This window comes from Rhizobacter terrae (genome assembly GCF_003852895.1).
GTDB lineage: Bacteria > Pseudomonadota > Gammaproteobacteria > Burkholderiales > Burkholderiaceae_C > Albitalea > Albitalea terrae.
Genome location: NZ_QUSW01000007.1, coordinates 281,996 through 337,692, shown reverse-complemented (window position 1 = coordinate 337,692; position 55,697 = coordinate 281,996). Strand labels below are relative to the sequence as shown.

The following is a 55,697-nucleotide window of genomic DNA, read 5'->3' as shown; positions in this document are numbered from 1 at the left end:
GCAGCCGGCTTCAACCACCGGGGCGCCCACCACCATGCAAGACACCGCACGACGCCACGACCTCGACTGGGTCCGCATCATCGCCTTCGGGCTGCTCATCGCCTACCACACGGGCATGTACTACGTGACCTGGGACTGGCATGTGAAGTCCCCCTTCGCGTCGCACACCCTGGAGCCGCTGATGCTGCTGAGCTCACCGTGGCGGCTGTCGCTGCTGTTCTTCGTCTCCGGCACGGCGACGGCGTTCATGATGCGCCGCGGCACGCAGGGCTTCGCGGCCAGCCGCACGCAGCGACTGCTCATCCCCCTGGTCTTCGGCATGCTGGTGGTCGTGATGCCGCAGGCCTACTACGAAGTCGTCGAGAAAGCCGGCGTCGACGAAAGCATGCTCTCGTTCTGGGCCGACTATCTCCGCGCCGACCCAGGCTACTGCGTGGCGGGCAAGTGCCTCACGCTGCCGACCTGGAACCACCTCTGGTTCGTGGCCTACCTGTGGGTCTACAGCCTCCTGCTCTGGGCGCTGGTCAAGCTCGCACCCCGGGCCGTCGATGCATCGGCGGCCTTCCTCGGGCGGCACCTGACGGGCGCGGTCCTCTTCATCGGGCCGATCGCCGTGCTCGCGCTCATTCGCATCGCGCTGGTGGCGAAGTTTCCGTCCACGCACGCGATGAAGGGCGACTGGTTCAACCATGCGCAATACGGCCTGGTGTTCCTGCTGGGCTTCCTGCTGGCGCACCAGGCGGCGGTGTGGGAGTCGCTGCGGCGGTGGCGCTGGCCGGCGCTGTGCATCGCGGCGGCGAGCTACCTCTTCATCGCGTGGTACTTCGGGCAGTCCGGTTCCGTCGAGGTCGCGCCGTGGCTGCGCAACCTGCAGCGCGTCATCTACGCGGCCGACCAGTGGTGCGCCATCGCCGCCATCCTCGGCTTCGCCAAACAATGGTCACCCGGCGACAGCCCGGCGCGGCGCTACCTCACGGAAGCGGTATTCCCGTTCTACATCGTCCACCAGACGGCCATCGTGGTGATGGCGCACCACCTCAAGCCCGCCGGCCTGTCGCCGGCGGCTGAAGGGCCGCTGCTGATGCTGGCGACGCTCGGCGTGTGCTTCGCGACCTTCGAGATCGTGCGGCGCCTGGCCTGGTTGCGTCCGCTCTTCGGCCTGGCGCCTGCACGCAAGCCGCTGCGCGTTCAAGGCGAGACGCTGTCCCCTGCCGTCACTGATCCGGCCTGAGCGCGGCATCGAGCGCGGCCGAGACCTGCACCAGGGCGGCCTGGAACTCGGCCGGCGCGAGGACCCCGAAGCCCAGGCGGAACACCTTCGCGCTCTCGCCGAACCAGCGGCCATCCCCCACGCGCACGCCGTGGGAAGGCAGGGCCGCGTGAAAGCGTGCCACCGCGGCGTCATCGAACACGGACGGCGACAGGCGAACGCAGCACAACGCGCCGGCCGCCGGCCGCAACCCATCGACGCGGTGGCTTTCACGATCCAGCCACGTCTGCAGGTGCGCCAGGTTGGCGGCCAGCAATTCCCGCCGCACCCCGAGAATGCGGTCACGGTCGCGCAGCACACGCAGGGCCACGGCCTCGTCGAGGCGGCCGCATGAAATCACCGTGTTGAACTTCGCGTTCAGCAGCCGCTCGCGCAGGACCCGGTCGCGTGTGATGGCCCAGCCGATGCGCAGGCCCGACGCCCCGTGGCATTTGGACAACGAGGCGGTGGAGATCACGCGCGGGCCCAGTTCGAGCGCGCTGGCCGCGGCGGGCGCATCGCCGATGCAGGCCTCGCGGTAGGTCTCGTCGACGAGCAGCCAGGCATCGGGCGACCTCGCCTTCATCAATGCAACGATCCCGCGCAAGGTGTCCAGCGGGATGGCCACGCCGGACGGGTTCTGCGGCGTGGCCAGGCTCACGAGCCGCGTGGCGGGCGTGAGCAGCGCCGCCAGGGCATCGAGGTCGGGCTGGTAGCCGGCATCGAAGCTCAGCGGCAGCGTGCGCACCTGCGCGCCGGCTGCCTCCAGCACATGCCGCGCAAGCGGGAACACCGGCGAAGTGATGACCGCCTCGCCCTCTTCGCACAGCAAGGAGGCGACAAGGTGCAGCGCGTGGATGCCGCCGGTGGTGAGCACCACGTCGTCGGCAGCAACGCCGTGCGCCCGCGCGATCTCCTCCCGCAGGGCGGCATCGCCTGCCGCCGTGCCGTAGCCCAGCGTCAGGTCGGCGAGTGAACGCAGCGCGTCGGCGTCGAACAGTTCACCCAGGCGAAGGTCCGGCCCCACGCTCTCGGCGAGGTCGTAAGGCGGCGCATCGCCGACGAGGCTGATGATCTGGCTGCGAGGGAAGTCGGGCATGGCAAGGCTCCTGCGGGTTCGGATGCCGGCGATCGTGCCGCCCAAGGGCTGGCAATAACAGTCACAGATCACTCACAATGCGATCAGTACAGTTCAGACCATGCCTGCCGCTTCCACCCATTTCCGCTACGAAGAACTCGCCGGTTTCATCACCGAGCTGATCCGCCGCGGCACGCTGGTGCCCGGTTCGCGCGTGCCCTCGCTGCGCGAGATCAGCCGCCAGCGGCGCACCAGCGTCACCACCGCCTTGCATGCCTACCGGCTGCTCGAAGACCGCGGCGTGATCGAGGCCCGGCCGCAGTCGGGCTACTACGTGGCGCAGGCCTCGCGCGACATCCGACCGCCCACCACCAGCCGTCCGCCGGCCCGGTCCATCGACATCGCGGTGCCCGCCGTGATGCTCAAGCTGCTCGAACATGCGGCCGACCCCAAGCTCGTGCCGCTGGGCTGCGCCATCCCCAGCCCGCAACTGCTCGCCTCCGGCCGGCTGGACCGCTGCCTCGCACGCGCCGCCCGCGTGAACGGTGCCAAGCTCAACATCTACACGCCGCCGCGCGGGCATCTGGCCCTGCGCCGTGAGATCGCGCGGCGTGCGCTGCGCTGGGGGCAGGCGCTGTCGCCCGACGACGTGCTCGTCACCTGCGGATGCACCGAGGCTCTGTCGCTGGCCCTGCGTGCGGTGACCAAGCCGGGCGACACGGTGGCCATCGAATCGCCCACCTACTTCGGGCTGCTGCAGGTACTGCAATCGCTCGGGCTCAAGGCGCTGGAATTGCCCACCGATGCGCGGCAGGGCATCGCCATCGACGCACTGCGCTCCGCTTGCGAAGCACGGCGCATTGCCGCCTGCGTGCTTGCATCGAGCTTCAGCAATCCGCTGGGCTGCACGCTGGCCGAGGCGCGCAAGCTGGAGGTGCTGGCCCTGCTGGCGCGGCATCGGGTGCCGCTGATCGAGGACGACATCTACGGCGACATCGGCTTCGGCGCCACGGAACGGCCCACGCCCTTCATGGCGCTGGACCGCCACGGCATCACGCTGCACTGCAGTTCGTTTTCCAAGACGCTGGCGCCCGGCTATCGCGTGGGCTGGCTGGCGGCGGGCGAGCGATTCATGCCGCGCGTCATCGAGGCCAAGGTGGCGTCCACGCTGTGCAGCCCGGTGCTGCCTCAGCTCGCCCTGGCGGAGTTCCTCTCATCGGGCGGCTACGACCACCACCTGCGCCGCATCCGCCGCGTGTTCCAGGACACGCTGCATCGCATGGTGCGGGCGATCGAGGAATCCTTCCCCGAGGGCACGCGCGTGACCCAGCCGGAGGGTGGCTTCGTGCTGTGGGTGGAACTGCCCCGGCCGGCGGACACGCGGCAGCTTTTCGCGCAGGCGCTGGAACGCGGCATCTGCTTCGCGCCGGGCGTGGTGTTCTCCGCCAGCGGCCGCCATGCCAACTGCCTGCGGCTGAGTGGCGGCTACGGCTGGAGCCCGCGGCTGGATCGCGGGCTGCGCGCGCTCGGTGCGATGGCGCGGTCCGCCGATTGATCAGGCCACGCAGCCGCGGGCGTCCACCGGCCAGACGGCGTGGACGCTTCCACCCTGCAGGCCTCCGCTGACGACCACGTAGCGGTCATGCAGGTTCACCGTGGGATCACAGTGGCCGGGCACCAGCCACACGCTGTCGCCCAGCGCCGGCAACGCATCGCCGCGGGGCCGAAGAATGCCGTGCTCGTCGCCGCCGTTGGCGAACTCCAGGTCTTGCAGCCACACCCGCGGCAGGCCGGAGTCAATCGCATGCGACTTGTGCCCTGCATCCACCACCGCATGCGCGGCGCCGCGGCTGATCACCTCGCTCTTGATGAACAGCGCATGCTCGAACACCGGCGCGCCGGGTGAGGGCTGGTTGTCGGCATAGTCGCGGTCCATGAAGAGGTAGCTGCCCGCCTGCAGCTCGCCGTACACGCCGCTGGCCGCCTCGAACACGAAGGTGCCCGTGCCGGCGCCCGTGACCAGCGGGCAGTCGATGCCGCTGGCCGTGACTGCGGCTTGGGCGGTGCGCGCCGCCGTCACCGCGTGGCGGATGGCGGCTTCGCGTTCCAGCGCGGACCGCAGGTGCTGGGCCTTGCCGTGGTAGGCCTGCAAGCCGGCGAAACGCAGCCCGTGCGACACCACCTGCTGTGCCAGCGCCCCGGCGGCCGCCGGGGCCACGCCGCATCGGCCCTGGCCGGCATCCACCTCCACGAAGACATCCACGCTGGTACCGGCTTGCGCCAAGGCCTGTGCGAGCCGCTCCACGCCCAGCGTCGAATCCACCGCGATGGACAGCGTCACCCGCCCCGCCAGCGCTGCCACGCGGCGCAGCTTGTCCGGATGGATCACCTCGTTGCTGATGTAGACGTCGCTCACGCCACCCGCGGCCAGCGCTTCGGCCTCCGAGAGTTTCTGCACGCACACGCCCACTGCGCCTGCGTCCATCTGCATCTTCGCGATGGTGGCGCTCTTGTGCATCTTGGCGTGCGGCCTGAGCTTCATGCCATGGTGGCGCGCGAACTCGGCCATGCGCGCCAGGTTGCGCTGCATGGCGTCGAGGTCGATGACCAGCGCCGGCGTCTCGATGGCCGAGACCGGATCCCCCGGCGTCATCGGAGAACCTCCGGGCGGCCGCGCGGCGCTCAGGCTCATGCCGCGCTGCCGACCTTGTCGTTCGATTCGTCCAGGCCGGCGTCGTCGAGGTGGAAGGTGTCGCTCCAGCCGACCAGCGTGAAGCCTTCGGGCGTGTGCAGCAGCCGGTTGATGCTGGCATTGCCCAGCTGCCAGGAGCGCGGTGCCTGCAGGTCGATGCGCGAGGCGGCGCGGTACAGGCAGTCCATGACGCCGCCGTGCGCCACGAGCGCGATGGTCTGCCCCACGTGCGCCAAGGCCAGCCGCGCGGCCGTGCCCACGCAGCGTTCGTAGAAGACCGGCAAAGACTCGCCGCCTTCTGGCGCGAAGCTCAGGTCGCGCTTGCGCCAGCGCTCGCTTTCGTCGGGCCAGCGCTCCTCGATCTCGCGCCAGGTGAAGCCTTCGAAGGCGCCGAAATGGCGTTCGCGCAGGCCGGTGTCGGTGACGATGTCGCAGCCGGTGCTGTCGGCCACGGCGCGCGCCGTCTCGTAGGCGCGGATGAGGTCGCTGGCGTAGATGGCACTGATGCCTTCGTCAGCCACCGCCTTCCCGAGGCGCGAAGCCTGCCAGCGGCCCACGTCGTTCAAGGGGATGTCCAGTTGCCCCTGGATGCGCGTGTCCACGTTCCACGCCGTTTCGCCGTGGCGGATCGCGATGATGCGAGTGACCTTGTCCTGCATGAAAAACAATCAACCCATCAGGCGCTTGTTGAGGGTGTAGGTGCCCGAGTGGGTGGCTTCGCCGCGCACGTAGGGGTAGATGGCTTCACGCACCTGCTGGCCGGTGAAGGCGGCTTGCACCGGCACGCGCTCGATGGACAGCGCATACAGCGTGAACACGTAGTGGTGCACCAGCGAGTCGTTGAAGGGCGGGAAGGGGCCGTCGTAGCCGAAGTAATCGCCCTTCATCGCCTCGTCGCCCGCGAACCATCCGGTGAAGTCGTTGATGCCGTGGCGCGCGCCGTGCAGCGTCGCCGGGCCGGGCTTGCCGCGCGTGGTGAAGCCGCGGCTGAACTCGCCTTCCTTGATCTCGGTGAGCGTGGCCGGCAGGTCCACCAACACCCAGTGGAAGAAGTCCACCCGGTCCAGGTCGGCGGGCACCTCGCGGTCGGGCTTGTTCACGTCGTCGCCGCGGCTGGGCACGTCGAAGTCGTGGCAGATCAGGGCGAAAGATTGGGTACCGGGCGGTACCTCGCTCCAGGCGAGGTGCGGATTGACGTTGTCCGAGAAGGTCGGCGCCCCGGCCGGGTCCAGGCGGCCCGCGGCGTACTTCGGTGGAATGCGCTCGCCGTTGATCCAGCTGTCGCTCCAGAGCTTCATGGTCCGTGTCTCCTCGTCCTCGCGGTGCTCACACCCCCCAGACGACCTCGTGATCCTCGGCGTGCGCGCGTTTCATCATCTCAACCAGCGGCCAGGCGCGTTGCCGCAGGCTCACGCCCTCGCCGGCCGGGATTTTCCGTCCCTCGGCGGCCGCCTGCTGCTCGGCTTCCTTTCGCCTCGCATCATCGTCGACCACGGCCCGTTCCAGTGCGGCAATCGCCGCCGGCATCGAGCCCGGCTCGATGATCCCCTGGGGCGCCGGACTCTTGCCGATGATGCGAAGCACCTCGTCGCCGTTGGGCCCCATCATGATGACGTCGCCTGCGGCCTTGGACCTGAACTTGTAGATCATCGCGGGCTTTCGTAGATGTAGCGCCGGTTGAAGGGATAGTCCGATTGTGCCCCGTGCATGGTCCCGGCGGCGAGGTCACCACTGGGCCGTGATGCCAGCATCTGGTTGAGCGAGATCCAGCCGCGCTCGAAGCTCATGGCGCTGCCGGCCAGGTACAGGCGATAGGCGCGCACCACGCGGTCGCTGGTGATCTCGCGTGCCCGGTCGAGCTGCCCTTCCAGGCTGTCGCTCCAGGCCCAGAGCGTGCGGGCATAGTGCGGCCGCAGGTTCTCCACGTCCAGCGGCTCCAGCTGCGCCTCGCTCATCACCTTGAGCACGTGCGACACGTGCAGCAGCTCGCCCCCGGGGAAGATGTAGCGCTCGATGAAGTCGCCCATGCCCGCGCCAAGCTGGGTGTTGTCGGTGCCGCCCGCGGTGATGCCGTGGTTCATCAGCAGGCCGCCCGGACGCAGCAGCCGCCAGATCTTGTCGAAATAAGGCCGCAGCTGCGCCCGGCCCACGTGCTCGAACATGCCGATGGAGGCGATCTTGTCGTAGGGCTCGTCCTCCTCCAGCTCGCGGTAGTCGCGCAGCTCCATGCGCACGCGGCCCTGGAGCCCACGCTCCTCGATCAGGCGGTTCACGTGGTTGAACTGGTTCTTGCTGAGCGTGATGCCGTGCGCCTTCACGCCATAGTGCTCGGCCGCCCACAGCAGCAAGGCGCCCCAGCCCGCGCCGATGTCCAGGAAGCGCTCGCCCGGCCGCAGCATGAGCTTGCGGCACACGTGGTCCAGCTTGGCTTCCTGTGCCTGGGCGAGCGTCATCGCCGGGTCGGCGAAGTACGCACAGGAATACACCCGCCGCGGGTCCAGCCACAGCGCGTAGAAATCATCGGAGACGTCGTAGTGGAAGGCGATCTGCTCGGCGTCCATGTGCAGGCGGTGGCGCACCTTGGAGCGGCTCATGCGGATCATGTCGCGCCACCAGCGCAGCGGCGCGGCGCCGCTGTGCGCCTGCACCGGGTCGGCGCCGATCATCTGCGCGGCGATGAGCATCACGTCGCGCATGGTCCCGTCCACGTCCAGGCGGCCTTCCACGTGGTCTTCGGCCACGCGGCCGACCTGCCCCGCGGCGATGCGCGCCAGCGACGACAGGTCGCGCAGCTTGAGCGTCACGCGGGCATCGGCCGCACCGACACGCTGGCCTGATGGAAATTCAACAGCCAGCGGAATCTGGAGGTCCGAGAGCTTTCGCTCGAGCACAGATGTGATGGGAACCATGGCACCCCGTCGCTTCAGGCCAGGAACGCCACCTCCGGTGCGGGACCGGGCCCCTCGGGGTTCCTGTCGGTGCCACTGTACAAAGAAACGCCGTCTCCTGCGACGGCCAGGGTTTCAGGCCGGTTCGGCCTGCGGCTCGGGCTGGCTCACCGGCAGGCTGATGCGGAAGGTCGTGCCCGTGCCGGGCGTGCTTCGCACGTCCAGCCTGCCGTGGTGCTTCTTGACGATGGCGTACGACAAGGCCAGCCCCAGGCCCGTGCCCTGCCCCACCGGCTTGGTGGTGAAGAAGGGCTCGAAGATGCGCGGCAGGTGCTCGGGGGCGATGCCGCGCCCGGTGTCGCTCACCTCGGCCCACACGCCCTCGCCGTCGACCCCGGTAGCGATGCGGATTTCTCCGCGCTGGTCGATCGCCTGCGCCGCGTTCACGAACAGGTTCATGAACACCTGGTTGATTTCCGAGGGCAGGCACTCGATCGGCGGCAGCTCGCCGAAGGACTTCACGACCTCCACCTTGTACTTGATCTCGTTGCGCACGATGTTCAGCGTGCTGTCGATGCCCTTGTGCAGGTCGCTGGTCTGCCAGTGGCTTTCGCCGGCGTGCGAGAAGTCCTTGAGGTCCTGCACGATCTTGGTCACCCGGGCCAGGCCTTCGGCGGTCTCGCGCGTCACGTCGCCGATGTCGGCGCGGACGTACTCCAGGTCGATCGCCGCCTTGGCATGCCGGATGGCCGCCAGCCGCTGCGGCGACGCCTCGCCGAGCGCGTCCTCGGCGGCTTCGTAGGCCTCGATCAGGCGCAGCAGGTCGGCCACGTAGCCGCCCAGCGCGCCCAGGTTGGAGCTCACGAAACCGATGGGATTGTTGATCTCGTGCGCGACGCCGGCCGCCAGCACGCCGATGGAGGCCATCTTCTCGGAATGCACGAGCTGCGTCTGGGCCTGTTCCAGCCGCCGGTTGGTGAGCACCAGGTCGTCGTTGGCGCGCTGCAGGTCGGCGGTGCGCCGGGCGACCAGCACTTCCAGCTGGTCGCGCTGCTCGTTGAGGTCGCGCGTCATGTCGTTCAGCGCCTCGGCCACGTCGTCCAGTTCATCGGGCCGTTCGCCGGGCTCGCGCTGCAGCGACAACGGATCCACTGTCAGCCCATGCTGGAGCCGGCGTGCATGCCGCGCCATGTGTTCCAGGTGGCGGGTGACCCAGCGGCCGAACAGCGCCAGCATGATGAGCCCGCCCACCAGCGTGCCCGCCACCGTGGCCACCACGATGGTCGAGGCCTTGCGCCGCAAGCGCCCGTACACCTCGTCCAGCCCCACCGTCAGGCGCAAGGTGCCGATCTCGCTGCGTGCCGTCGCATGGCGCAGCGCGAACTCCCGCGTCAGCGATTCGGAGGCCGGCGGCGTGCCGGCGCTGAACCGGTCGCCGCCCTTGTCGATCACCTGCACGAAGCGCACGTCCTGCTGCTGCAGCAGGCCGACCATCTGCAGGCGCAGCTGCGTCTCGTCGAAAGACCACAGGCTGTTGGCGATGCTGGGCATGCTGGTGCGCTCCAGCCGTGCCAGCCCTTCGTCGATGGCAGCGATCTCGCGCCGATAGTCCAGCGCGACCAGCAGGCCCGCGGCCAGCGCCGCGAGCAGGGTGCTGGCCAGGACGACCGCCCGCAACAGGCGCAGGCCCAGGCGCTGCTCGCGCCAGCGGACCCGCCGCAGCCAGCCCGGCACGGCCTTGACAGAAAACCCGCTCACCTCGACCCCTCTCGCGCCACGCTCAACCGGGCGATCGGCCGAAGCCGGTATCGATCACGTCCTTCTCGCTGATGCAGATGCTGCCGTCAGCGCCCCACTCGACCCTCGTGATGCCCGGCCACAGGTTCTCGATGCGACGCAGTTCCGCATCCTGCTGCGACAGGAGGCCGCGCTGTGCACGCACCTCGTCGGCGAGTTCAGCGTTCTCCAGCCGCAGGCGGCGCGTCTCCACCACGTCGCGGATGGCCGCCACGAGTTCCACCTCGCCCCAGGGCTTGATGACGATGCGCCCCACCTGCGCGACGTTGACCGCGTCGACCACGGTGTCGAACTCGCGCGAGCCCGACAGCAGGATGCGTCCCGTCTGTGGCTGCAGCTCGCGGATGCGCCGCAGTGTCTCCACGCCGTCCAGCTCGGGCATGCGGTAGTCCGAAATGACCACGTCGATGCTGCGCTCCTGGGCGGCTTCGATGGCCGCCAGCGGCGAGGTGTAGGCCTCCACCGCGAAGGGCTGCCCCGGCACGGGCGGATGCTGACGCAGCAGGCGCTGCAGGGCCGACAGCACGTGCGGCTCGTCGTCGATGAGCATGATCCGGATGTCGCTCATGTGGTGCTCCGATAAACGATGACTTGCAAGTCCTTGCCGATGCGGCGCTGGAAGGCATCCAGGCGGCGGATCATGGCTTCTTCGAGCAGGTGGTCCTTGGACAGCAGCAGCACGCCGATGCCCGCGGTCAGGTCCTGCGCCAGCACCATGCCCGGCTTCAGGCCGGACACCGGCAACGTCCTGGTGGGAACGGTGTTGGCCTCTTCATTCAGCAGCGCGACGAAGGCCGCCGACACCTTGGGGTCGAAGCGGGTCTCGCTGCCGTTCTTGAGCCAGTTGCAGGCGTCCTGGTGGGTGAAGGCGCGCGTCTCGATGCTGCCCGCCCGCAGACGCTCGTACTCGCTGGCGGCCCGCAGCACGCGGGCACCCAGCGGGATCGCATCGCCCTTGAGGTGTGCGGGCATGCCCTTGCCGTCCCAGCGCTCGTACAGGCTGCGCAGCACGCGGCCCGCGCCGCGCAGCGACTGCAGCGACATGAGGTAGCCATCCGCATGCAGCGGATGCTTCATGAACTCGTCGCGGTCGCGGGTGTTGAGCGCGTGCAGCGGCGTGGTCAGCCATTGCTCGGAGAAGGTGAGCTTGCCCAGGTCTTCGAGCAGCGCGGCATAGATGGTGTCCTGCAGCTCCTCGTTGCACAGGCCCACCCGCGGCCCGAGGTTCTTGACCTTCTCGGCCACCCGGCGCGAGACGCCACCGGTCAGGCCCGGCCGCTGTTCGAGGATGGTGGACAGCACCTTGACCGTGCCCTGGAAATCGGCGCTGATGCGCCCATGCGCCACCTTGATCTCGTCGCTGGCCTTCTGCAGGTCCTGCGTGCGCTCCTGCACCTTCAGCTCCAGCTCCTCGGCGTGGCGCTGCAGCTGCGCGTTCTGTTCCTTCGTCAGCGCGAGCAGCTGGTCGCGCTCGCGGGCCAGGCGCTTGCGCTCCAGGCCGTCGTTCACCACCGACAGCAGCACCTCGTCTTCCCAGGGCTTGGACAGGTAGCGGAAGATCTCTCCGTGGTTCACCGCCTCGATGGTGGAGGTGATGTCCGCGTAGCCAGTGAGCAGGATGCGCACCGCCTCGGGCAGCTTGGCGCGTGCGGCCTGCAGGAACTGCGCGCCGGTCATCTCGGGCATGCGCATGTCGGAGATGATGACGTCCACGCTCTGCGATTCGAGCAGTTGCAGCCCTTCGGCGCCGCCCAGCGCCGTGTGCACCGTGAAGCCGCGCGAGCGCAGCGTGCGGCGCAGCGCCGACACGATGTTGGGTTCGTCGTCGACGGCGAGCACCGAGAAGCCCGCCCCGATGGCATCAGCCATGGAGGGCCTCCTCTCGCAACTGCCCTTCCCTCACGCGCGGAAGCACGACGCGAAAGCTGGTGCCCTGGCCGGCAGCGCTCTTGAGCACGATCTTGCCGTTGTGCTTGCGCACGATGGAGTACGACACCGACAGCCCGAGCCCCGTGCCCTTGCCCACCGGCTTGGTGGTGTAGAACGGCTCGAAGATGCGTGCCTGCACTTCCGGGGGCATGCCGCAGCCGTCATCGGCCACCTCCACCCACACCTGCGAGGCATCGAAGCCCGAGCGCAGGGTGATGGTGCCCTTGGCCGGAATCGCCTGCGCCGCATTCACCAGCAGGTTCATGAAGACCTGGTTGAGCTGCGTGGGCAGGCAGGGCACGTCGGGAAGAGGCACCAGCTCCTTCACGACCGAGGCCTTGTACTTGATCTCGTTCTGCACGATGTTCAGCGTGCTCTCCAGGCCCTTGACGAGGTTCGCGTCTTCCCAGTCGTCGCTCTTGTCGATGCGCGAGAAATCCTTGAGGTCCTGCACGATCTTCTTGACGCGGTCCAGGCCTTCGCGCGTCTCGCTCACCAGCTGCGGAATGTCTTCTTCCAGGAAGTCGACGTCGCATTGCGGCGCAGGCCCGCTGTCCTTGCCACTGAGGTGGCGCACCACGCGAAGCAGCTCCTGCACGTAGCCCTGCAGCGTGCTGATGTTGGAGTAGACATAGCCCACCGGGTTGTTGATCTCGTGCGCCACGCCCGCGGCGAGCTGGCCGATGGAGGCCATCTTCTCGGACTGCAGCAGGGCCTGCTGCGTCGTCTGCAGCCGCTCGTTCATCGTGCGCATCTCTTCGTTGAGCTGCGACAGCCGCTCGATGCGCTCCATCTGCTCGCTGTGCAGGTTGGCGTTGTCCACCACCAGCGCCACCAGCGTGACCAGCGAGCGTCCGCGCACCACGTCGTCGGCGGTGAAGGGGTTGTCTTCGCCCAGGCGGTTCATGGACAAGGCGCCGATGCGGCGGTTCTTGATGGCCAGCGGCCAGCAGATGGCCGAGCGCGGGCGTCCCTGCGCGCGCGGCGTGCTGCCGTCGCTGTCGGCCCGGCGCAGCTCGCCGTTGATGAGCATGGGTTCGCCGCTTTGCGCGACCTTGCCCAGCACGCCGGTGCCCAGGGCGACCGTCTGGCCGATCACGCCTTCGGGCAGGTCGATGCCGGCCACGATGCGCATCTGCGAGGGCTCCAGGCGATCGACGACCGCCAGGCTGCCGCTTTGCGCGCCGAAGCCGCGCACGATGTGGCTGAGCATGGCCTGCAGCGACTGGCTGTCGCCGTCGGACTCGCGGCTGAGTTCGTGCAGCTCCTCGACGAGCGACAAGGCGGCTCCGGTGTTGGCGTCCATGCGTCGTCCTAGGCGTTGAGCAGGCTGGCCATCGTGTCGATCTCAGCGCGGGCTTCTTCCACGGCCTGCTTCACCGGCACGAGCGACTTGGGCGACATCACCGCCGCCTGCGCCGCTTCGGCCGGCGTGCCGGCCAGGCGATTGGCCACGCACACCGCCTGCTGCACCAGCGTCAGGTGGGTCAGCGGAGGCGCCGCATGGTGCAGGCGTGCAGCATCGGCAATCACCTGCGGCAGGCCCCAGGCTTCGAGCAGGTCGGCACCGAGCCAGTCGTGCGGCTGGCCGAAGCGCTCGGCCTCGATGCCGCGCCAGTCGGTATCGGGCGACTCCGCATGCAGCGCCGCATAGGCCGGGCCATGCAGCTGCATCAGGTGCACCTGGCCGATGTCGTGCAGCAGGCCCGCCGTGAAGGCCAGTTCGGCGGCGGCTGCATCGTCGGCAATGAGACGGCGCGCGATGGCGGCGCAGCTCACCGTGTGGTGCCACTGCGACTTCGCAAAGGCCGGGTCGATCTCCGGCTTGCGCAGCGGCGTGACCACCGCCACCGACATCACCATGCGCCGCACCGCGCTCATGCCCAGCACCGTGACCGCTTCGGAGACGCCGGCAATCTGCCGCCGCATGCCAAAGAACGGCGAATTGACCAGGCGCAGCAGCGACGCGGTGAGCGAAGGGTCGAGCTCGATCAGCCGGCCCACGTCCGCCGCCGAGGCGTCGGGGTCCTGCATCTGCTGGATCAATTGCACCGCCACCGCCGGAAACGGTGGCGGCAGCACAGGCCTCTTGGTTCGGCTGCTCGCCGAGGTGGCTACGTTCATGCATTGGCTCCCTGGATCAATGTGATGACGGTGCCCATCCCGCGCGAGGCCGCGCCCAGGTCGTTGCACCGAACTTCATAGGTCGTGCCGGCAATGCGCACCTGGCGCGTGCCGTGGTGCAGGCTGTCGAACCTGCTGTCGCCGTGCTCGGGCAGCACGTCGCCGACGTGCTCGCCCACCAGCGACACGCCACCGCCCAGCAGCATGTCGGCAGCGGCGTTGCTGATGGCGATCATTCCGTTCGCATCGACGCCGAGGATGGGCACCGGCACCACGCCCAGCGCCTCGTGCGTCACGTCCAGCGCCGCCTCTTCGCGCTGCAGGCGTTCCTCGTTCTGCAGCAGGCGGCTTTCCAGCTGCTTGTTGATCTCGCGCAGGCGCCGCTGCAGCCGCTGGGTGTCGGCCACCATCTCGAACTGGCGGAAGGCCTGCTCGATCTCCTCGTTGAGCTGCGTGTCGTTCCACGGCTTGGTGAGGAACTTGTAGATCGCGCCTTCGTTGATGGCTTCGGTCACCGACTGCAGCTCGGTGTAGCCCGACAGCACGATGCGCACCGTGTCGGGGTACAGGCGCTTGACCTTCGCAAGGAAGTCGGTGCCGCGCATCAGCGGCATGCGCTGGTCGGACATGACCACGCCCACCGGATGCCGTGCCAGCAGCTCGAAGGCCTCGTCGGGCGTGTGGGCGACGTGCACCGTCCAGGGCTGGCCGCGGAAGACACGGCGCAGCGAGCGCAGGATGTTGGGCTCGTCGTCCAGCAGCAGCAGGTGCCGCTCGCCGACCGCCAGCTGGGGCGCCGCCGGCGCGAAGGCACGGCCCGAGGCGAGCATGGCCATGGTGTCCGCGGCCTCCATCGGTCGCGCGAAGAAGAAGCCCTGTGCCAGTTCACAGCGCAGGTTGGAGAAGAACTGCAGCTGCCCCTCGGTCTCGACGCCCTCGACCACGATGCGCAGCTTGAGCGCACGTGCGATCTCGCAGGTCATGCGCGCCACCATCGCGTCCGACGGGTCGGTCACCACGCCCTGCACGATGCTCAGGTCGATCTTCAGGCAGTCCAGCGGCAGCCCCGCCAGCTGGCGCAGGTTGGAATAGCCGGTGCCGAAATCGTCGATCGCCACGGCAATGCCCTGGCGGCGCAGCGCCTGCAGGTTCTGCACGACGGCGGGCAGCGCATCGGTCAGCGTGCGCTCGGTCAATTCCAGCTCGATCTGGTTGCCCGAGATTTCATGGCGCGCCAGGAGGTCCTGCAGGAGCACCGTGATGCCATCGTCGTTGAAGACGCTCACGGGAACGTTCACCGCCATCTGCAGGCCTCGATGCCCGAGGTCCTCCCAGGCGCGCAGCTGCAGCACGCCTTGCTCGATCACCCAGCGCGCGACGTCTGCGGCCAGACCGCAGCGTTCAATGTCGGGGAGGAATTCCGAAGGCGCCAGGACGCCGCGTTGTGGGTGATGCCATCGCAACAGGGCCTCGAAGCCCACGACCTGGCCGGTGGCCAGATGGATCTGCGGCTGGAAAACCAGCCCGAACTGGCCCGCGGCAAGTGCGTGGCGCACATCCGTCGCGGCCGTTACCGGCGCCACAACAGTCGACATACAGCAAGCTCCCTGAGCTGATTCCCGCATTCCCCGCCGTTATCGATGTCAGCAGGTGAACGCCCGAATCTTCAGGCCGCTGTGCGGTTGTCAAACCCAGGGAAAGCGCCAACTTTCCGGTACTACTGCAGGCTTTGCAGGCTTACAAGCCAGCCGGCGGATTCTCAGGATCGAGCTTGGCTTCGAAGCTGCGGCTGTCCAGCGCCGGGGCGAAGAGGAAGCCCTGGTATTGCTCGCAGCCGGTGCGCATGAGGAACTGGCGCTGGTCCTCGGTCTCCACGCCTTCGGCCACGATCTCCAGGTGCAGTGCGCGCCCGAGATTCACGATGGCGTTGACGATGCCCACGTCGCTCTCGTCGCCGGGCAGGCCGCGCACGAAGCTGCGGTCGATCTTCAGCCGGTCGATGGGAAAGCGCTTGAGGTAGCCCAGGCTGGAGTAGCCCGTGCCGAAGTCGTCGATGGCCAGCTTCACGCCCAGGTCGCTCAATGCCTGCAATCGCAGCAGGGCCTCTTGCGCGTCCTGGATGAGGATGGATTCGGTGAGTTCCAGCTCCAGCATTCCGGCCGGCAGGCCGGCGGCGTGCAGCGCCGAGGCCACGCGGTCCACGAAGCCCGCGCGGTGGAACTGCACCGCCGACACGTTGATGGACACCACCAGGCCACGGCCTTGGCGGTACCACTGCGCCGCCTGGTGGACGGCTTGGCGCAGCACCCAGTCGCCGATGGGAACGATGAAGCCGCTCTGCTCGGCCACGGGAATGAATTCGCCGGGCGAGATGTTGCCCAGCTCCGGGTCGTGCCAGCGGATCAGCGCCTCCGCGCCCAGCACCTTGCCGGTGTTCATGTCCACCTGCGGCTGGTAGTGCAGGCGGAAGTGCCCTTCCACCAGCGCCTGGCGCATGGCGTTGTCCAGGCGCAGGCGGCTGCGCGGCCCGCCATCCTGGCCGGGCACCTCGCAGCTGCGGTGGAAGCGGTAGCTGGCGCGGCCGGCAGACTTGACCTCCTGCATCGCGTCATCGGCGCGGCGCACGAGTTCGTCCAGTCCGGCGCCGTCGCGCGGGTACAGCACGATGCCCAGGCTGCAGGTCACCACGAAGCTCATGCCGCCGTGGGTGAAGGGCCTGTGCATGGCCTCCAGGATGCGGCGTGCGGCGGACTCCGCGCCCAGCGCATCGGCCTGGTGGACCAGCATCACGAATTCGTCGCCGCCCAGGCGCGTCACGGTGTCGACCTGGCGCAGGCAGGCCTTCAGGCGCTCGGCCACCTCCATCAGCACGCGGTCGCCGAACTCGTGGCCCAGGGTGTCGTTGACGTGCTTGAAGCGGTCGAGGTTGGCGAACAGCAGCGCGAACGGCGTGCCTTCGCGCTGCGCCATCGCGATGGAGAAGTCCACGCGGTCGGCCAGCACGCGGCGGTTGGGCAGCCCTGTCAGCGCGTCGGTGCTCGACAGCGTCTCGATGCGGTGGATGGCCTCCAGCCGCTCGCTGATGTCGCGGTAGGAGTGCACCCGCCCGACCACGCGGCCATGGCTCATCTGCGGCAGCATCACCCGCTGCAGCACGCGGCCCGACAGCAGGGTGACGGTGTCCACCACCTCGCGGACCTCGGTGTCCTCGTTGGCGGCGACGCGGTGCATGTAGGCCGAGGGGTCGGTCACGGCGCGCGCCATCGCGTCCATGATCGCGTCGTCGTCGCGGCGGCGCAGCAGTTCGGGCGGCAGGCCCCACAGCGCGGCGAAGGTCTGGTTGAAGGAGCGGATGTTGCCGGCGATGTCGGTGACCAGCACCCCATCGGCGGTGGATTCGAGCGTCGCGGCCAGTTCCTCGATGCGCTCTTCCAGCTCGTCCTCCACGCGGCGGCGTTCGCTGGAATCGTGCAGTACCACGACGAAGAGGTCGTGCGCCGGGCCCATGCTCACGCGGCTGATGCGGCGCTTGACCGGGATGGTGATGCCGTCGAAGCGGCGCAGCCAGGTCTCGGACTCGATCTCCTGCGTGAGGCCGGACGCGGCTTCGCCCCAGAAGAACAGGTCTTCAGGCGTGGCGCACAGCTCCACGATCTCGCGCCCGCACAGCGAGGATGCATCCGCACCCATCAGCGCACCGGCCGCGGCATTGGCCGCCACCACGCGCAAGTTGGCCGCATCGATGAGCCAGACGGCGTCGAGCATGCCGTCGATCAGCCCGGCTGCAAACTCGATGCCGGCCAGCGCCACGCCCTCGGTCATGCTGGGAGCTTTCATGCAGTCGCGTCCTCTTGTTCTCTGTCGGCTTCGAAGAAATAAGCCACGCGCAGGCGCGGCGACAGGTTGCCCGCCGCATCGGCCGGCAAGGCCGCGGGGCGGATGCTGCGGCGGATGCCCAGCTTGGGGGTCTGTTCCAGGTCGATGACCGGCGCCTCGGCTTCGGGCAGGTTCGCATCGAACACGCACACCCGCGGCTTGAGCGGGCGCGAGGCGTTCACGCTCACCACCATGCCGTAGCGGTCGTCGGTGAGCTGCACGATGGAGCCCGGCGGGTATACGCCCATCATCTTGATGAAGGCGCTGAGGATGGCGGTGTCGTACTTGTTCTTGCCCTGCGCGAACAGCAGCGACAAGGCCTCGTGCGGCGTGAGCGCCTTGGAGGCGGCGTGCGGATTGCACAGGTTGTCGTAGCGGTTCACCAGCGCGACGATGCACGACGCTGGCGTCATGCGTTCGTGTCCGAGCTTGAGCGGGAAACCGCTGCCGTCGGCATGCTCGTGGTGCTGCGCAATCACCAGCGTCGCGCCGGGCGTGAGGCCCATCTTGAGGGCATGCGACACGCCGTGCGTCACATGCTCTTCGTAGAACTTGGCTTCGCTCGGGGTGAAGTGGTCTTCGCGGTGGCGCACGCGCGGGGGCAGGTCCAGCTTGCCCATGTCGTGCAGCAGCGCACCCACGCCCAGGTCCAGCATCTCGGATTCAGACAGGCCGAAGGTCCGGCCCATGAGCATGGAGATCAGCGTCACGTTCACCGCGTGCGCGCAGGCGCGGTCGCCGGCGGCCTCGGTGAGCAGGCGGATGCAGACTTCGCCGTCGCCCATCATCTTCTGCGCGAAGGCCTGGGTCAGCGCCGTGGCGCGGTCGCGGGCCTCGTGCGGCTGGCTGGCGACAAGGTCGGTCAGCACCCGGGTCTCGTGCGTGGCTTCGGTGAACTGCCGCTCGCACACCGCCAGCGCGGCACGCTCGCGGGCCGTGGCAGCGCGCCGTTCGCGCTCGGCACGCTGTTCGGGGGATTCGTCCTGGGTGGACTGCTGGGCCTGCGCGGCAGCGGCAGCCTGGGCCTCGTCCTCGGCCTGCGCCAGCACGCTTTGCTCGGGACTCCATCGCAGCTTCTTCACGCCCAGCTTGCGGATGGTCGCGATCTGCTGTTCCGACGCGATGCGGAAGCTGCTGAGTGGGAACGGGTGCGACATCCAGCCCATGTCGAGATGGATGAACATCCCAACCTGGAGTGCGTCGACCTCGATCTGAACGGTGGATCCGGCGTTTTTCATGTCCCTCGGCGCACGCGCGCGATGGGCGCGGGCGGCCTGCAAGGGTTGTCGGCAGGTGTTACTGAAGCTTGAGGCTTGTCCGCCGACCAGACAGGGTGGACCCTGATTTATCGCTCGATTCGTGTGGAAAGCACGATTGCGGAGGTGGTGCGCTCCACGCCGTCGAGCGCGCCAATGCGGTCGATGAGTTCGTCGAGCTCGCCAATGGAGGCGGCCGCCGCGATGGCGATGAGGTCGAAAGGCCCGCTGACCGAGTGCAGCACCCGCACTTCCGGGATCTTGCGCAGGGCGGTCTCGATGGCGCCGCTTTGCTTGGGCACGAGGGTGATCATCACGTGGGCCCGCACCAGGGAGGCCTCGATTTCGTCAGGCACGGTGATGGTGTAGCCGGCGATGACGCGCTGGCGCTCCAGGCGCTCGATGCGGCTTTGCACCGTGGTGCGCGACAGCTTGAGCCGCCGCGCCAGCTCGGCGGTGGAGGCGCGGGCGTTCTCGCGCAGCAAGGCGATGAGCTCGCGGTCGGTGGCGTCGAGGAGGACTTTGGACATCGTGCGGGCTGTTTCGTCGATTCGACGAACTTTTGGCTTCGTTTCGCCGAATTATGGCCGCCATACCGTCGATCGCCTAGCTGCGTTTTGCACAGAGCGGCACGAGAATTGCCCCCAGTTTTGACACACATTCCCTTGGAGGCGGACATGAAGGACATCCTCGTCATTGGCGGCGGCAAGATCGGTTCGGTGGTGGCTGATCTGCTGGTTCAAACCCCGGAAGACTCCGGCTACCGCGTCACGGTGGCCGACCGCTCCAAGGAGCAACTGGCCGAGATCGAGTCGGACAGCAAGAAGTCGCCCCGCCTGAAGACGCTGTGCCTGGACGTCACGGACGCGAAGGCCTTGCGCGATGCGATGAAGGGCTGCTTCGCCGTCCTCAGCGCCGCCCCGTACCACCTGACCGTCAAGGTCGCCGAAGCCGCCCGCGAACTGGGCGTGCACTACCTGGACCTCACCGAGGACGTGGCCAGCACCAAGCGCGTGATGGAACTGTCCGAGGGATCCAAGACTGCCTTCATCCCCCAGTGCGGCCTGGCGCCGGGCTTCATCTCCATCGTGGCCGCCGACCTGGCCCGCCAGTTCGACTCGCTGGACTCCGTGCGCATGCGCGTGGGCGCCCTGCCCGCCTACCCGAGCAACGCGCTGAACTACAACCTGACCTGGAGCACCGAGGGCGTCATCAACGAGTACTGCGAGCCCTGCGAGGCCATCGTCGACGGCCAGCTGCGCACGGTGCCGGCGCTGGAAGAGCGCGAGGAGTTCTCGCTGGACGGCGTGCTGTACGAAGCCTTCAACACCTCCGGCGGCCTGGGCACGCTGTGCGAGACGCTCAAGGGCAAGGTCCGCACGCTGAACTACCGCACCATCCGCTACCCGGGCCATGCCGCGATCATGAAGGCGCTGCTGCAGGACCTGCGCCTGAAGGACCGCCGCGACGTGCTCAAGGACATCCTGGAGCAGGCGGTGCCGACGACCATGCAGGACGTGGTGATCGTGTTCGTGACGGTGTCCGGCATGAAGGACGGCCGCCTGGTGCAGGACACCTACGCCCGCAAGATCTACAGCCACGTGGTGGCCGGCAAGATGCGCAGCGCCATCCAGATCACCACCGCCGGCAGCCTGTGCGCGATGGTGGACCTGCTGGCCCAGGGCGAGCTGCCGCAGTCGGGCTTCGTGCGCCAGGAAGACGTGCCGCTGGCGAAGTTCCTCGGGAACCGCTTCGGGCGGTTCTATGCGATGGAAGAGCTGTCGAAGGCGGCTTGAATCGGGTTGGTTGAGTCTGTCTCTTGCAATCGCCGGGCTTGTCCCGGCGTTTTTTTGACCGGTGCTCAGTTCCTGCACTTGCCGGTGACGGCATCGGCCACGAGGAAGGGGATCTCGAACAGGCCGCCCAGGCGCGGCTTGTAGCTGCCGTCGTTCTTGCCTTCGTAGTCGCCCTTGAGGCAGTCCTTCTTGGCCGACTGGGCCACGCGGGCGGCCAGCACTTCCTGCTTCGTGGGCGGTTCGGTCTTGCCCACGATGTCGTCCGAGCGGCGCGAAAGCGAGGGGTTGTGCACCACGTCCTTCGCGGCGCGGGCAATGGTGTCGGGATCGAGGTTCAGCGGCTGGCCGGCAGGTGCGGTGGTCGCGGGAACTGTGCCGCTCACGTCCGCGGGTGCCTGTGGCTGAGGCGCCGTGGTCGACGCAAGCCTGCTCGTCGCGGCCTGCGAAGTGCTGCGCGCCTTGAAGGAGGCAGGCGGCTCGGCACGCCGGGGCTCTGCGGGCGGTGGCCTGGTTGCGTCTTCCTCGTGAACGACCGGCGCTGTCAGCCAACGAACGATCATCGGAGCGAACGCGGGCTGCGAATCGTTCGTCGCCCGCCAGGCCGACCACAGCAGCACGACCGCCGTCAGGTGCATGAGCACGGCCAGGGTCACCGGCACCGGCCAGCGGGTGCGGCGCGACAGCAGCGGAGACGGGGCCAGCGCGGACATCGGCGAATCCTAGGCGAGGCGTCGCACGTGCATATTTCCGAAGTCGCGCTTCCACCCTGGCGTTGTGAGGACGACACTTCCCTTTCGCGCCCCAATCCTCTAAAGTGTTCCTTTGACGAACATATGTTCTTATAAAGAACTTTTCAGGACGACACCGATGATCAACAAGGTCGTGGACAGCGTGGCCGCTGCACTCGCGGACATCCGCGACGGCGCCACCGTGATGATCGGCGGCTTCGGTGGCGCCGGGCAGCCCGCGGAGCTGATCGACGGGCTCATCGCCCAGGGCGCGCGCGACCTCACCATCGTGAACAACAACGCGGGCAACGGCGACACCGGCCTGGCCGCGCTGCTGGCGACGGGGCGGGTGCGCAAGATCATCTGCAGCTTTCCGCGGCAGGTCGATTCGCATGTGTTCGACGGGCTGTACCGTGCCGGCAAGATCGAGCTGGAACTCGTGCCACAAGGCAACCTCGCCGAGCGCATCCGCGCGGCGGGTGCGGGCATCGGCGGCTTTTTCACCCCCACCGCCTACGGGACGGACCTCGCCAAGGGCAAGGAAACCCGCGAGATCGGCGGGCGCATGTATGTCTTCGAGTCGCCCATCCACGCGGACGTGGCCCTCATCAAGGCCGAGACCGGCGACCGCTGGGGCAACCTCGTCTACCGCAAGACGGCGCGCAACTTCGGGCCGGTGATGGCCATGGCGGCCCGGTGCACGGTGGCCTCGGTTCACGAAGTGGTCGATCTCGGCGCGCTGGACCCTGAACACATCGTCACCCCGGGCATCTTCGTGCACCGCGTGGTGCAGGTGGCCCGCACTGCCACCGGACCCGCCGGCTTCAAGCAGGCGGCCTGATACCCATGCATCGCTCATCCAACCAGGCCCCGGCCCCATGAACAAGCTGACCCGCGACCAGATGGCGGCCCGCGTGGCGCGCGACATCCCCGAAGGCGCCTATGTGAACCTCGGCATCGGCTTGCCCACGCTGGTGGCCAACCACCTGCCGCGTGACCGCGAGGTGTTACTGCATTCCGAGAACGGCCTGCTGGGCATGGGCCCGGCGCCTGCGGCGGGTGAAGAGGACTATGACCTCATCAACGCCGGCAAGCAGCCGGTCACCCTGCTGGCCGGCGGCGCCTACTTCCACCACGCCGACAGCTTCGCCATGATGCGCGGCGGTCACCTGGACATCTGCGTGCTGGGGGCGTTCCAGGTGTCGTCAAGCGGCGACCTGGCCAACTGGCACACCGGCGGCGCCGATGCGATTCCCGCCGTCGGCGGCGCGATGGACCTCGCCATCGGCGCGAAGAAGACGCTGGTGATGATGGACCACCTCACCAAGAGCGGCGAGAGCAAGATCGTCGAGCGCTGCAGCTACCCGCTCACCGGCATCGCCTGCGTCAGCCGCATCTACACCGACCTGGCTGTGATCGACGTGACAGCGCGGGGATTGCAGGTGGTGGAGACTGTGGACGGCTTGTCCTTTGACGAGCTGCAGCGCCTGACCGGCGTTCCGCTTCTCGCACCGGAGACACACTGAGATGATCCAAGCTTTCATCTGCGATGCCATCCGCACGCCCTTCGGCCGCTATGGCGGCGCGCTGTCGTCCGTGCGCACCGACGACCTTGGGGCGATTCCGCTCAAGGCCCTGATGGCGCGCAACGCCAAGGTGGATTGGGCGGCAGTGACCGACGTCATCTTCGGCTGCGCCAACCAGGCCGGCGAGGACAACCGCAACGTCGCACGCATGTCTTCGCTGCTGGCGGGGCTGCCCATTGACGTGCCCGGGGCCACCATCAACCGCCTGTGCGGCTCAGGCATGGATGCCGTGGGCACCGCCGCGCGCGCCATCAAGAGCGGCGAGGCGACGCTGATGATCGCGGGCGGCGTGGAGAGCATGAGCCGCGCGCCCTTCGTCATGCCGAAAGCCGACACCGCCTTCTCGCGCAGCAACGCGGTGTACGACACGACCATCGGCTGGCGCTTCGTCAACAAGCTGATGAAGGAGCAGTATGGTGTCGACTCCATGCCCGAGACAGCCGAGAACGTCGCCGCGGACTTCAGGATCGAGCGCGAGGCGCAGGACCGCATGGCGCTGGCCTCGCAGATGAAGACCGTGGCCGCGCAGGAATCCGGCTTCTTCGATGCGGAGATCACACCGGTGCGCATCGCGCAGAAGAAGGGCGACGACATCGTGGTGGGAAAGGACGAGCATCCGCGCTCGACCTCGCTGGAAGCCTTGGCCAAGCTCAAGGGCGTGGTGCGGCCTGATGGCAGCGTGACCGCGGGCAATGCCTCGGGCGTGAACGACGGCGCGTGTGCGCTGCTGCTCGCCGGTGAGGCCAGCGCCGCGAAGCACGGCCTCACACCGCGCGCCCGCGTGGTCGGCATGGCGACGGCCGGCGTCGCACCGCGCATCATGGGCATCGGCCCCGCACCGGCCACGCAGCGCGTGCTGGCCCTGACCGGACTCAAGCTTGAGCAGATGGACGTCATCGAGCTCAACGAAGCCTTCGCCGCGCAGGGCCTGGCCGTGCTGCGCGAACTGGGCCTGGCCGACGACGATGCCCGCGTGAACCCCAACGGCGGCGCGATCGCGCTGGGCCATCCCCTTGGCGCAAGCGGTGCACGCCTGGTGACGACCGCGATCAACCAGCTTCATCGAATCAAGGGCCGCTACGCACTGTGCACCATGTGCATCGGCGTCGGCCAAGGCATCGCACTGATCATCGAACGCACATAGCGAAGCGCCCCTCAAGCCACGCCCGCGGATCCGGCTTCGCCGGTCCGCCAGGCGGCGCCCAAGGGCCACGAAGGGGCCCCGCGTTGCCCCTGGGGCAGGAGCGCAGCGACTGGGGGCCCTATAAACTGCGCCGCTTCAAGTACATCGGCGCGCGCCGGGGGAGGAGTCCCATGAGCTACGACTACAGCTCCGAATCAAACCGGCTGGAGCTGCCCAATCCGTACCGTCTTCAGAACCGCGTGCTGTGGCTGTGCAGCGCGCTGCTCATCGTCGCGGGCATCACCGCCTTCGCCTGGGCGCGCGGTGCAATGCAGGAAGACGGCGTGCGCTTCGCGTTCGCCCCGCTGCTGGCCGGCGTGATGATGCTGGCCGCCGGCTTTGCGGCAGCCGCCACCGCAGCCCGGCGGCTTCGCTTCTTCTTCGGACGCGGCCGCCCCTTGTCGCTGGCGCCGGAGATCCCTGTCGGTGCAGTGGGCGGTTCCCAGGCCGCCGATGTGGTGAAGGAACTGCTGCGGCAGGGCGGCCTCACCTACCCTGAGCCGCAAGGTGCGATCGAAGGCGTGCTCTACCACTGGATGCCCACGCTCATTACCGCACCGGCCGAGGTGCAGTACACGGCACGCCGTGCCATCTTCAACCTCGCGGCCATCGGGGCGACCTTCATCAGCTTCCTGTTCTCGTGGGCGGTGTTCGGCAATGAGACCACGCGGCCGTGGATCGGCATCCTGTACTTCGGCTTCGGCGTGTTCTTCCTCGTCAAGCCGGTGCTCAGCGACCACCGCGCCCGGCTGTCGACCGCCTCGCTCATCGGGCTGGTCGCGGTGGCCATCGTGGGCCCGGTGGTCATCGGCCTCGTGGCACGCATGTTGCCGCCGCTGGGCGGCTTCTCGCTGAACGTGCAGACCTTCGTCATGCTGGGCACCGCGCTCGCCGCCTGCGGTTTGGCGATGATCGCCGTGCTCGCGCAGGTGGACAGCTCGCCGCAGACGCGCACCAGCGTCGAGACGGCACGCCTGTCGATGAACGGTCCGCCGGCCACGCTGATGGACGAGCTGGACCGCAAGCTGCAATCGGAGTGGACCGAGCGCATCCCCAACCGCCGCTACGCGCGCATCGACCCGCAGACGCCAGCGGGAACGCCCAGCGGCAGCTTCGCCGGCGAATTGTTCGAGGAGACGCAGCCTCTGCCCGTGACTGGCACGCAGGCACCCACGCTGGCTGCAGCGCTGTCGGACAAGCGGCACCGCTGGCTGCTGTTGCTGGACCTCTACGCGCTGGCACTGATCATGGTGGCCACCGGCCTGTCGCTGTACTTCGTGCGGCACTTCGACGCGCTGGCCGCCTGGCGCGACAACCGCTTCTCGCTGTTCGGCAGTTCGATCATCCTCGGCTTCGTCGCCGCCTTCTGCCTGAGGCAGTCGGCGCGGCTGTGGGGCCGCTTCAACTTCGAGTCGGTGCTGGTGTGGGTGGAGATGATCGGCAACTACCAGACCTCGCGCATCGGCACCGGCAACCAGCTCACGAGCCGCATGCAGACCGAGAACGACGTGGTGCGCACCGAGTCGATGACGCTGCGCGTGTGGCGCGCCCGCATCGAGTCCGTGGTGTTCGGCAAGGATGCAATGCGGCAGGTCACCGCGATGTTCTCCACCGAAAAGGAAGCCAAGGCGCTGGCACTGCACCTGATGAACTTCGGCCGCAGCCAGAGCAGCCTGGTCGCGCCCGGCTCGATGGAGGACCAGGCCCGCATCGCCGCGCTCAATGCAGGCGAGCGCGGGCTGGAAGATGGCCGAAGCGCGGCGCAGATCGAGCAGGCAACTCGCACGGCAGCGGCCCTGTCATCGGTGGAGCCGCCGTCGATCGCCGACTTCGACCAGGCGATGCCGGGCCTGCACTGCACCGAGTGCGGCAAGGCCTTGCTGCCGGGCGCCAGGTTCTGCGCCCATTGCGGGACCAAGGTGACGCCGGCCTGACACAGCATCCCAAACGGGATGACGCGTCAGACGGTTTCCGTCTCGCGCACCTTGGCCTTGCTCTCCAGCGCCTTCAGCACGCGCTGGACGGCCGCCACCGCGAAATCAATCTGCTCGCGCTCGATGACGAGCGGCGGCGCGAAGCGCACCACCGTGCCGTGCGTGTCCTTGCTGAGGATGCCTTCGGCCATCAGCCCCTCGCAGACCGCGCGCGCACTGGCGAACTTCGGGTCGATCTCCACGCCCACCAGCAGCCCCTTGCCGCGGATGTCGGTGATGGCAGGGTGGTGGAGCTTGCCCAGTTGCGCCATCAGGTACTCGCCCTGGTCGTGCGCGCGGCGGGCGAGCTGCTCGCGCTCCAGCAGCTTGAGCGCCGCCTCACCCACGGCCGCCGACAGCGGGTTGCCGCCGAAGGTGGAGCCATGGTCGCCGGGCGTGAACTGCGCCATCACGTCCTCGCGCGCCAGGAAGGCACTGACCGGCAGCAGCCCGCCGCCGAGCGCCTTGCCCAGCGTGAGGCCGTCGGGGCGGATGCCTTCATGGTCGCAGGCCAGGATGCGCCCGGTACGACCCAGGCCGGTCTGCACCTCGTCGCAGATCATCAGCACGTTGTGCTTGGTGCAGATCTCGCGCACCTTCTTCAGGTAGCCCGCCGGCGGCACCACGATGCCGGCCTCGCCCTGGATGGGCTCGACGATGAAGGCCGCGGTGTTCGGGGTGATGGCTGCCTCCAGCGCATCCGCATCGCCGAAGGGCACGGTGGAAAAGCCCGGCGCGAACGGCCCGAAGCCGTCGCGGTACTGGGCCTCGGTGGAGAAGCCCACGATGGTGGTCGTGCGGCCGGCGAAGTTGCCCTGCGCAGCGATGATGTGGGCCTGCCCCTCGGGCACGCCCTTGACCTTGTAGGCCCACTTGCGCGCGGCCTTGATGGCCGTTTCCACCGCTTCGGCGCCGCTGTTCATGGGCAGGGCGCGGTCCATGCCGGTCATGCGGCACAGCAGCTCCAGGAAGGGCCCGAGGCGGTCGGTGTGGAAGGCGCGGCTGGTGATGGCCAGCTTGCCGGCCTGGTCGGTCAGTGCGGCCACCAGTTCCGGGTGCGAGTGGCCGAAGCTCACGGCGGAGTAGGCCGACATCATGTCCAGGTAGCGGCGGCCGTCCTCATCGAACAGGTAGACGCCCTTGCCTCGCGTGAGCACGACCGGCAGGGGGTGGTAGTTGTGCGCGCCGTGGCGGTTCTCGAGCGCGATGGCGTCGGCCTGGGGCTGCGCGGCACGGGCGGAAAGTGCGGCTGCGCGGGCGGCGGTGGTCATGGCAAGTCCTTGTTTTGATTACAAAAATCGCTTCAGACCGAAGTCTAGGCCTCAAGCCGCGAAATATGCGTTCCAAATATTGCACCTGGCCGCCAAATGACGCATGATTCGTTCCCCCATGGGCGGATCATCATGAGCCAAATCCCTCTCGACAGTCTTGACCGCAAGATTCTTGATGTGCTGCAGGCCGATGGCCGTGCCTCGAACGTCGACATTTCCGCCAAGGTGCATCTCTCGGCGCCGCAGTGCTTTCGCCGGGTGCGCTCGCTGGAAGACCGCGGCGTGATCCGCAGCTACCGCGCGCAGGTGCAGCCCGAATCGCTGGGGCTGGGCGCGATGGCCTACGTGAGCCTGAACATCGATGGCGGCCAGTTCGGCCGTGTGCGCGAGATCGAGGCCAGCATCCGCGACTTCCCGCAGATCCTCGAATGCCACACCGTGTCGGGCGACTACGACTACCTGCTCAAGGTGGTGGCGCGCGACCTGAAGAGCCTGTCGCAGTTCCTCACCGACCAGCTCATGCAGGTGCCCGGCGTGGACGACGTGCGCTCGATGATCTGCATGGAGGAAGTGAAGGCCGCCGCGCCGCTGCCCGTCGACCTCGGCCCCTGATCGCACGAACCCTGCATGTCACCCGCGCGATGGGCGAAGGGATCGCGCATCATGGCGGCCTTCATCCATCCCACGTCCATCATGAGCACATCCAGGCCGCTTCGCTGGGGCATCCTCGGCGCCGCACGCATCGCGGGCTCCGCACTCATTCCGGCCTTGCGCGCGACGCGCAGCGAGATCGTGGCGGTGGGCTGCCGCGACGAGGCACGCGGCGCGGCGTACGCGAAGACGCATGGCATCGCCAACGTCACCAGCTACGAAGGCCTGATCGAGCGCGACGACGTCGACGCCATCTACAACGCCTTGCCCAACCACGGCCACGCGCCCTGGAGCATCCGCGCGATGCATGCCGGCAAGCATGTGTTGTGCGAGAAGCCGCTGGCGCTGAATGCCGATGAAGTCGCGCAGATGAAGGCCGCGAGCGAGGCCACCGGCAAGCTCGTGATGGAAGCCTTCATGTACCGCTTCCATCCGCAGATCGACCGCCTGCGAGAGGTGCTGGCCAGCGGCCGCCTGGGTCCGCTGAAGTGGATGCGCGGCAGCTTCACCTACTCGCTGCGCGACATGGGTGACTGCCGGTGGGACCCGAAGCTCGGCGGCGGCGCGCTGTACGACCTGGGTTGCTATCCGCTGAGCATCATGCGGCTGGTCACGCAGGCCGAGCCGAAGGTGATGAGCGTGGTGTCGCGCCTCACCGATCCCTCGCTCTACGAAGGCGGCAGCGTGGACCATGCCGCGCATGCGGTGCTGGGCTTCGAGACCGCCTCGGGCCGCGTGCTGGGCCACCTCGACAGCTCCTTCTCGCTGCCCTTCTTCTGCCACTTCGAGGCCCTGTGCGAGGACGGCATCCTACGCCTGCCGATTCCATTCGCGAGCAAGGGGGTGCAGACCGAGCTGCACATCGGCGACGAAGTGGAACGCTTTGCCATTTGCGATCCGTACGCGATGATGGTCGAACACTTCGAGGCGGCTGCGCGCGGAGAATGCGCACTGCGCTTCGGCATGGACGATTCGCTGAACCAGGCCATCGCCATGGATGCCCTCCTGGCCGGCGCGCACGCCCACCCGGTCGCGTGAAACGTTCGCCTGAAGAATTGCTGCGCCGCAGTGCGTAGTTTTACGGACGGGAAGGTCCTCTTTCCCAGTGTAGATAACCCCGCACGGTCGTGCGGTATGAACGTTAATCGCACCAAGGTTTGTTGGGCGAACACTCTGGAAACGGTTTCTGGGTAGATTCGTGCGCTGAACGGACCGACACGGTCCATTTGCGCAGTGAACGGGCGAACAACGCCCCAATCAACGGGAGTCCACCCATGAACGCATTCGACCGCAACGACGTCGAAACCGACGTCGTTTCCGATTCCACCGCCGTTGCTGGTATCGCTACCACGGCAGCCACCGCACCCAAGCCCGGCCCTCAAAAGCGCGACCTGATTGCCGGTCTTGAAAAAGGCCTGGCCGTCATCTCCGCCTTCGACCAGGACCGTCCGCGCCTGACGATGACCGAGGTCGCCTCGCTGTGCGGCCTGACGCGCGCCGCGGCACGCCGCTACCTGATCACGCTCGAGTACCTCGGCTACGTCACCAGCGACCGCAAGATGTACGCGCTGACGCCCAAGGTGCTGCGCCTGGGCCAGAGCTACATGCACTCGGCCCGCCTGCCGCGCATCGTGCAGCCCGAGCTGCACAAGCTGGCCTATGGCCTGAAGGAAGCGTCGTCGGCCGGCGTGCTCGAAGGCGCCGATGTCATCTGCATCGCTGCGACCAGCGCCGGCCGCGTGGTGTCGTCCACGCTGCAGCCAGGCACGCGCGTGCCGGCCTACTGCACGGCCAACGGCCGCGTGCTGCTGTCCTCGCTGCCCCAGGCCGACCTGGATGCATGGATCGCCAAGCAGACCTTCGCGCCGCTCACGCCCAGCACCATCACCAACCCCGAGCGCCTGCGAGCAGAGATCGCCCGTGCGCGCCAGCAGGGCTATGCGACGGTGGACCAGGAGCTGGAGCTCGGCCTGCGCACGATCAGCGTGCCGCTCAAGAGCTACCGCGGTGAAGTGCTGGCCGCCATGAACATCAGCGTGCATGCCGCCCGCGTGAGCATGGACCAGCTCGTGAACGATTGCCTGCCGGCCCTGCTGCAGGCCCAGGCCAGCCTGCGCACGGTGCTGTGATCCTGAGGTCGCGAGGCCTCGGGAGAGGCCTCGCGATGTGACCTCGGCCGTGACGGACGTCCCGTTGCCGATGGTGTGATTGCACTGCCGCACGGACCTTGTCGTGTAGGCTCTTGCGCATGGATCTGCGTGCCCATCGCAAGCTCGTGGCGGACCGCTTCAGTGCGCAAGCCCGGCGCTTTGTCGAGTGGGCCGATGGCACCAGCGATGCCGGGCCGTTGACGGCGCCGGTGGCCTTGCGGCAGGTGGTCGCTGTCTACACCGCGGCGCTGGCCATGCCGCAACCGTGGAGCGAGCACGTGTCGCCGCGCAGCGAGGAACAGGCGGTCGACATGACGGTCGCACTCTCAGCGGTGCGGCTGCGTGCCGCAGCCATTCCGCTGCAGCACTACAGCGAGATCTTCAGCCCCCTGGTGCCGCAGGATGAACCGGTGGTTGGCGATCTCGCCGACGACCTCGTGGACATCTACAGGCACCTCGCCCGCGGCCTGCAACTGCATGCGGCCGGATTGGTCGACGATGCGCTGTGGGAATGGGGCTTCAACTTCCAGGTGCACTGGGGCGAGCACGCCTCGTCAGCCATCCGCGCCTTGCATTGCTACCTGGCCCAGGAAGACCCAACCGGCCTTTGCAGCGGGGACTGACCCCACGACCCGCTCACCCCCGCGACACCGCCAGCCAGCGGTCGAGCTGCGACGAATCCGCCAACAGCGCATCGCTGTCGCCTTCATGCACCACCGCGCCCCGGTCGAGCACGACGGCGCGCTGCGTGATGGGCAGGATCATGCGCGGGTTCTGCTCCACGATGATGGCCGACATGCCCTCTTCGCGGACCACGCGTGCGATGGAGCGCAGCAGCTCTTCGACGATGATGGGCGCCAGGCCTTCCAGCGGTTCATCCAGCAGCAGCAGCTTCGGGTTGAGCACCAGCGCACGCGCGACGGCGAGCATCTGCTGTTCACCGCCCGACAGCTGGTTGCCCATGTTGGCGCGGCGCTCCTGCAAGCGCGGAAACATCTCGTAGGCCCGCTGGACCGTCCACGGCCCGGGGCGCGCCACCGCGGTGAGGTTCTCCTCCACCGTCAGCGACTTGAAGATGTTGCGCTCCTGCGGCACCCAGCCGATGCCGGCTTCGGCACGGCGATGCGGCGGCAACGTGCTCAGCTCCACACTCCCGAGGAAGATGCGCCCCGCATGCCGGCGAGTCGCGCCCACCAGCGTGTTGAGGAAGGTCGTCTTGCCCGTGCCATTGCGGCCCAGCAGTGCGAGCGACTGGCCCGCTTGCAGCGACACCGAGATGCCCTGCACCACCACCGCTTCGCCGTAGCCGGACTTCAGCGACTCCACGCGCAGCAGCTCAGCCATGTGCGCCTCCGGACTCGCCCAGGTACACCGCCTTCACCCGCGGGTCGCGCGAGATGGACTGCACGTCCCCTTCCGCGAACACCGCGCCGTTGACCAGCACCGACACCGTGCGCGCGTAGTTGAAGACGAGGTCCATGTCGTGTTCGATGAGCAGCACCGACACGTCCTCGGGCAAGGCACCGATGGTGTCGAAGATCTCCTGCCGCTCGCCTTCGGGCACGCCGGCCACCGGCTCGTCCAGCAGCAGCACGCGCGGCTTGCAGGCGATGGCAGTGGCGATCTCCAGCAGCCGCCGCTTGCCGTAGGCGAGTTGCGACACCTTCTGGTCCATCACGTCGTCGAGGCGGAACTGCCGCAGCAGGCGTTCGCACTCGACGACGACCTGCCCGTTGCGGCCCAGCGGCTGCCACCACCTCGCGCTCAGCCCTTGCTGCGCAGAAACGGTCAACGCCAGCGAGGTGAGCGGCGTCAGTTCGCTGAAGAGCTGGTTGATCTGGAAGGTGCGCACGATGCCTCGCCGCACGCGCTTGTGCGCAGCGAGCTTCGTGATGTCGACACCATCCAGGCGGATGCTGCCGGAGCTCGGCTCCAGCACGCCGGTCAGCAGGTTGATGAGCGTGGTCTTGCCCGCGCCATTGGGCCCGATGAGCGCGTGGCGCGCGCCCTTCTCGACCTTCAGCGACACCTCGTTGGTGGCGACGAGGCCGCCGAAGCGCTTCACCAGCGAGCGGGTTTCCAGCACCGTGCTCATCAACGCCTCCACCATGTCCACGGCCGCACGAGGCGCTCGCGTCCCACCATCACCAGCAGCACCAGGAACAGGCCCAGCCAGAAGGTCCAGTACTGCGGCGTCCAGGCGGAGATGAGGTCGTGCAGCAGCTTGAAGGCGATGGCACCGAAGATGCCGCCGTAGAGATAGCCCGTGCCGCCGATCACCAGCACCAGCAGCACGTCCGCGCTGCGGTGGAAGTCCAGCACGTCCAGCGAGGCGAAGCCGGTGGTCTGCGCCAGCAGTGCTCCGGATGCGCCCGCCAGTGCCGCGGCGAGGGCGTAGACGGCCACGAGCCGCATGTGCACATCCATCCCGATGCTGGTGGCGCGCAGCCGGTTGTCGCGCAGCGCCTTGAGCGACACGCCGAAGGGCGAGTGCACCACGCGCCGCGCGATCAGCAAGGCCACGACCAGCACCGCCAGGCTGTACCCGTACGCCACGCGGCCATACAGGTCGAACTCGAATCGCCCAAGCAGCGGGGCGATGGTGACGCCTTGCAGGCCGTCGATGCCGCCCGTGAGCCAGTCCAGCTTGTTGGCCAGTTCGAACAGCACCAGCGCCACGCCGAGCGTGACCATCAGGCGGGTGAGGTCGGAGCCCCGCAGGATGAGCAGGCTGCACACCAGCCCCAGCAGCGTCGCCGCTGCGATGGCCACCACCAGCCCCACCAGCGGATCGGGCATCACGTGCTTGGCGAACAGCGCCGCCGTGTAAGCCCCGAAGCCGAAGAAGGCCGCATGCCCGAGCGACACGATGCCCGCATAGCCGAGGATCAGGTCCAGCGAGACCGCGAACAACGCGAGGATGGCGATCTCGTTGGCCAGCAAGGCATGCTCGCCCACCAGCCACCACGAGGCCAGCGCCGCCACGCCCAGGGCGATCTCCCACCAGCGCCAGCGCGATTGCGCGGCCAGGCTTTGAGCGACGGAAGGCGATGCCGTCATTTGGTGGCCGCCCGTCCGAACAGGCCCTGCGGACGGAAAGTCAGGATGACGATCATCAGCGTGTAGACGATGAAGGCGCCCAGCTTGGGCACGTAGTACTTGCCGAACACGTCGGCCACGCCCAGCAGCAGCGCGGCCAGCAGCGGCCCGGTGATGGTGGTGGTGCCGCCCACCGACACCACGATGAGGAAATAGATCATGAACTTCAGCGGGAAGTCCGGCGTGAGGCCCAGCACTTCGGCGCCCAGTGCGCCACCCAGGCCCGCGAGTCCGGAGCCCACGGCGAAGGTCAGCAGGAAGACCTGGTTCACGTTGATGCCCAGGCCCGAGGCGACGCGCGGGTCGTCCACCGACGCGCGCAGACGGCTGCCGAAGCGTGTACGCGACAACACGGTCTGCAAGGCGATGGTGAGCAGCGCGCACAGCACCACGATGAAGAGCCTGTACTTGCCGATACCGACGAATTCGAAATCGAAGCGGCCCTGCAGCCAGGTCGGCAGCTGGATGATCTGCTGCTGCGAGCCGATGAAGTAGTCCACCGCCGACACCGACATGAACACCAGGCCGATGGAGAACAGCACCTGGTCCAGGTGCGGCTTGGCGTACATCGGCCGGTACAGCGTGCGTTCCAGCAGCGCGCCGAGCGCGGCGGTGAGCAGGAAGGCCAGCGGCAGCGTCGCCAGGAACGGCACGCCCAGCCGGTTCATCAGCAGCACGGTGATGTAGCCACCGGCCATGGCGAAGGCGCCGTGCGCGAGGTTGATGAAGTTCATCAGGCCCAGCGTCACGGCCAGCCCGACCGCGAGCACGAACAGCAGCATGCCGTAGGCGATGCCGTCGAAGAGGAGTGTCAGCATCGTCTACGCAGCGCGCTCACTTGGCCTTGCCGGGATCCTTCACCGACTTCTGCACGTCGAACTCGACGTTCCACAGCTGCCCGTCCTTGCGCTCGACCTTGCGGATGTACACGTCCTGCACGATGTCACGGGTCTGCGCGTCGATGAGCACCTGGCCGCGCGGGCTTTCGAAGATCTGGCCCTTCATCGCGCCCAGCAACGCCTCGCCGCCGCCCTGCCCCTTGGTGGCTTCCAGCGCCTTGTAGATGACGCGCATGCCGTCGTAGGCGGCCACGGCCATGAAGTTGGGCCTGAACTTGTTGGCAGCCTGGAAGTCGGTCACGAACTTCTTGTTCAACGCCGACGGGTGCGCGGCCGAGTAGTGGTGCGAATTCACCACGCCCAGGGCCACGTCGCCCATGTCGTTGAGTTGGTCATCGTCCAGCACGTCGCCGGTGGCGATGAGCTTGATGCCTGCCTTGTCCAGCCCGCGTTCGGCGAACTGCTTCATGAAGGCTGCGCCTTGGCCCGAAGGCAGGAACACGAAGAGCGCGTCGGGCTGCGCATCACGCACCTTCTGCAGGAAGGGGGCGAAGTCGGGGCTGCGCAGTGGCGAGCGGATCTCGGCGACGATCTGGCCGCCGTTGAGCTGGAACTGGCTCTTGAAGAACTTCTCGGCGTCGATGCCGGGCCCGTAGTCGGTGACCAGCGTGACCACCTTCCTGATCTTGTTCTTGGCCGCCCACTCGGCGATGCCGATGCTCACCTGCGGCAGCGTGAAGCTGGTGCGCACGATGTAGGGCGACTGCTCGGTGATGATGGACGTGGCCGCGGCCGTCACCACCATCGGCGTCTTGCTCTGCGTGGCGATGGGCGCGGTGGCCAGTGCCAGCGGCGTGAGGCCAAAGCCGGCAAGCACGTCCACCTTGTCGTTGACCACCAATTCCTGCGCGATGCGGCGGGTCTGGTCGGCCACGCCGCCGTCGTCTTTGACGATGACCTCGATCTTGCGGCCGGCCACCGTGCTGCCGTTTTGCGCCATGTACAGCTTGATGGCGGCTTCTTCCTGACGGCCGGTGGAGGCCGACTGCCCGGTCATGGGCAGGATGAACCCGATCTTGAAAGGCTTGGCCTCGGCGAAGGCCGGGGCGTTCAGCGTGAGGGGAAGGCCCAGGGCCAGTGCGGCGAGGGCAAGGCGGCGCAAAGCTTGGCGCGTTTCTTGGCGCTTTTGCATGACGAGTCTCCGTTCAACGATGGCTTCTGACGAGCGAGCCGATGCTAGCATCGAGTTCGCCATAAGTACAACTGTTCGAATTACGAACCACAACGGCCACGACATCGCTTCCACTGACCGCTGGGAGTTCGCGCGGCAAAGCGGCTCAGACGTCGAGGATGTAGACCTCCGCCTCCTGGCGTTCGCTGGCGCTGTGGCCCCGCAGGGCGTCGTTCCAGACGGCGTCGCCCGCACTGCGCTGCGGGTTCAGGCCCTGCGTCATCACCGCCACTTCGGACGACGAGGCATCGAACTCGGCCAGCAGGCGGCGCTGGTCATCGAACATGCGTGCGACCATCTCGCCGGCCGCATCGATCACCACGAGGTATTTCGCGGGCTTTTGCATCGGGCTCCTTGCTGGATGAAGGACCGCACCAGCCTACGGCGCGGAATCCACGGTCTGTTCTTCGGAGGCGCCTTGCGCGCTGGCTTCCTCGGCCTGCGGGGGGCGCACGATCATCACGGGAACAGGCGAGTGTCGCAGCACCGACTGCGCCACCGTGCCCAGCGCCGCGCCGCTGCCGCCTTCTCCGTGGGCGCCCATGATGATCACGTCGCAGGCATTGCTCTCGGCCAGTTCGACCAGCGTGTGGGCGGGGTCGCCGACGGCGATCTCGGTGTCATGCGTGATGCCGGCGTCGCTGAGCAGCGCATCGGCCTTGGCCACCGCATGCTCGCCGGCTTCCAGCGCCACGCGGCGCAGGGCGTCGGCGTCGTGCACCACCAGCACTTCGTACAGCGAGCTGCGCTCCTGCACGTTGGCCAGCACGAAATCGGCCTTGAGTCCCTCGCGCACCAGGCGGATCGCGTGATGCACTGCCTCCAGCGAGAGGTCCGATCCATCGACAGGTAGCAAGATGTTCATGGGCATCCTTGGGATGTGAACGAGACAGGCGAGAGCTTGAGCCGCGATGCGGACGTGGTCAAGCGTGCTTGCCACATCGCCCGATGTGGTGGGGGGTCAGTAGGTCTCGACGTGGAAGCGTCCCTCGCGCACGTAGCGCATGTGCAGGGACGGCCAGTCCATGCCTGCCTGCGCGCAGGCCTCGGCCAGCGCCTGCAGCACACCCTCTTCCATGCCCTTCAACCCGCAGATGTAGACGAAGCTGTCCTGCGCGAGCAGCGCGGCCACGTCGGCAGCGCGTTCGCGGATGCGGTCCTGCACGTAGGCGCGCGGCCTGCCCGGCTCGCGCGAGAAGGCGAAGCTGGTGTCGATGAATTCAGGCGGCAGCTTCATCAGCGGGCCGAAGTAAGGCAGCTCCTCGCGCCGGCGCGCGCCGAAGAAGAGCATGAGCTTGCCGCCCGCATCCTGCCCCGCGGCGCGCAGGCGGCGGCGGTGCTCGGTCATCGCGCGCATGGGCGCGGATCCGGTGCCTGTGCAGATCATGAGGATGTTCGAGCCCGCGTGGTTGGGCATGAGGAAGCGGTCGCCGAAGGGGCCGGTGATCTGCACCGTGTCGCCCTTTTGCAGGTCGCACAGGTAGTTCGAACCGACGCCGCCGGGCACGCGCTTCACCGTCAGCGAGGCGTTGTTGTAGCCCTCGCGCTCGCCGCCGCGCGGGCTGGCGATGGAGTACATGCGCGGGTAGTGCGGCCGGCCCTGCGCATCGCTGCCCGAAGGAATGATGCCGATGCTCTGCCCTTCCAGCAGCGGGAAGCGGTGCATGCCGAAGTCCAGCACGATGTGGCGGATGTCGCTCTCGGCATCCGGCTCGGTGAGGCGGAAATTGCCGGCCACCGTCGCCATCAGCGTGCTCTTTTGCGTGAAGAGGTTGAGCTGCGGCGTGGCAGCCGACGAGGGCGCGATGGTGGAGGTTGGCGAGGTCGCGGCATTGGCCTGCGGCGCGGCCTCGGGTTTCACCAGTTCCGCATCCGGCGTCTCCTGCTGCACGGGCAGTTCGTCCCACGAGAACTGCTCGGCCAGCGTGTAGGCCCGGTCCTTGAACACCACCCGCCAGTGGTCGATGCTGCCCGTCGGGCACGGCGAGATGCAGGCATTGCAGCCGTTGCAGACGGCCGCGTCCACCACGTAGTTGCGGCTGTCGTGCGTGATCGCATCGACCGGGCAGGTCTCCTCGCAGGTGTTGCAGCGGATGCAGACCTCGGGGTCGATGAGATGCTGGCGGATGAGGAGGTCGCTCACGAGAACCGCACGTACTCGAAGTTCACCGGCCGCTTGTTGATGCCGATGGCCGGCGGCGCGATCCAGTTCGCGTAGCGGCCCGTCTCGACCACGCGGCCCATCAGCGAGGCGACGTAGGCGCGGTCTTCATCGGCGGGCAGCCAATCGTTCACATGCGCCGCCCATTCAGCCTCGGACACGACGCGCCCGTCCGGGCTGATCTTCATGCCGCTGAAGCTGCCGATCTGCCGGTTGAAGGCCTTGTGCGGCACGCTCAGGCGCAAGGGCAGCCCCGCCTTCTCGATCACCTTGTTCCAGCGCCCGATGCCACCGATGGAATCGCGGATGAAGTCGTCGCGCAGCACCTCGTTCAGCGCATTGAGCATGGGCACCTCGCGCTCCACCAGCGCACCATCCTTCACGTCGAGGATGCGGTAGCTCTCGCCCTTGAGCAGGTGGTCGTCGGCGCGCTTGCCTTCCTCGAAGCGGCCCTTGAGCCCGGCGCTGTAGAAGATCGCCGCGTTGCTCGACTGGTCGGCGCCGAAGAGGTCGATCGTCACGCTGTAGTGGAAGTTGAGGTAGCGCTGCAGCGTGGGCAGGTCGACGACGCCGTGCCGGCGCACCTCGGCCGGGTCCTCGATGCCGTGCTCCTTCATCACCTCGCAGGTGCGCTGGATGACACGAGACACGCCCGACTCGCCCACGAACATGTGGTGCGCCTCTTCGGTCAGCATGAAGCGCGTGGTGCGGCTCAGCGGGTCGAAGCCGCTCTCGGCCAGTGCATTGAGCTGGAACTTGCCGTCGCGGTCGGTGAAGTAGGTGAACATGAAGAAGGCCAGCCAGTCCGGCGTCTTCTCGTTGAAGGCACCGAGGATGCGCGGGTTGTCCACGTCGCCCGAGCGGCGCTCCAGCAGCGCTTCGGCCTCCTCGCGGCCATCACGGCCGAAATGCTTGTGCAGCAGGTAGACCATGGCCCACAGATGCCGGCCTTCTTCTACGTTGACCTGGAAGAGGTTGCGCAGGTCGTACTGGCTGGGCGCCGTGAGGCCCAGGTGCCGCTGCTGCTCGACCGAGGCGGGCTCGGTGTCGCCTTGCGTGACGATGATGCGCCGCAGGTTGGCGCGATGCTCGCCGGGCACGTCCTGCCAGGCCGCCTCGCCCTGGTGCTCGCCGAAGCCGATGCGCCGGTCGGCCTCCGGCTGCGCGAGGAAGATGCCCCATCGGTAGTCGGGCATCTTCACGTGGCCGAAGTGGGCCCAGCCGTCGGGCGTGGTGCTCACTGCCGTGCGCAGGTAGACGTCGAAGCCCTGCGCACCCTCGGGGCCCATGTCCTGCCACCAGCTCAGGTAGTTGGGTTGCCAGTGCTCCAGTGCGCGCTGCAGGGCGCGGTCTTCCGACAGGTTGACGTTGTTGGGAATCTTGTCGCTGTAGTCGATTGCGCTCAAGGCAGGCCTCGCTCTTCAGATGCGTTTGCGGTCGAACTGCGGCTTGGTGCCGGTGCCGTACACCTTCAGCGCCCCGCCCTCGCCCACGGCATTCGGCCGCTGGAAGATCCAGTTCTGCCAGGCGCTCAAGCGCGCGAAGATGCGCGTCTCCATGCTCTCGCGGCCGGTGAAGCGCAGGTTGGCTTCCAGGCCGGTCAGCGCGTCGGCCGACATGCTGGCGCGCTCTTCCAGCGCAATGCGGATCTCGTCGTCCCAGTCGATGTCGTCGGGCGTTGCGGTGGCCAGGCCCAGGCGCATCGCCTCGTCGGCATCGAGCAGCTGGCCGCGCGACTGCTGGGCTTCATTCAGCTCGTGGCCATGCAGCCGGCGTTGCAGCCGAGTCTCGTGGCTCACCATCGGCAGCAGGCCCAGGTTCATGCCGGTGAGGCCCACGCGCGGCTGCGCCTCGGACTCGTCGGGCAGGTGCTGAAGGTAGATGCGGTCAGCCGCAAGCGCCAGTTCGAAGAAGCTGCCGACGAAACAGGAGCCACGGTCGGCCAGCGCGAAGATCGAGCGCGAACTCACGTCCAGCCGCGCCAGCGTGCGCCGCAGCAAGCCGATGGTCTCGCGCACGAACCAGTGCTGCGAATGCGCGAGCAAGGTGGCGTCCAGGGCGCTCACCGCATCGGCGCTGCCGCGTGTCTTGATGATCCAGGTGCCCAGCTCCGGCTCGTTGGCGCGCAGGTGCAGGATGGCGTCGTCCAGCTCGCGCGCCATCTCAAGCGCATACCACTGCGCGCCGGCCTGCTCGATGCCGGCGATGTCCAGCGGCTGCGCGCCCATCGGCGCCGACACGGTGATCGTGGCGTGCCTGGCGGCGCGGTCGAACTGCAGGTCGACGTGCCGGTAGGCGATGCCATCGTGCTTCAACGTCCTGGTCAAGGCCGGCAGCACCACGCCCTTGGCCTGTGCCGGCCGGTCGCTGGCGGCCGCGAGCTCACGCGCCCGCTCCTGCACGCGCTGCGCGAAGCCCTGCGGCTTCACCACCTCGTCCACCAGCCGCCAGTCCTTCGCGCGCTGGCCGCGCACGCCCTCGCTGGTGGTGCAGAAGACATCGGCCAGGTCATGCCGCACGCGCCGCTTGTCGGTCAGCCGCGTGAGGCCGCCCGTGCCCGGCAGCACGCCCAGCAGCGGCACCTCGGGCAGGCTCACCGCCGACGAGCGGTCGTCGATGAGGATGATCTCGTCGCAGGCCATGGCCAGCTCGTAGCCACCGCCCGCACAGGCGCCGTTCACCGCGGCGATGAACTTGAGCCCGCTGTGCCGGCTCGCGTCCTCGATGCCGTTGCGCGTCTCATTGGTGAACTTGCAGAAGTTCACCTTCCACGCATGGGTGGACTGCCCCAGCATGAAGATGTTGGCGCCCGAGCAGAACACCCGCTCGCGGTCGCTGGTGATGATGACCGTGCGAATCTGCGGATGCTCGAAGCGGATGCGCTGCACCGCGTCATGCAGCTCGATGTCCACGCCCAGGTCGTAGCTGTTGAGCTTGAGCTTGTAGCCGGGCACCAGGCCGCCGTCCTCGTCCACCTTCAGGGCCAGCGTGGCGGTGGCACCCTCGGTGCGAAGCGCCCAATGGCGGTAACGGCTGGGGTGGGTCTCGAAGTCGACGGCAAAGGACGGGTCCATGACTGCTCCCGGAGGTCACATGCAATTTAGTGCATGTGGCTGGCACGGTCAACCGGTGCGCTCCAGCGCCCTTGCCTTCAAGACCCGCTTCAAGCCGGCCAATGCCGCATCCAACGGCTTTCCGCTGGTGTCGAAGCTGGCATCCGCCTTGGAATAGAACGGCGTGCGGCTGTCGAGGATGCGGCGCAGGTCGGCCATCGCTTCCGCATTGCCCGAACGGCCCATCGGCCGCGTGTCGCCCTGCGCCAGCACACGGCCCATGTGCTCCTCGGGCGTGGCCCGCAGCCAGATGGTGTGGCAATGGGCCAGGAGGAGGTTGAAGGTCGCCGGCTCCGACACGATGCCGCCGGGCGTGGCGATCACCGCCTTCGGATGCTGCTGGATCGCCTCCTCCAGCGCGCGCCGTTCGTGGCGGCGGTAGGCACGCTCGCCGTACAGCGAATGGATTTCCGACACGCCGCACCCGGCGAGCGATTCGATCTCGCGGTTCAGCTCGATGAAGGGCACGGCCAGTTCGTCGGCCAGCAGTTGGCCCAGCGTGCTCTTGCCGGCGCCGCGCATGCCCACCAGCGCGATCCGCTGGCGCCGGGCTGACGGGCTGGCCGGCGCACCGAACATGCCGGCCAGCGCATGCCGCACCTGGCCCAGCTCCGCCTCGCTGCGCCCGCGCAGGATCTCGCGGATCATCAGCCACTCCGGCGACGACGCCGTCTCGTCGCCCACCAGTTCGGCCAGCGAGCAGTTGAGCACCTGCGCCACCTGCCGCAGGAACTGCACCGAGGCATTGCCCACCCCCATCTCGACGTTGGCGATGTGCCGCTCGGACACGCCCGCCGCCTGCGCCAGGCTCTTGCGCGTCAGGCCGCGGCGTGCGCGCAGCGCGCGCGTGCGCTCGCCCAGGGCAGCGAGAAAGGCGTCCTTGTCGTCGGGCGGTGCGATGGCGGGTCTGGGTCGGGGCACGGGTTCACCCGGGTCGTTCGATGTGGACAATCCATGCAACATATTGCATTGCCCGGCGCAGCGCAAGCCGCACGGACCCCAAAGGACCCGCCTTGAACGAAAGCTTCGTCCAGATCGAGTGGCGATCCCGCCTGCTGCGGCTGGAGTGCGCGTGGGTAGGGGCTAAGGAGTCCGCGCACCCGCCCGTCGTGTTCCTGCACGAAGGCCTGGGCTCGGTGGCGCTGTGGAAGGATTTCCCGCAGCAGTTCTGCGAAGCCAATGGCTTGCGCGGCCTGGTCTTCTCGCGCTACGGCTACGGCTGCTCCACCCCCAAGCCACCGGGCGAGCGCTGGCCGGTGGACTTCATGCACCAGCAAGCCTTCGAGGTGCTGCCTCCCCTGTTCAAGCAACTCGGCATCGAACGCCCATGGCTCTTCGGCCACAGCGACGGCGGCTCCATCGCCTTGCTGCATGCGTCGCGCTTTCCGGTGGCTGGCGTGGTGAGCCTGGCTGCGCACGTCTTCACCGAAGACTTCGGCATCGACGCCATCGCCGCCACGCGCACGGCCTATGAAACCACCGATTTGCGCACGCGCCTGGCTCGCTACCATGCCGACGTCGATTCGGCATTCCGGGGCTGGAACGACATCTGGCTGGACCCGGCGTTTCGCGCATGGAACATCGAAGCCGAGATCGGCACCATCGCTTGTCCGCTGCTGGTGGTGCAAGGCATCGACGACGAGTACGGCACGATGGCGCAGGTCGAGGCGATCGCGCGGCGCGTGCCGCATGCCCGTGTGCTCGCATTGCAGCGCTGCGGGCACACGCCGCACCGCGACCAGCCTGAACGATTGATCGCCGAGGCCGGCGCCTTCATCCGAAGCGATGGCGCGGCCACCCACGAACGATGAACGCGTGACCCACAGGAGACCCGCATGACAACCTGGCTCAAGCTCTCGTCCGCCGCGCTCGCCGCCGGCCTCTCGCTCGGCGCGCACGCACAAGGTGCGCCCATCAAGGTCGGCCTGATGCTGCCCTACTCCGGCACCTACGCATCGCTGGGCAACATGATCGAGAACGGCTTCAAGCTCTACGTGCAGGAGCAAGGGGGCAAGCTCGCTGGCCGCGAGATCCAGTACTTCAAGGTGGACGACGAGTCCGACCCGTCCAAGGCCACGGACAACGTCAACAAGCTCATCAAGCGCGACCAGGTGGACGTGCTGGTGGGCACCGTGCATTCGGGCGTGGCGCTGGCCATGGCCAAGGCAGCGAAGGACAGCAACACGCTGCTCATCGTGCCCAATGCGGGCGCGGACGCCATCACCGGCCCGCTGTGCGGCAGCAACATCGTGCGCAGCTCGTTCTCGAACTGGCAGCCGGGCTACTCCACCGGCGTGGTGATGGCGCAGCGCGGCCACAAGCGCGCCATGACCATCACCTGGAACTACGCGGCCGGCAGCGAGACGGTGAAGGGCTTCACGGAAGCCTTCGAGAAGGGCGGCGGCAAGGTCATCAAGGACTTGAACCTGCCCTTCCCGAACGTCGAGTTCCAGGCCCTGCTCACCGAGATCGCGGCGCAGAAGCCCGATGCGGTGTTCGCGTTCTTCGCGGGCGGCGGCGCAGTGAAGTTCGTCAAGGACTATGCAGCAGCCGGCCTGAACAAGACCATTCCCCTGTACGGCTCGGGCTTCCTCACCGACGGCACGCTCGAAGCGCAGGGCGCATCGGCACAAGGCCTGATGACCACGCTGCACTATGCCGACAACCTGGAGACCCCGCGCAACAACGCCTTCCGCAAGAGCTTCGCGCTGACCTACAAGGCCAACGCCGATGTCTACGCCGTGCAAGGCTACGACGCCGCGCAATTGCTGTCGGCCGGCCTGGCCGCGGCCAAGGGCGACATCGGCAAGAAGGACGTGATCGGCGCTGCGATGCACAAGGCCACCGTGGACAGCCCGCGCGGCAAGTTCACGATGTCAGCGGCCGGCAATCCGGTGCAGGACATGTATGTGCGCGAAGCCAAGGGCGTGAACAACGAGTTCAGGAGCGTGGCGGTGAAGGCGCTGGCAGACCCGGCGCGCGGCTGCAAACTCTGACCGAGGCTGAGTGGACCTCCCCACCTTCCTCGTCCAGTGCCTCAACGCCGTCCAGTACGGCTTGCTGCTCTTCCTGGTCGCCAGTGGCCTGACGCTCATCTTCGGGATCATGGGCGTGATCAACCTCGCCCATGGCAGCTTCTACATGCTGGGCGCCTACATGGCCTTCGTGCTGGCGCCGGCGTTCGGTGGCAACTTCATCGGCATGCTGCTCGCGGGCGTGGTGCTGGCGGCCCTCTTCGGCTTCGTGCTGGAGTGGGTGTTCTTCAGCTTCCTCTACCAGCGCGAGCACCTGCAGCAGGTGCTGATGACCTACGCGCTCATCCTCGTGTTCGAGGAAGTGCGCTCGCTGCTGGTGGGCAACGACGTGCACGGGGTGCCGATTCCACAGTGGCTGTCGGGGAGCTTCGCGCTGGGCAGCCTGATGTCCTACCCGTGGTACCGGCTCTTCGCCTCGGCGGCGTGCATCGTGCTGGCCGTCGGGCTGTACTGGGTGGTCAACCGCACGCGGCTGGGCATGATGATCCGCGCCGGCGCGAGCAACCGCGACATGGTGCGCGGGCTGGGCGTGAACATCCAGCTGCTGTACCGCACGGTGTTCGCGGGCGGCGTGGCGCTGGCCGCGCTGGCGGGGATGATCGCGGCGCCGATGTCCTCGGTGTACCCGGGCATGGGCTCCAGCGTGCTCATCATCTGCTTCGTGGTGGTGGTGATCGGCGGCATCGGCTCCATCACCGGCGCGCTGGTGGCGTCGCTGCTGGTGGGTGTCGTGGACACCTTCGGCAAGGTGTTCTTCTCGGAGTACAGCGGCGTGGGGGTGTACCTGTTGATGGCCGTCATCCTGGTGTGGCGGCCCGAGGGCCTGGTGCGGCGGGCGGCCTGACGATGAAATGGCCTGCCTGGTTGACGCCGGCGATCGCCGCCTTGCTGCTGGCGGCCCTGCCCGTGGTGCTCACGCCATACACGCATGACCTGGTGGTGAAGATCGCCATCTACGCCATCTTTGCGCTCAGCCTGGAATTGCTGGTGGGCATGACGGGACTCGTGAGCCTGGGCCATGCCGCGTTCCTGGGCATCGGCGCCTACGTGACGGTGCTGCTCGCGGCCGATGCGTCTGCGCCTGGCCTGGCAACGACATTGCTCGCCGCCATCGGCGCCGCCGCGCTGTACGCCCTCTTCGTCGGCGCGCTCAGCCTGCGCACCAAGGGCGTGTACTTCATCATGGTCACGCTGGCCTTCGCGCAGATGGCCTACTTCGTGGTGCACGACACCAGGATCGCCGGCGGCAGCGACGGGCTGTTCCTCTACAACAAGCCGGTGCTGGCCTTCGGCGGCAAGACGCTGGTCAACCTCGACGACAAGCAGCACATCTACTTCGCCGTGTGGGCCGCGCTGGTCTTCACGTATGCGCTGCTGGCGCTGGTGCGGCGCTCGCGCTTCGGCCATGCATTGGCGGGCATCCGCGCGAACGAGCAGCGCATGCGGGCCACGGGCTTCCCGACCACTGCGTACAAGCTGGCCGCCTTCGTGCTGGCCGGTGCTCTCGCGGGCCTCGCGGGCTTCCTGCTCGCGGTGAAGGACGGCGCCGTCAACCCGGAGCTGCTGAGCTGGCATGAATCCGGCGGCGTGCTGCTGATGGTGATCCTCGGCGGCATCGGCCACTTGCGCGGCGCGGTGCTGGGCGCGATCGCGCTCACGCTGCTCAAGGAGTTTTTCCAGACCGAGGCCTGGCTGGGGGCGCTGGCGTCGCATTGGCAGCTCACCTACGGCTTCACGGTGATCGCCTTCGTGGCCTTGCTGCCGCGCGGGCTGATCGGATTGGCCAGCGTGAGGCGCGTCAAGCCGGCGGCCACCGGGGAGCCCGCCCATGACTGAGGCGCCCCTGCTTCGCGCGACGGGCCTGACGCGCCGCTTCGGCGGGCTGGCCGCCGTCAATGGCGTGAGCCTGGACTTGAACGTGGGCGAGGTGCATGCCGTGATCGGCACCAATGGCGCGGGCAAGTCCACGCTGATCAACATGCTGTCGGGCGAACTGCCCGCCACCAGCGGCCGCATCGAATTCGCGGGCCACGAGGTGACGCGCTGGCCACAACCACGGCGCGCCCGCGCCGGCGTTGGCCGCAGCTACCAGCGCACCACCGTCTTTGCGGAATTCAGCGTGTTCGAGAACTGCCGGCTGGCAGCGCAAGCGATGCAGCCGCGGGCATGGGCCCTGTGGGAATCCGCCGCGCGTTGCGATGCGAGCACGCGCGCCGCGCACGAGGCCTTGGCCGCAACGGGGCTGGAGGAGCACGCACAGCGCCCCGCCGGTGCCCTGAGCCACGGCGGCAAGCGCCAACTGGAGATCGCGATGTGCCTGGCCACGCGCCCGTGCGTGCTGCTGCTGGACGAGCCGCTGGCCGGCATGGGTGCGGAGGAAAGCGAACGCATGCTGGGCCTGCTGGACCAGCTCAAGGCCGGGCATGCGGTACTGCTGGTCGAACACGACATGGACGCGGTGTTCCGCATCGCCGACCGCATCACGGTGATGGTCAACGGCGAGACCATCGCCAGCGACAGGCCACAGCATATCCGCAACAACCGCGAGGTGCAGATGGCCTACCTCGGCGATGGCACGCAGGGGCATTGATGCTGTACGTCGACCAGCTCCATGCCCACTACGGCGACAGCCACGTGCTGCGCGGCGTGAGCCTGTCGCTGCCAGCGGGCGTCTCCACCGGCCTGCTGGGACGCAACGGCATGGGCAAGACCACGCTCATCCGCACGCTGATGGGCTATGTGCGCGCCACCGGTGGGTCGTTGCGTTGGGGAGATCGCGAGGTCACCGGCTTCGCGCCCGAGCGCATCGCGCGGCTGGGCGTGGGCTACGTGCCCGAGGGCCGGGGCATCTTCGCCAACCTCTCGGTGCGCGAGAACCTCGTGATGTGCGCACGCGCCGGCGTCGGCGGCGAGCAGCACTGGTCGCTGGAGCGCGTGCTGCACACCTTCCCGCGCCTGGCCGAGCGGCTCAGGCACGGCGGCCAGCAACTGTCCGGCGGTGAGCAGCAGATGCTGGCGATCGGCCGCGCGCTGATGACCAACCCTCGGCTGCTCATCCTTGACGAAGCCACCGAGGGCCTCGCGCCGCTGGTGGTGGCGGAGATCTGGCGCGTGATCAGCGAGATCCGCGCCACGGGCATCGGCACGCTGATCGTGGACCGCAACTACCGCGCCGTACTGGCGCACACCGACCGCGCGGTGGTGATGGAGAAGGGCCGCATCGTCATGGAAGGCGCGTCCGCCGAACTGGCGCGCGACCACGACGGGCTGGCGCGCTGGCTCGGGGTGTGAGAATCGGCGCCGGCACCATCAACCTGACAAGCACCATGATCCTTGAAATCGCCGACATCACCATCCCGCCCGGCAAACAGGCGGAATTCGACGAAGCCATCCAGCGCGGCATCGCCACCGTCGTCTCGCAGGCCCAGGGCTTTCGCGGCTTCAAGGTCAACAAGGGCATCGAATCGCCCGAGCGCTACGTGCTGATGATCTATTGGGACACGCTGGAGGACCACACCGTCGGCTTCCGCGGCGGCCCGCTGTTCCCGCAGTGGCGGGCGATCGTCGGGCCGTACTTCGCCAAGCCGCCGGTGGTGGAGCACTTCAGCTTGCTGGCGAAGTCGGCCTGAACCGGCGGCCGGGCGCCATCTACCGGACGCTGCGGCGCCGGCGGAGGCCGGCGATGAGCGCGAGGCCGGCCAGCATCAACGCATAGGTCTCAGGCTCCGGCACGACCGAGGCAGTGGAGTAGACGGAGGTGTCCAGCCACCCCGAGTTGGTGAACGCCTGGTGGTTGAAGAGCGTGATGGTGAGCAGCCCGGTCTTCGCGTCAAAGGCGCTGCCGGACAGGAAACCGGCATCGCTGCGCAGAACGCTCTCGGTGGTGCCTTCTCCGGCCACCCGCATGCGCCCGGAGAGGCTCACGAAGGACGCAGCGCTTCCGCAGAAATCGCCGAGGATGCCGCACACCGTGCCCGCGGAGGCCAGCGTGGCGGCGTCCATGGTGATGGTGAGCGCGGTGTTCGCGGTCAACTCCAGCGTGAACGCGTAGGGGGCGCTGCTCAGGTAGCCGGTGGACGAGAGCGCCCCGGACTCTGCGAAGGCGTTGTCCTTGATCGCGCTCGCCTCGGCTGTCGCCCCGCCCGGGACCAGGGTCACACGTGCCTGCGCCGCCGCACTCAGTGCGCTGACCGGTACGTAGGCTCCGAAGGTCTCGGGGCCTTCAACCCGGTTCTCGACCGTGATGACGTCGGCCGCACCGAAGCGTGCCACGGACCTGCCGTTGCCCGCTGGGCCATCGACGCTTTGCAGCAGTGAGTAGTCGGCCGTCACGCCATCGGTGAGGTCCAGATCGGTCACGCTGAAATGCAAGGTCCCGAGCTGGGCACTGGCGTTGGAGGTCGCGGCGTGGGCACCCGAAGCCGCCAGGGTCAGGCAGCACAAGCCGGCAAGAATGGATCGCATGGAATCTCTCTCCCGTGAATTGTTGGAGCGCGAAGCTTAGGTTGGGCGCTGCAGTACCAGCCCCCTGCGTTTAGGGGGACGATGTGCTCGCGTGTGTTACCAAATGCCTCATCATCAAGACCCCAAATCGCACAAGGACGTTTTCCATGAAGCTGCTGCGACACGGCCCGGCAGGGCAGGAAAAACCGGGCGCACTCGACGGCGACGGTCGTCCGCGCGACCTCTCGCTGCTCGTTCCCGATTTCACGCCGCAATGGCTGTCCCCTGCCAAGCTCAACGCCCTGGCTGCAATCGATTTGCGCCGCATGCCGCTGGTGCCTGAAGGAGAGCGCCTGGGCGTGCCCATCGCGGGCTCGCGCCAATTCATCGCCATCGGCCTGAACTACCGCAAGCATGCGGAAGAAGCCGGCCTGGAGATTCCCAAGGAGCCTGTCGTGTTCTCCAAGGCCATCACCGCGCTGGCCGGGCCGAACGACGACGTGGCGCTGCCCGAAGGTTCGCAGGCATCCGACTGGGAAGTGGAGCTGGGTTTCGTCATCGGCACCACGGCGCAGCGCGTGAGCGCGGAGCGGGCCCTGTCGCACGTGGCCGGCTACGTGCTCGCCAACGACATCTCCGAGCGCGACTGGCAGATGAAGCGCAATGGGCAATGGATCAAGGGCAAGAGCTACGACGGCTTCGGCCCCATCGGCCCGTGGCTGGTCACGGCCGATGAACTGCCCGACCCGCAGACCATCCCGCTGGAGCTGCGCGTGAACGGCGAACTGCGCCAGGACGGCCACAGCTCGGACATGATCTTCCCGGTGGCGCACATCGTGTCCTACCTCAGCCAGTTCATGACGCTGCTGCCCGGTGACGTGATCATCACCGGCACGCCGGCCGGTGTGGGCCTGGGCATGAAGCCGCCGGTGTTCCTCAAGCGTGGCGACGTGATGACGCTCAGCGCCGGGCCCCTGGGGACCCAGCGCCAGCGCGTCACCTGATCAGCGTTTTTGCAGGATGAACTGCGGCCTCGTCGGCCGCGCCACGCCCATGGACTCGCGCACCATGGTCATGGACTTCACCGCCTGCAGCTGGCTCACCGGCAGCTGGATGATCTGCGAGAAGTTGTTGCCCAGCGTGGGCATCCCGAAGGCGGTGTGGAACAGGTCGTCGTCGCTCCACGACTGCGCCTGCGCCGCCGTGGCCACGGGCGTCATCCAGTCGAACTTCACGTCGGCATTGCCGTTGATGGCAATGGCATAGGTGAAGCCGCCGGTGGTGAACTGCAGCACCGTGCCCTGCCCCGGCAGCCAGCCGCCCTTGGAGCCGGTGACCACGTGCTTGGCGGCATCATTGATCTGCGCCCAGTCCAGCCCGTAGTAGCCGTGCGAGCCCTTGCCGGCGGAGGTCTTGAGCGTGGCGCCCGCATCGACCACGGCCTGCATCATCTTGTCGATGGTGTCGCTGCTGAGCACCGGGTTGCCGCTGCGCACGCTGAACATCGCGCCCAGGCGCGCCACGTCCACCACCGAGGCCGAGAGGCCGCCGGCACCGGTGAACATCTCATAGTCGAGGTTGCCGTAGTGCGTGGGAACGAGCTTGCCGCCCAGGCCGCGCTGGTCAGGCAGCACCTCGAAGGGATACAGCGCCCAGCCGGCGTCCGGGTCGTACACCGTCATGTGGTGGCGGGCCTCGCCGGGCAACTGGTCGGTGATGAGACTGCGCGAGCCGCGGGTGTGGGTCAGGCTCAGCGGCTTGAGCACGAGCTGGTCCAGCGCCTGCACGAAGCTGCCCACGCCCAGCACCTTGGCAATGATCTCGCCGAGGAACATGTAGTCGAAGTTGCCGTACACCGAGTTGTTCTTGTCGCCCGGCGCGCCGGTGAGCATCTGGGTGGTGGCGTAGCTGAGCAGCTGCGCATGCGTGGCCGGCAGCGGCTTGTTGAAGGCCTGGGCCGCGGCGGCGCTGCTGTACATCAGCCCTTGCGGAATGCCCGAGTCGCTTTCCAGCAGGTGCTTGATGGTGATGTCGGCCCAGCGCGAGTCCGCCGGCGCGCTCCCGTTGGGCTGCTTGAGGTTCATGATGCTCTGGACCTTGGTGTCCAGCTTGATCTCGGGCTTGAGCTGCATCAGCCGCATCATGGCCACGCCGCAGTAGGTCTTGGACACGCTGGCCTGGCGGAACAGGGTCTGCGGCGTGATGTCGGTGTAGCCGGGCTCGGCCCAGGTGTAGCCCTTGGCGTACACCAGCTTGTTGCCGCGCGCGATGGCCAGCGCCACGCCGCGAAGGTTCTCGGCTTCCAGGTAGTCCTTCATCGCCTTGTCGATGGCGGCGACGGTGACCGGGCCCTGGTTGCGGTGCACGCGGGCATCGGTCTCCTCGCGCGTGGCGAAGATGGCGGCGAAGCGCGCGTTGGCACCGGAGCCGTTGGCCGAGACCTGCAGCGGCAGGCGGCCTGCCTTCACCTGCTTGTCGAACTCGTCCTGGTAGGCCTGCGAGGTCATCGCGCCACGCGAGACCCAGGGGCCGATGGTGGTGTCCACGAAGTTCTCCACCGTGGCGCCGCTGGGCGACAGCGCGATGTGGGCCGGCCGCCCGCCGATGGACGAGATGGCCTCGAAGCGCTGCTGCAGCAAGGTGTCGGTGAGGTCCAGGTCCTGCTTGCCGGTGGCGGGGTCGTAGCCATCGATGGTCCAGGCCACGTTGCCGGGGTTGGTGTTCCAGATCCCGGCGAAGCGCGGGTTGGCGGCGTCGCCGAAGGCATCCACCCACATCAGCATGCGGCCGGCCTTGTGCTGGGCGGTGTTGATGGTGGAGAAGTCGCTGCGGCTCATGTCCAGGTGGACGATGGGCAGGTCGTTCATCGGCTTGAAGCTGGCCGCATACACCGCCGAGTTGCCCGAACCGGTCACGCCCACCAGGTACATGCCGCGGCCCTGCTTGGTGTGGTCGGTGATTTCCTGCAGCATCTGCGCATGGGTGCGGGGGAACACCTGGTGCTCGGCATGCACCGCCGCGCGCTTGACCATCACCGCGGCGTACAGCGGGTTGGCCGGCTCGTCGTAGATGGACAGCGACAGGGTGCGGAAGCCATCGGCCGCCCACTTGTCCACCAGGGCCTTGTGCTCGGCGGTGTTGCGGCCATGCCATGCCACGGTGTTCTGCGGCGTGAGTGCGGCACGCGCCGGCGTGGACCACAGCGGAAGGCTCAGGCCGGCGATGCCGGTGGCGATGAAGTCGCGGCGTTGGATCTGGGACATGGACGCAAGCTCGTTGTTGGAGTGGGCGGCAATGTAGTGCGCTGTGCGCCCATGGAACATCCCTAGTCGCCCCCGAAGAATCCCCCATGTGCGGGACGGACAAAAAGGTCCAGGCGCATTCACCCCATTGGCCGGGACCGTGCGTACAAGGGGCATGAACGACACTCGTCCCACCTCGCAGGAGACCTTCATGACTTCGATCCGCCCCCGCCCCGCAACCCTTGCTTTGGCCTTGGCTCTGGCGTTGGCCGCCATGGGCGCAACGGCCCAGTCGCGCCCGGCCGACAACACGGCTGTCCAGGAGCGCCGCGTCACGCTCAGCGACCAGCAAGCCGTCGCCATCACAATCTACAACGAAGACCTGGCGCTGGTGAAGGATGCGCGCAGCGTGAGCCTGGATGCCGGCGCCAACCGCCTCGCGCTGCGCGACGTCAGCGCGCGCATGCGGCCCGAGACCGCGCAACTGCGCAGCGTGTCGCACCCGGGGTCGTTCGACCTGCTGGAGCAGAACTTCGACTTCGACCTGCTCACGCCGGGCAAGCTGCTGGAGAAGTACGTGGGCCGCAGCGTGCGCGTGGTGAAGACCCACCCCACCACGGGCGCCGAGACGGTGGAGACCGCGCAGGTGCTGGCCGCGAACAACGGCGTGGTGCTGAAGATCGGCGACCGCATCGAGACGGGCGTGCCCGGCCGCATCGTGTACGACGACGTGCCGGCCAACCTGCGCGACCGCCCCACCCTCGTGACGGAGCTCGTCAACCGCCGCGCGGGATCGCAGCAGGTGGAGCTGTCCTACCTCACGGGCGGCCTGAATTGGCAGGCCGACTACGTGGCCGAGCTGGGCGCTGACGACAAGACGCTGGACCTCAACGGCTGGGTCACGCTCACCAACCGCAGCGGCACGGCCTATCCCAATGCGAAGCTTCAGCTGGTGGCGGGCAACGTGAACCGGGTGCGAGATGAGATGCGCGTGGCCGCCAAGGCCGAGCGCGCGATGCTGGCCGCACCCGTGGCAGCCGCGGGCATGGCGCAGGAAGCGCTGTTCGAATACCACCTCTACACCCTGAACCGCCCCACCACACTGGCCGACAACCAGACCAAGCAGGTCGCGCTGCTCAACGCCGCTGCCGTGCCGGTGAAGAAGGAGCTGCTGCTGCAAGGCAATGACTACTACTACCGCAACAGCATCGGCGACATCGGCCAGAAGATGAAGCTGGGCGTGTTCGTGGAGTTCGAGAACCGCGAAGCTTCGCACCTGGGCCAGCCGCTGCCCAAGGGCGTGGTGCGCGTGTACAAGCGAGACAGCATGGGCAATGCGCAGTTCGTCGGCGAAGACCGCATCGACCACACGCCCAAGAATGAGACCGTGCGGCTCAAGCTGGGCGAAGCCTTCGACGTCACGGCCGACAAGAAGCAGACTGACTTCAAGCGCCGCGAGCCGACCAACAAGGCGAGCTACGTGTCCGAGAGCGCCTACGAGATCACGCTGCGCAACGCCAAGACCGAGACGGTGACGGTCACTGTTCGCGAGCCGGTGCCGGGCGACTGGCAGATGCTGGAGGAATCGCAGCGCCACACGAAGGTGGCGTCGGGCACGGCGCAGTGGCAGGTGACGGTGCCGGCCGGCGGCAGCACCACGCTGCGCTATCGCGTTCTGGTGAGATTCTGAAACGCAGCATCGAACGGAAACAATCCCTTCGTGCCTGGTCGATAGAGTGCGCGCCACTCATCCACCACAACCGAAGGGAGCCCCCCATCATGAAGCGCGTTCTTGCGATCACGCTCGTTTCCACTTTGAGCGCCACCGGCACGTTCGCGGCCGAGCTGTCTGATGCCACCGTCGAGAAGACGCTGGGCATCGCCGGCGTGAGCCACACCGCCAAGACCAACACCCGGTACGGGCAGACCTACGCCGACGTCGCGTACAAGATCGGCGACAAAGGCATCGTGACGCTGCGCATCGGCAACCCGGAGCAGTACGCTGCCTGGAAGCAGGCGATGGCGCAGGACGCCTCGCCCGTGTCCGGCGTGGGCTCTGATGCCTTCGTGGTCAACAGCTTCCGCTCGGTGTGTGCCAGCACGGCGTCCAGCGCAGTGTGCGTGACGCCCAGCGCACTGCACGGCAAGCAGATCACGCAGGAGCAGATTGTCGCGCTGGTGAAGGCGGCGCTCTGACCCGGCCACCCAGACGGCGTTCCGCTCACCCCCCGCATTCCGCCATTCACCAGGCCGGATCCACCACCGGCCTGGTTGGTCCTGGACAAGGCCTTTGCCCGGCATCGACGATACAGTCCGGACGTCTGCATGACATCCGCCTGCTGTCGCTTCCTGCATGTCCGCCATCGACCCCACGTACCCCGAAACCGGCTCGCCCCGCGCGCTGGAAGGCTACACGCTGGTGCTGGCCACCATCGGCGCCTGCCTGGTAGCCCTGGTGGCGGCGCTGGCCACGCGCAATCCACGCATGGTGATGGTGCAGGTGGTGCCCACCACCCTCGTGATGATGCTGGGCGGCGGAGCCGCGGCCCTGTGGCTGCTGCGTCGCACCAAGGCCCCCTTGTGGCTGCTGCTGGTGGGGCCTGCCGCAGCCACCACCGCGTCGATGCTGGCGATGGTGCTCATGCGCGCTGCCTGGGCCGACCGGGCGGTGGACCTCATCCTCGCGCGACCACTGGTCGAGCGGGGCTTCGTGAGCGCCCCCTTGCTCGGCGCGCTGATCGGCGCCGGCCTGTGGCTGCTGGAACGGGCGCGGCAGCGCGAGCGCGCCGCGTGGCAGGCCGAGGAAGCAGCACGTGCGCGCGAGTCGCAATCGCAGCATGAGCGCGGATTGGCACAACTGCAGTTGCTGCAGGCGCAGATCGAGCCCCACTTCATCTACAACACCCTGGCCAACCTGCGCCAGCTCGTGAAGCTGGACAGCGCGCGGGCATTGCAGATGCTCGACCACCTCATCCGCTACTTCAAGCTGGTGCTGCCCAGCTTCCGCGAAGACCGGTTGCCACTGCGCGACGAGCTGGCGCTGGTGCAGGCCTACCTGGACCTGCTGAGCGAGCGCATGGGCCGTCCCATGCGCATGCAGGTGGACGTGCCCGACCACATCGCCGGCATCTCGCTGCTGCCCGGCGCGCTGCTGTGCTTCGCGGAGAACGCCGTCAAGCATGGGCTGCCTGAGGACGGTTCGGAACTCAAGCTGCTGGTGAGCGCACGCCACCTGGGCCACAGCCTGGTGCTGCGCGTGCAGGACAACGGCGCCGGCCCGCCCGCTGCACCTGGCTCAACCGATGCCTCGCGTCCCGGCGGCACCGGCATCGCCAACCTGCGCGAGCGGCTGCGCCTGCTGTATGGCGACGGTGCGAGCGTGCAGCTGTACAACATCCATCCGGGCTGCGAAGCCGTGCTCACCCTGCCCTGGGAAACGCCGGCACCGCAGCAACGTTGAGGAGACTTCCATGCGTGCCTTGATCGCCGACGATGAACCGCTGCTGCGTGCGGAACTGCGCGATGCGCTGGCCGTGGCCTGGCCCGAGCTGCGCATCGTGGCCGAAGCGTCCGATGGGCGCGGGGCACTGGCTGCCGCACTGGAACAGCGACCGGAAGTCGCCTTCCTGGACGTGAGCATGCCCCACCTGGACGGCATGGCCGCAGCCCAGCGCATGCGCGAGCGCGGCTACACCGGCGAGATCGTCTTCGTCACCGCCTACGACCAGTTCGCGCTCAAGGCCTTCGATGCGCGTGCGATCGACTACCTGGTCAAGCCGCTGGAGCCCGAGCGGCTGGGCGACACAGTGACGCGACTGAAGGCCAAGCTGGCCGGCGGCACGGCGGCGCCGGCATCACAGGCCCCGCAGTGGCTGCGCGCGACCCGCGGCACCAGCACGCAGCTCGTGCCTATCCAGGACATCGCCTGCCTGCGCGCGGTGCCCGGCTACACGCAACTGCTGACGCAAGAGGGCGAGCACCTCATCGAGGAGCCCCTCAAGAACCTGCAGCTGCGGCTGGACGCGAACAGCTTCGTGCAGGTGCACCGCGCGGCCATCGTCAACCTGAACTTCGTGCAGCGCATCGTGCGCGAGCGGCCGGGGCGCTGCGTGGTGGAGCTCAAGCACGGGCTCGGGCAGGTGGAGGTGAGCCGCGCCGGGGCCGAAGCGCTGCGCACGCTCTGACACCGGCACGGTCCGCGGCTTCAGCTCACCAGGTCTTGCCCAGGTCGGTGTAGAACTGGATCACGGTGTCGTTGCCTGACGGCTTCGCCAGCAGCGTCCGCAGGAAGCTGGTATCGCTGTCGT

Annotated in this window: 54 protein-coding genes (1 of these 54 cut by a window edge); 23 read left to right on the top strand and 31 right to left on the bottom strand. The window is 67.9% G+C overall.

Features of this window, described 5'->3' with window-relative positions:
• The first annotated feature begins 34 nt into the window (after positions 1 to 34).
• Positions 35 to 1,231: an acyltransferase family protein gene (locus DZC73_RS23410; protein ID WP_124542782.1), complete on the top strand. Its 1,197-nt coding sequence runs from the start codon at positions 35 to 37 to the stop codon at positions 1,229 to 1,231.
• On the opposite strand, the gene DZC73_RS23405 is transcribed toward DZC73_RS23410, so the two are convergent.
• Entirely contained in the window at positions 1,215 to 2,348 is a 1,134-nt protein-coding gene (locus DZC73_RS23405) for a pyridoxal phosphate-dependent aminotransferase (RefSeq protein ID WP_124542781.1), read from the bottom strand. The two genes, DZC73_RS23410 and DZC73_RS23405, sit on opposite strands and share 17 nt — an antisense overlap.
• Before the next feature lie 100 nt (positions 2,349 to 2,448).
• Here DZC73_RS23405 and DZC73_RS23400 point away from each other — a divergent pair, with 100 nt between their 5' ends.
• Positions 2,449 to 3,882 (top strand): aminotransferase-like domain-containing protein, encoded by a 1,434-nt coding sequence (locus DZC73_RS23400; protein ID WP_124542780.1) that lies wholly within the window; start codon positions 2,449 to 2,451, stop codon positions 3,880 to 3,882.
• Here the strand turns inward: DZC73_RS23400 and DZC73_RS23395 are convergent, their stop codons facing one another.
• The 14 genes from DZC73_RS23395 to DZC73_RS23330 form a co-directional block, all read right to left on the bottom strand.
• The gene (locus DZC73_RS23395; RefSeq protein WP_124542779.1) at positions 3,883 to 5,019 is read right to left on the bottom strand and encodes a DSD1 family PLP-dependent enzyme; all 1,137 of its coding nucleotides are present in this window, start codon (positions 5,017 to 5,019) and stop codon (positions 3,883 to 3,885) included.
• Complete coding sequence (locus DZC73_RS23390; protein WP_124542778.1) at positions 5,016 to 5,678, bottom strand: histidine phosphatase family protein; 663 nt, start codon at positions 5,676 to 5,678, stop codon at positions 5,016 to 5,018. The genes DZC73_RS23395 and DZC73_RS23390 overlap by 4 nt, the downstream gene beginning before the upstream one ends.
• A gap of 9 nt (positions 5,679 to 5,687) precedes the next feature.
• A complete protein-coding gene (locus tag DZC73_RS23385) occupies positions 5,688 to 6,317 on the bottom strand; it encodes a YbhB/YbcL family Raf kinase inhibitor-like protein (protein ID WP_124542777.1) in 630 nt (209 codons plus the stop codon).
• A gap of 28 nt (positions 6,318 to 6,345) precedes the next feature.
• Positions 6,346 to 6,669 carry a DUF1840 domain-containing protein gene (locus DZC73_RS23380; protein ID WP_124542776.1) on the bottom strand — a complete coding sequence of 108 codons (324 nt, stop codon included), beginning with the start codon at positions 6,667 to 6,669 and terminating at the stop codon, positions 6,346 to 6,348.
• Complete coding sequence (locus DZC73_RS23375) at positions 6,666 to 7,928, bottom strand: class I SAM-dependent methyltransferase (protein WP_124542775.1); 1,263 nt, start codon at positions 7,926 to 7,928, stop codon at positions 6,666 to 6,668. Before DZC73_RS23375 ends, DZC73_RS23380 begins: the two co-directional genes overlap by 4 nt.
• A gap of 114 nt (positions 7,929 to 8,042) precedes the next feature.
• Positions 8,043 to 9,665: an ATP-binding protein gene (locus tag DZC73_RS23370; protein ID WP_124542774.1), complete on the bottom strand. Its 1,623-nt coding sequence runs from the start codon at positions 9,663 to 9,665 to the stop codon at positions 8,043 to 8,045.
• A gap of 22 nt (positions 9,666 to 9,687) precedes the next feature.
• Positions 9,688 to 10,272 carry a response regulator gene (locus tag DZC73_RS23365; RefSeq protein WP_124542773.1) on the bottom strand — a complete coding sequence of 195 codons (585 nt, stop codon included), beginning with the start codon at positions 10,270 to 10,272 and terminating at the stop codon, positions 9,688 to 9,690.
• Entirely contained in the window at positions 10,269 to 11,573 is a 1,305-nt protein-coding gene (locus DZC73_RS23360; RefSeq protein WP_124542772.1) for an HD domain-containing phosphohydrolase, read from the bottom strand. Before DZC73_RS23360 ends, DZC73_RS23365 begins: the two co-directional genes overlap by 4 nt.
• On the bottom strand, positions 11,566 to 12,939 hold the full coding sequence (locus DZC73_RS23355; RefSeq protein WP_124542771.1) for a sensor histidine kinase: 1,374 nt from the start codon (positions 12,937 to 12,939) through the stop codon (positions 11,566 to 11,568). Before DZC73_RS23355 ends, DZC73_RS23360 begins: the two co-directional genes overlap by 8 nt.
• An 8-nt stretch (positions 12,940 to 12,947) precedes the next feature.
• A complete protein-coding gene (locus tag DZC73_RS23350) occupies positions 12,948 to 13,757 on the bottom strand; it encodes an HDOD domain-containing protein (protein WP_124542770.1) in 810 nt (269 codons plus the stop codon).
• Positions 13,754 to 15,352: an EAL domain-containing protein gene (locus DZC73_RS23345; RefSeq protein ID WP_161974712.1), complete on the bottom strand. Its 1,599-nt coding sequence runs from the start codon at positions 15,350 to 15,352 to the stop codon at positions 13,754 to 13,756. The genes DZC73_RS23350 and DZC73_RS23345 overlap by 4 nt, the downstream gene beginning before the upstream one ends.
• Positions 15,353 to 15,494: 142 nt before the next feature.
• A complete protein-coding gene (locus tag DZC73_RS23340) occupies positions 15,495 to 17,594 on the bottom strand; it encodes a putative bifunctional diguanylate cyclase/phosphodiesterase (protein WP_235835251.1) in 2,100 nt (699 codons plus the stop codon).
• Positions 17,591 to 18,871 (bottom strand): HD-GYP domain-containing protein, encoded by a 1,281-nt coding sequence (locus DZC73_RS23335; RefSeq protein WP_124542768.1) that lies wholly within the window; start codon positions 18,869 to 18,871, stop codon positions 17,591 to 17,593. Before DZC73_RS23335 ends, DZC73_RS23340 begins: the two co-directional genes overlap by 4 nt.
• 107 nt (positions 18,872 to 18,978) lie before the next feature.
• Positions 18,979 to 19,419: an Lrp/AsnC family transcriptional regulator gene (locus tag DZC73_RS23330; RefSeq protein ID WP_124542767.1), complete on the bottom strand. Its 441-nt coding sequence runs from the start codon at positions 19,417 to 19,419 to the stop codon at positions 18,979 to 18,981.
• A gap of 147 nt (positions 19,420 to 19,566) precedes the next feature.
• Between DZC73_RS23330 and DZC73_RS23325 the strand changes: the two genes are divergently transcribed.
• Complete coding sequence (locus DZC73_RS23325; RefSeq protein WP_124542766.1) at positions 19,567 to 20,685, top strand: saccharopine dehydrogenase family protein; 1,119 nt, start codon at positions 19,567 to 19,569, stop codon at positions 20,683 to 20,685.
• Between the two features lie 65 nt (positions 20,686 to 20,750).
• On the opposite strand, the gene DZC73_RS23320 is transcribed toward DZC73_RS23325, so the two are convergent.
• Positions 20,751 to 21,395 (bottom strand): hypothetical protein, encoded by a 645-nt coding sequence (locus DZC73_RS23320; protein WP_124542765.1) that lies wholly within the window; start codon positions 21,393 to 21,395, stop codon positions 20,751 to 20,753.
• Between the two features lie 157 nt (positions 21,396 to 21,552).
• Here DZC73_RS23320 and DZC73_RS23315 point away from each other — a divergent pair, with 157 nt between their 5' ends.
• The 4 genes from DZC73_RS23315 (at position 21,553) to DZC73_RS23300 (ending at position 26,116) form a co-directional block, all read left to right on the top strand.
• Positions 21,553 to 22,254, top strand: coding sequence for a 3-oxoacid CoA-transferase subunit A (locus tag DZC73_RS23315; RefSeq protein ID WP_124542764.1), 702 nt, complete (start codon positions 21,553 to 21,555; stop codon positions 22,252 to 22,254).
• A gap of 37 nt (positions 22,255 to 22,291) precedes the next feature.
• Positions 22,292 to 22,939 carry a 3-oxoacid CoA-transferase subunit B gene (locus DZC73_RS23310; RefSeq protein WP_124542763.1) on the top strand — a complete coding sequence of 216 codons (648 nt, stop codon included), beginning with the start codon at positions 22,292 to 22,294 and terminating at the stop codon, positions 22,937 to 22,939.
• 1 nt (position 22,940) lies between these two features.
• Positions 22,941 to 24,143 (top strand): 3-oxoadipyl-CoA thiolase, encoded by a 1,203-nt coding sequence (pcaF, locus tag DZC73_RS23305; RefSeq protein ID WP_124542762.1) that lies wholly within the window; start codon positions 22,941 to 22,943, stop codon positions 24,141 to 24,143.
• 170 nt (positions 24,144 to 24,313) lie between these two features.
• Positions 24,314 to 26,116, top strand: a complete 1,803-nt coding sequence (locus DZC73_RS23300) for a zinc ribbon domain-containing protein (protein ID WP_124542761.1) — start codon at positions 24,314 to 24,316, stop codon at positions 26,114 to 26,116.
• A 26-nt stretch (positions 26,117 to 26,142) separates the two neighbouring features.
• On the opposite strand, the gene rocD is transcribed toward DZC73_RS23300, so the two are convergent.
• Positions 26,143 to 27,426 (bottom strand): ornithine--oxo-acid transaminase, encoded by a 1,284-nt coding sequence (rocD, locus tag DZC73_RS23295; protein WP_124542760.1) that lies wholly within the window; start codon positions 27,424 to 27,426, stop codon positions 26,143 to 26,145.
• 132 nt (positions 27,427 to 27,558) lie between these two features.
• Here rocD and DZC73_RS23290 point away from each other — a divergent pair, with 132 nt between their 5' ends.
• The 4 genes from DZC73_RS23290 (at position 27,559) to DZC73_RS23275 (ending at position 30,850) form a co-directional block, all read left to right on the top strand.
• Positions 27,559 to 28,038, top strand: coding sequence for an Lrp/AsnC family transcriptional regulator (locus DZC73_RS23290; protein WP_124542759.1), 480 nt, complete (start codon positions 27,559 to 27,561; stop codon positions 28,036 to 28,038).
• Positions 28,039 to 28,053: 15 nt separating this feature from the next.
• Positions 28,054 to 29,115, top strand: coding sequence for a Gfo/Idh/MocA family protein (locus DZC73_RS23285; RefSeq protein WP_124542758.1), 1,062 nt, complete (start codon positions 28,054 to 28,056; stop codon positions 29,113 to 29,115).
• A 236-nt stretch (positions 29,116 to 29,351) separates the two neighbouring features.
• Positions 29,352 to 30,206: an IclR family transcriptional regulator domain-containing protein gene (locus DZC73_RS23280; protein WP_124542757.1), complete on the top strand. Its 855-nt coding sequence runs from the start codon at positions 29,352 to 29,354 to the stop codon at positions 30,204 to 30,206.
• A gap of 119 nt (positions 30,207 to 30,325) precedes the next feature.
• The gene (locus DZC73_RS23275) at positions 30,326 to 30,850 is read left to right on the top strand and encodes a DUF5063 domain-containing protein (RefSeq protein WP_124542756.1); all 525 of its coding nucleotides are present in this window, start codon (positions 30,326 to 30,328) and stop codon (positions 30,848 to 30,850) included.
• Between the two features lie 13 nt (positions 30,851 to 30,863).
• Here the strand turns inward: DZC73_RS23275 and DZC73_RS23270 are convergent, their stop codons facing one another.
• The 11 genes from DZC73_RS23270 to DZC73_RS23220 all read right to left on the bottom strand — a co-directional run bounded on the left by DZC73_RS23270 (position 30,864) and on the right by DZC73_RS23220 (position 41,633).
• Entirely contained in the window at positions 30,864 to 31,571 is a 708-nt protein-coding gene (locus tag DZC73_RS23270; protein ID WP_124542755.1) for an ABC transporter ATP-binding protein, read from the bottom strand.
• Entirely contained in the window at positions 31,564 to 32,322 is a 759-nt protein-coding gene (locus DZC73_RS23265; protein WP_235835250.1) for an ABC transporter ATP-binding protein, read from the bottom strand. Before DZC73_RS23265 ends, DZC73_RS23270 begins: the two co-directional genes overlap by 8 nt.
• Positions 32,322 to 33,287, bottom strand: coding sequence for a branched-chain amino acid ABC transporter permease (locus DZC73_RS23260; RefSeq protein WP_124542754.1), 966 nt, complete (start codon positions 33,285 to 33,287; stop codon positions 32,322 to 32,324). Before DZC73_RS23260 ends, DZC73_RS23265 begins: the two co-directional genes overlap by 1 nt.
• Positions 33,284 to 34,144: a branched-chain amino acid ABC transporter permease gene (locus tag DZC73_RS23255; protein WP_124542753.1), complete on the bottom strand. Its 861-nt coding sequence runs from the start codon at positions 34,142 to 34,144 to the stop codon at positions 33,284 to 33,286. The genes DZC73_RS23260 and DZC73_RS23255 overlap by 4 nt, the downstream gene beginning before the upstream one ends.
• A gap of 16 nt (positions 34,145 to 34,160) precedes the next feature.
• Entirely contained in the window at positions 34,161 to 35,357 is a 1,197-nt protein-coding gene (locus tag DZC73_RS23250) for an ABC transporter substrate-binding protein (protein ID WP_124542752.1), read from the bottom strand.
• Between the two features lie 145 nt (positions 35,358 to 35,502).
• Positions 35,503 to 35,742 (bottom strand): hypothetical protein, encoded by a 240-nt coding sequence (locus DZC73_RS23245; RefSeq protein ID WP_124542751.1) that lies wholly within the window; start codon positions 35,740 to 35,742, stop codon positions 35,503 to 35,505.
• 33 nt (positions 35,743 to 35,775) lie between these two features.
• A complete protein-coding gene (locus tag DZC73_RS23240; RefSeq protein ID WP_124542750.1) occupies positions 35,776 to 36,261 on the bottom strand; it encodes a universal stress protein in 486 nt (161 codons plus the stop codon).
• 96 nt (positions 36,262 to 36,357) lie between these two features.
• Entirely contained in the window at positions 36,358 to 37,539 is a 1,182-nt protein-coding gene (gene boxA, locus DZC73_RS23235; RefSeq protein WP_124542749.1) for a benzoyl-CoA 2,3-epoxidase subunit BoxA, read from the bottom strand.
• On the bottom strand, positions 37,536 to 38,963 hold the full coding sequence (gene boxB, locus DZC73_RS23230; RefSeq protein ID WP_124542748.1) for a benzoyl-CoA 2,3-epoxidase subunit BoxB: 1,428 nt from the start codon (positions 38,961 to 38,963) through the stop codon (positions 37,536 to 37,538). The genes boxA and boxB overlap by 4 nt, the downstream gene beginning before the upstream one ends.
• Before the next feature lie 15 nt (positions 38,964 to 38,978).
• Positions 38,979 to 40,631, bottom strand: a complete 1,653-nt coding sequence (gene boxC, locus DZC73_RS23225; RefSeq protein ID WP_124542747.1) for a 2,3-epoxybenzoyl-CoA dihydrolase — start codon at positions 40,629 to 40,631, stop codon at positions 38,979 to 38,981.
• Positions 40,632 to 40,679: 48 nt separating this feature from the next.
• Complete coding sequence (locus tag DZC73_RS23220; protein WP_124542746.1) at positions 40,680 to 41,633, bottom strand: helix-turn-helix transcriptional regulator; 954 nt, start codon at positions 41,631 to 41,633, stop codon at positions 40,680 to 40,682.
• Between the two features lie 50 nt (positions 41,634 to 41,683).
• Here DZC73_RS23220 and DZC73_RS23215 point away from each other — a divergent pair, with 50 nt between their 5' ends.
• The 7 genes from DZC73_RS23215 to DZC73_RS23185 are packed head-to-tail and all read left to right on the top strand — an operon-like array spanning position 41,684 to position 47,334.
• Entirely contained in the window at positions 41,684 to 42,481 is a 798-nt protein-coding gene (locus DZC73_RS23215; RefSeq protein WP_235835248.1) for an alpha/beta fold hydrolase, read from the top strand.
• A 24-nt stretch (positions 42,482 to 42,505) separates the two neighbouring features.
• Positions 42,506 to 43,666 (top strand): ABC transporter substrate-binding protein, encoded by a 1,161-nt coding sequence (locus tag DZC73_RS23210; protein WP_124542744.1) that lies wholly within the window; start codon positions 42,506 to 42,508, stop codon positions 43,664 to 43,666.
• Positions 43,667 to 43,676: 10 nt separating this feature from the next.
• The gene (locus DZC73_RS23205) at positions 43,677 to 44,549 is read left to right on the top strand and encodes a branched-chain amino acid ABC transporter permease (RefSeq protein WP_124542743.1); all 873 of its coding nucleotides are present in this window, start codon (positions 43,677 to 43,679) and stop codon (positions 44,547 to 44,549) included.
• A gap of 2 nt (positions 44,550 to 44,551) precedes the next feature.
• A complete protein-coding gene (locus tag DZC73_RS23200) occupies positions 44,552 to 45,541 on the top strand; it encodes a branched-chain amino acid ABC transporter permease (protein ID WP_124542742.1) in 990 nt (329 codons plus the stop codon).
• Complete coding sequence (locus DZC73_RS23195) at positions 45,534 to 46,295, top strand: ABC transporter ATP-binding protein (RefSeq protein WP_124542741.1); 762 nt, start codon at positions 45,534 to 45,536, stop codon at positions 46,293 to 46,295. The genes DZC73_RS23200 and DZC73_RS23195 overlap by 8 nt, the downstream gene beginning before the upstream one ends.
• Complete coding sequence (locus DZC73_RS23190; protein ID WP_124542740.1) at positions 46,295 to 46,996, top strand: ABC transporter ATP-binding protein; 702 nt, start codon at positions 46,295 to 46,297, stop codon at positions 46,994 to 46,996. The genes DZC73_RS23195 and DZC73_RS23190 overlap by 1 nt, the downstream gene beginning before the upstream one ends.
• Positions 46,997 to 47,031: 35 nt before the next feature.
• Positions 47,032 to 47,334, top strand: a complete 303-nt coding sequence (locus tag DZC73_RS23185; RefSeq protein WP_124542739.1) for an antibiotic biosynthesis monooxygenase family protein — start codon at positions 47,032 to 47,034, stop codon at positions 47,332 to 47,334.
• A gap of 19 nt (positions 47,335 to 47,353) precedes the next feature.
• Here the strand turns inward: DZC73_RS23185 and DZC73_RS23180 are convergent, their stop codons facing one another.
• Positions 47,354 to 48,169, bottom strand: coding sequence for a PEP-CTERM sorting domain-containing protein (locus DZC73_RS23180; RefSeq protein ID WP_124542738.1), 816 nt, complete (start codon positions 48,167 to 48,169; stop codon positions 47,354 to 47,356).
• Between the two features lie 146 nt (positions 48,170 to 48,315).
• Between DZC73_RS23180 and DZC73_RS23175 the strand changes: the two genes are divergently transcribed.
• A complete protein-coding gene (locus DZC73_RS23175; protein WP_124542737.1) occupies positions 48,316 to 49,152 on the top strand; it encodes a fumarylacetoacetate hydrolase family protein in 837 nt (278 codons plus the stop codon).
• Here DZC73_RS23175 and DZC73_RS23170 read toward each other — a convergent pair whose 3' ends face one another.
• Positions 49,153 to 51,411 carry a serine hydrolase gene (locus DZC73_RS23170; RefSeq protein ID WP_161974711.1) on the bottom strand — a complete coding sequence of 753 codons (2,259 nt, stop codon included), beginning with the start codon at positions 51,409 to 51,411 and terminating at the stop codon, positions 49,153 to 49,155.
• A 190-nt stretch (positions 51,412 to 51,601) separates the two neighbouring features.
• On the opposite strand from DZC73_RS23170, the gene DZC73_RS23165 reads away from it, so the two are divergent.
• The 4 genes from DZC73_RS23165 (at position 51,602) to DZC73_RS23145 (ending at position 55,574) form a co-directional block, all read left to right on the top strand.
• On the top strand, positions 51,602 to 53,080 hold the full coding sequence (locus DZC73_RS23165; RefSeq protein ID WP_198414926.1) for a DUF4139 domain-containing protein: 1,479 nt from the start codon (positions 51,602 to 51,604) through the stop codon (positions 53,078 to 53,080).
• Between the two features lie 89 nt (positions 53,081 to 53,169).
• Entirely contained in the window at positions 53,170 to 53,586 is a 417-nt protein-coding gene (locus tag DZC73_RS23160; RefSeq protein WP_124542734.1) for a hypothetical protein, read from the top strand.
• A 157-nt stretch (positions 53,587 to 53,743) separates the two neighbouring features.
• Positions 53,744 to 54,850 carry a sensor histidine kinase gene (locus DZC73_RS23150; RefSeq protein WP_124542732.1) on the top strand — a complete coding sequence of 369 codons (1,107 nt, stop codon included), beginning with the start codon at positions 53,744 to 53,746 and terminating at the stop codon, positions 54,848 to 54,850.
• Positions 54,851 to 54,860: 10 nt separating this feature from the next.
• Positions 54,861 to 55,574: a LytR/AlgR family response regulator transcription factor gene (locus DZC73_RS23145; protein WP_161974710.1), complete on the top strand. Its 714-nt coding sequence runs from the start codon at positions 54,861 to 54,863 to the stop codon at positions 55,572 to 55,574.
• A 25-nt stretch (positions 55,575 to 55,599) separates the two neighbouring features.
• Here the strand turns inward: DZC73_RS23145 and DZC73_RS23140 are convergent, their stop codons facing one another.
• A protein-coding gene (locus tag DZC73_RS23140) for a cellulase family glycosylhydrolase (protein WP_161974709.1) crosses the window boundary here: on the bottom strand, positions 55,600 to 55,697 show its 3' portion. 1,216 nt of this gene lie beyond the right edge of the window; only the last 98 of its 1,314 coding nucleotides appear in the window; its start codon lies beyond the right edge, outside the window; the stop codon is at positions 55,600 to 55,602.

Coding starts and splice junctions, on each gene's coding strand:
- DZC73_RS23410 (WP_124542782.1), top strand. CDS start 35: ATGCAAGACACCGCACGACGCCACGACCTCGACTGGGTCCGCATCATC.
- DZC73_RS23405 (WP_124542781.1), bottom strand. CDS start 2,348: ATGCCCGACTTCCCTCGCAGCCAGATCATCAGCCTCGTCGGCGATGCG.
- DZC73_RS23400 (WP_124542780.1), top strand. CDS start 2,449: ATGCCTGCCGCTTCCACCCATTTCCGCTACGAAGAACTCGCCGGTTTC.
- DZC73_RS23395 (WP_124542779.1), bottom strand. CDS start 5,019: ATGAGCCTGAGCGCCGCGCGGCCGCCCGGAGGTTCTCCGATGACGCCG.
- DZC73_RS23390 (WP_124542778.1), bottom strand. CDS start 5,678: ATGCAGGACAAGGTCACTCGCATCATCGCGATCCGCCACGGCGAAACG.
- DZC73_RS23385 (WP_124542777.1), bottom strand. CDS start 6,317: ATGAAGCTCTGGAGCGACAGCTGGATCAACGGCGAGCGCATTCCACCG.
- DZC73_RS23380 (WP_124542776.1), bottom strand. CDS start 6,669: ATGATCTACAAGTTCAGGTCCAAGGCCGCAGGCGACGTCATCATGATG.
- DZC73_RS23375 (WP_124542775.1), bottom strand. CDS start 7,928: ATGGTTCCCATCACATCTGTGCTCGAGCGAAAGCTCTCGGACCTCCAG.
- DZC73_RS23365 (WP_124542773.1), bottom strand. CDS start 10,272: ATGAGCGACATCCGGATCATGCTCATCGACGACGAGCCGCACGTGCTG.
- DZC73_RS23360 (WP_124542772.1), bottom strand. CDS start 11,573: ATGGCTGATGCCATCGGGGCGGGCTTCTCGGTGCTCGCCGTCGACGAC.
- DZC73_RS23355 (WP_124542771.1), bottom strand. CDS start 12,939: ATGGACGCCAACACCGGAGCCGCCTTGTCGCTCGTCGAGGAGCTGCAC.
- DZC73_RS23350 (WP_124542770.1), bottom strand. CDS start 13,757: ATGAACGTAGCCACCTCGGCGAGCAGCCGAACCAAGAGGCCTGTGCTG.
- DZC73_RS23345 (WP_161974712.1), bottom strand. CDS start 15,352: ATGTCGACTGTTGTGGCGCCGGTAACGGCCGCGACGGATGTGCGCCAC.
- DZC73_RS23340 (WP_235835251.1), bottom strand. CDS start 17,594: ATGAAAGCTCCCAGCATGACCGAGGGCGTGGCGCTGGCCGGCATCGAG.
- DZC73_RS23335 (WP_124542768.1), bottom strand. CDS start 18,871: ATGAAAAACGCCGGATCCACCGTTCAGATCGAGGTCGACGCACTCCAG.
- DZC73_RS23330 (WP_124542767.1), bottom strand. CDS start 19,419: ATGTCCAAAGTCCTCCTCGACGCCACCGACCGCGAGCTCATCGCCTTG.
- DZC73_RS23325 (WP_124542766.1), top strand. CDS start 19,567: ATGAAGGACATCCTCGTCATTGGCGGCGGCAAGATCGGTTCGGTGGTG.
- DZC73_RS23320 (WP_124542765.1), bottom strand. CDS start 21,395: ATGTCCGCGCTGGCCCCGTCTCCGCTGCTGTCGCGCCGCACCCGCTGG.
- DZC73_RS23315 (WP_124542764.1), top strand. CDS start 21,553: ATGATCAACAAGGTCGTGGACAGCGTGGCCGCTGCACTCGCGGACATC.
- DZC73_RS23310 (WP_124542763.1), top strand. CDS start 22,292: ATGAACAAGCTGACCCGCGACCAGATGGCGGCCCGCGTGGCGCGCGAC.
- pcaF (WP_124542762.1), top strand. CDS start 22,941: ATGATCCAAGCTTTCATCTGCGATGCCATCCGCACGCCCTTCGGCCGC.
- DZC73_RS23300 (WP_124542761.1), top strand. CDS start 24,314: ATGAGCTACGACTACAGCTCCGAATCAAACCGGCTGGAGCTGCCCAAT.
- rocD (WP_124542760.1), bottom strand. CDS start 27,426: ATGACCACCGCCGCCCGCGCAGCCGCACTTTCCGCCCGTGCCGCGCAG.
- DZC73_RS23290 (WP_124542759.1), top strand. CDS start 27,559: ATGAGCCAAATCCCTCTCGACAGTCTTGACCGCAAGATTCTTGATGTG.
- DZC73_RS23285 (WP_124542758.1), top strand. CDS start 28,054: ATGTCACCCGCGCGATGGGCGAAGGGATCGCGCATCATGGCGGCCTTC.
- DZC73_RS23280 (WP_124542757.1), top strand. CDS start 29,352: ATGAACGCATTCGACCGCAACGACGTCGAAACCGACGTCGTTTCCGAT.
- DZC73_RS23275 (WP_124542756.1), top strand. CDS start 30,326: ATGGATCTGCGTGCCCATCGCAAGCTCGTGGCGGACCGCTTCAGTGCG.
- DZC73_RS23270 (WP_124542755.1), bottom strand. CDS start 31,571: ATGGCTGAGCTGCTGCGCGTGGAGTCGCTGAAGTCCGGCTACGGCGAA.
- DZC73_RS23265 (WP_235835250.1), bottom strand. CDS start 32,322: ATGAGCACGGTGCTGGAAACCCGCTCGCTGGTGAAGCGCTTCGGCGGC.
- DZC73_RS23260 (WP_124542754.1), bottom strand. CDS start 33,287: ATGACGGCATCGCCTTCCGTCGCTCAAAGCCTGGCCGCGCAATCGCGC.
- DZC73_RS23255 (WP_124542753.1), bottom strand. CDS start 34,144: ATGCTGACACTCCTCTTCGACGGCATCGCCTACGGCATGCTGCTGTTC.
- DZC73_RS23250 (WP_124542752.1), bottom strand. CDS start 35,357: ATGCAAAAGCGCCAAGAAACGCGCCAAGCTTTGCGCCGCCTTGCCCTC.
- DZC73_RS23245 (WP_124542751.1), bottom strand. CDS start 35,742: ATGCAAAAGCCCGCGAAATACCTCGTGGTGATCGATGCGGCCGGCGAG.
- DZC73_RS23240 (WP_124542750.1), bottom strand. CDS start 36,261: ATGAACATCTTGCTACCTGTCGATGGATCGGACCTCTCGCTGGAGGCA.
- boxC (WP_124542747.1), bottom strand. CDS start 40,631: ATGGACCCGTCCTTTGCCGTCGACTTCGAGACCCACCCCAGCCGTTAC.
- DZC73_RS23220 (WP_124542746.1), bottom strand. CDS start 41,633: ATGTTGCATGGATTGTCCACATCGAACGACCCGGGTGAACCCGTGCCC.
- DZC73_RS23210 (WP_124542744.1), top strand. CDS start 42,506: ATGACAACCTGGCTCAAGCTCTCGTCCGCCGCGCTCGCCGCCGGCCTC.
- DZC73_RS23200 (WP_124542742.1), top strand. CDS start 44,552: ATGAAATGGCCTGCCTGGTTGACGCCGGCGATCGCCGCCTTGCTGCTG.
- DZC73_RS23195 (WP_124542741.1), top strand. CDS start 45,534: ATGACTGAGGCGCCCCTGCTTCGCGCGACGGGCCTGACGCGCCGCTTC.
- DZC73_RS23190 (WP_124542740.1), top strand. CDS start 46,295: ATGCTGTACGTCGACCAGCTCCATGCCCACTACGGCGACAGCCACGTG.
- DZC73_RS23185 (WP_124542739.1), top strand. CDS start 47,032: ATGATCCTTGAAATCGCCGACATCACCATCCCGCCCGGCAAACAGGCG.
- DZC73_RS23180 (WP_124542738.1), bottom strand. CDS start 48,169: ATGCGATCCATTCTTGCCGGCTTGTGCTGCCTGACCCTGGCGGCTTCG.
- DZC73_RS23175 (WP_124542737.1), top strand. CDS start 48,316: ATGAAGCTGCTGCGACACGGCCCGGCAGGGCAGGAAAAACCGGGCGCA.
- DZC73_RS23170 (WP_161974711.1), bottom strand. CDS start 51,411: ATGTCCCAGATCCAACGCCGCGACTTCATCGCCACCGGCATCGCCGGC.
- DZC73_RS23165 (WP_198414926.1), top strand. CDS start 51,602: ATGACTTCGATCCGCCCCCGCCCCGCAACCCTTGCTTTGGCCTTGGCT.
- DZC73_RS23160 (WP_124542734.1), top strand. CDS start 53,170: ATGAAGCGCGTTCTTGCGATCACGCTCGTTTCCACTTTGAGCGCCACC.
- DZC73_RS23150 (WP_124542732.1), top strand. CDS start 53,744: ATGTCCGCCATCGACCCCACGTACCCCGAAACCGGCTCGCCCCGCGCG.
- DZC73_RS23145 (WP_161974710.1), top strand. CDS start 54,861: ATGCGTGCCTTGATCGCCGACGATGAACCGCTGCTGCGTGCGGAACTG.